Annotated in this window: 36 protein-coding genes and 1 other RNA gene; 22 read left to right on the top strand and 15 right to left on the bottom strand. The window is 68.4% G+C overall.

The annotated features are described in order from the left end of the window. From CFB18_RS15240 to CFB18_RS04175, 4 genes are all read left to right on the top strand, one after another. On the top strand, positions 1–844 hold an 844-nt coding region (locus CFB18_RS15240; protein ID WP_159461569.1), incomplete at its 5' end, for a hypothetical protein. Positions 845–1,596: 752 nt separating this feature from the next. Further along, positions 1,597–2,091 carry a hypothetical protein gene (locus tag CFB18_RS14920; RefSeq protein WP_143597510.1) on the top strand — a complete coding sequence of 165 codons (495 nt, stop codon included), beginning with the start codon at positions 1,597–1,599 and terminating at the stop codon, positions 2,089–2,091. 536 nt (positions 2,092–2,627) lie between these two features. Continuing rightward, positions 2,628–3,353, top strand: a complete 726-nt coding sequence (locus CFB18_RS04180) for a hypothetical protein (protein WP_143597509.1) — start codon at positions 2,628–2,630, stop codon at positions 3,351–3,353. A 163-nt stretch (positions 3,354–3,516) separates the two neighbouring features. Beyond that, on the top strand, positions 3,517–5,727 hold the full coding sequence (locus tag CFB18_RS04175) for a ComEC/Rec2 family competence protein (RefSeq protein WP_159461568.1): 2,211 nt from the start codon (positions 3,517–3,519) through the stop codon (positions 5,725–5,727). 2 nt (positions 5,728–5,729) lie between these two features. On the opposite strand, the gene CFB18_RS04170 is transcribed toward CFB18_RS04175, so the two are convergent. The 5 genes from CFB18_RS04170 to ssnA form a co-directional block, all read right to left on the bottom strand. Next, entirely contained in the window at positions 5,730–6,614 is an 885-nt protein-coding gene (locus CFB18_RS04170; RefSeq protein ID WP_088570552.1) for a class I SAM-dependent methyltransferase, read from the bottom strand. Positions 6,615–6,633: 19 nt separating this feature from the next. Further along, complete coding sequence (locus tag CFB18_RS04165; RefSeq protein ID WP_088570551.1) at positions 6,634–7,179, bottom strand: metal-dependent hydrolase; 546 nt, start codon at positions 7,177–7,179, stop codon at positions 6,634–6,636. A gap of 511 nt (positions 7,180–7,690) precedes the next feature. Further along, on the bottom strand, positions 7,691–8,230 hold the full coding sequence (locus tag CFB18_RS04160) for a hypothetical protein (protein WP_088570550.1): 540 nt from the start codon (positions 8,228–8,230) through the stop codon (positions 7,691–7,693). 35 nt (positions 8,231–8,265) lie between these two features. Beyond that, entirely contained in the window at positions 8,266–9,180 is a 915-nt protein-coding gene (gene thrB, locus CFB18_RS04155; RefSeq protein WP_159461567.1) for a homoserine kinase, read from the bottom strand. 86 nt (positions 9,181–9,266) lie between these two features. Beyond that, positions 9,267–10,646 carry a putative aminohydrolase SsnA gene (gene ssnA / locus CFB18_RS04150; RefSeq protein WP_088570548.1) on the bottom strand — a complete coding sequence of 460 codons (1,380 nt, stop codon included), beginning with the start codon at positions 10,644–10,646 and terminating at the stop codon, positions 9,267–9,269. A 536-nt stretch (positions 10,647–11,182) separates the two neighbouring features. On the opposite strand from ssnA, the gene CFB18_RS16190 reads away from it, so the two are divergent. From CFB18_RS16190 to CFB18_RS04125, 5 genes are all read left to right on the top strand, one after another. After that, positions 11,183–11,881: a septum site-determining protein MinC gene (locus tag CFB18_RS16190; protein WP_159461566.1), complete on the top strand. Its 699-nt coding sequence runs from the start codon at positions 11,183–11,185 to the stop codon at positions 11,879–11,881. 49 nt (positions 11,882–11,930) lie between these two features. Beyond that, the gene (gene minD, locus CFB18_RS04140; protein WP_088570546.1) at positions 11,931–12,737 is read left to right on the top strand and encodes a septum site-determining protein MinD; all 807 of its coding nucleotides are present in this window, start codon (positions 11,931–11,933) and stop codon (positions 12,735–12,737) included. Then, a complete protein-coding gene (gene minE, locus CFB18_RS04135) occupies positions 12,734–12,991 on the top strand; it encodes a cell division topological specificity factor MinE (RefSeq protein ID WP_088570545.1) in 258 nt (85 codons plus the stop codon). The genes minD and minE overlap by 4 nt, the downstream gene beginning before the upstream one ends. Beyond that, positions 12,988–14,106, top strand: a complete 1,119-nt coding sequence (locus tag CFB18_RS04130; RefSeq protein WP_088570544.1) for an FtsW/RodA/SpoVE family cell cycle protein — start codon at positions 12,988–12,990, stop codon at positions 14,104–14,106. The genes minE and CFB18_RS04130 overlap by 4 nt, the downstream gene beginning before the upstream one ends. Before the next feature lie 176 nt (positions 14,107–14,282). Then, positions 14,283–16,007, top strand: coding sequence for an AAA family ATPase (locus CFB18_RS04125; RefSeq protein ID WP_088570543.1), 1,725 nt, complete (start codon positions 14,283–14,285; stop codon positions 16,005–16,007). Positions 16,008–16,013: 6 nt separating this feature from the next. Here CFB18_RS04125 and CFB18_RS04120 read toward each other — a convergent pair whose 3' ends face one another. Then, positions 16,014–17,249, bottom strand: a complete 1,236-nt coding sequence (locus CFB18_RS04120) for a TolB family protein (RefSeq protein WP_159461565.1) — start codon at positions 17,247–17,249, stop codon at positions 16,014–16,016. 222 nt (positions 17,250–17,471) lie between these two features. Here CFB18_RS04120 and CFB18_RS04115 point away from each other — a divergent pair, with 222 nt between their 5' ends. The 7 genes from CFB18_RS04115 to CFB18_RS04085 all read left to right on the top strand — a co-directional run bounded on the left by CFB18_RS04115 (position 17,472) and on the right by CFB18_RS04085 (position 26,341). Continuing rightward, the gene (locus CFB18_RS04115; RefSeq protein ID WP_088570541.1) at positions 17,472–17,876 is read left to right on the top strand and encodes a HEPN domain-containing protein; all 405 of its coding nucleotides are present in this window, start codon (positions 17,472–17,474) and stop codon (positions 17,874–17,876) included. Next, positions 17,818–18,234, top strand: coding sequence for a nucleotidyltransferase domain-containing protein (locus CFB18_RS04110; RefSeq protein WP_088570540.1), 417 nt, complete (start codon positions 17,818–17,820; stop codon positions 18,232–18,234). Before CFB18_RS04115 ends, CFB18_RS04110 begins: the two co-directional genes overlap by 59 nt. Before the next feature lie 11 nt (positions 18,235–18,245). After that, positions 18,246–19,715: an Asp-tRNA(Asn)/Glu-tRNA(Gln) amidotransferase subunit GatB gene (gene gatB, locus CFB18_RS04105; protein WP_088570539.1), complete on the top strand. Its 1,470-nt coding sequence runs from the start codon at positions 18,246–18,248 to the stop codon at positions 19,713–19,715. A 401-nt stretch (positions 19,716–20,116) separates the two neighbouring features. Further along, complete coding sequence (locus tag CFB18_RS04100; protein ID WP_088570538.1) at positions 20,117–22,774, top strand: UPF0182 family membrane protein; 2,658 nt, start codon at positions 20,117–20,119, stop codon at positions 22,772–22,774. A gap of 44 nt (positions 22,775–22,818) precedes the next feature. Further along, positions 22,819–23,222, top strand: an RNA gene (gene rnpB / locus CFB18_RS04095) — RNase P RNA component class A. A 330-nt stretch (positions 23,223–23,552) separates the two neighbouring features. Then, the gene (gene gap / locus CFB18_RS04090; protein WP_088570537.1) at positions 23,553–24,578 is read left to right on the top strand and encodes a type I glyceraldehyde-3-phosphate dehydrogenase; all 1,026 of its coding nucleotides are present in this window, start codon (positions 23,553–23,555) and stop codon (positions 24,576–24,578) included. 125 nt (positions 24,579–24,703) lie between these two features. Next, a complete protein-coding gene (locus tag CFB18_RS04085) occupies positions 24,704–26,341 on the top strand; it encodes a long-chain fatty acid--CoA ligase (RefSeq protein ID WP_200808072.1) in 1,638 nt (545 codons plus the stop codon). Between the two features lie 92 nt (positions 26,342–26,433). Here the strand turns inward: CFB18_RS04085 and CFB18_RS04080 are convergent, their stop codons facing one another. Genes CFB18_RS04080 through trmB form a run of 5 tightly spaced genes read right to left on the bottom strand, consistent with a single transcriptional unit; the run spans position 26,434 to position 29,401 of the window. Continuing rightward, positions 26,434–27,075: a nitroreductase family protein gene (locus CFB18_RS04080; RefSeq protein WP_088570536.1), complete on the bottom strand. Its 642-nt coding sequence runs from the start codon at positions 27,073–27,075 to the stop codon at positions 26,434–26,436. Continuing rightward, entirely contained in the window at positions 27,063–27,611 is a 549-nt protein-coding gene (locus CFB18_RS04075) for a cob(I)yrinic acid a,c-diamide adenosyltransferase (protein ID WP_088570535.1), read from the bottom strand. The genes CFB18_RS04080 and CFB18_RS04075 overlap by 13 nt, the downstream gene beginning before the upstream one ends. A gap of 10 nt (positions 27,612–27,621) precedes the next feature. Then, the gene (locus CFB18_RS04070; RefSeq protein WP_088570534.1) at positions 27,622–28,074 is read right to left on the bottom strand and encodes a divergent PAP2 family protein; all 453 of its coding nucleotides are present in this window, start codon (positions 28,072–28,074) and stop codon (positions 27,622–27,624) included. 3 nt (positions 28,075–28,077) lie between these two features. Continuing rightward, a complete protein-coding gene (xseB, locus tag CFB18_RS04065) occupies positions 28,078–28,314 on the bottom strand; it encodes an exodeoxyribonuclease VII small subunit (RefSeq protein WP_088570533.1) in 237 nt (78 codons plus the stop codon). 43 nt (positions 28,315–28,357) lie between these two features. Continuing rightward, a complete protein-coding gene (trmB, locus tag CFB18_RS04060) occupies positions 28,358–29,401 on the bottom strand; it encodes a tRNA (guanosine(46)-N7)-methyltransferase TrmB (RefSeq protein WP_143597508.1) in 1,044 nt (347 codons plus the stop codon). A 95-nt stretch (positions 29,402–29,496) separates the two neighbouring features. Between trmB and CFB18_RS04055 the strand changes: the two genes are divergently transcribed. After that, entirely contained in the window at positions 29,497–30,111 is a 615-nt protein-coding gene (locus tag CFB18_RS04055) for a hypothetical protein (protein ID WP_088570531.1), read from the top strand. Between the two features lie 80 nt (positions 30,112–30,191). On the opposite strand, the gene CFB18_RS04050 is transcribed toward CFB18_RS04055, so the two are convergent. Further along, entirely contained in the window at positions 30,192–31,292 is a 1,101-nt protein-coding gene (locus CFB18_RS04050) for an ABC transporter ATP-binding protein (RefSeq protein ID WP_088570530.1), read from the bottom strand. A gap of 260 nt (positions 31,293–31,552) precedes the next feature. On the opposite strand from CFB18_RS04050, the gene pfkA reads away from it, so the two are divergent. Beyond that, positions 31,553–32,518, top strand: coding sequence for a 6-phosphofructokinase (gene pfkA / locus CFB18_RS04045; protein ID WP_088570529.1), 966 nt, complete (start codon positions 31,553–31,555; stop codon positions 32,516–32,518). 6 nt (positions 32,519–32,524) lie between these two features. Here pfkA and CFB18_RS04040 read toward each other — a convergent pair whose 3' ends face one another. Genes CFB18_RS04040 through rbfA form a run of 3 tightly spaced genes read right to left on the bottom strand, consistent with a single transcriptional unit; the run spans position 32,525 to position 34,386 of the window. Next, complete coding sequence (locus CFB18_RS04040) at positions 32,525–33,049, bottom strand: MogA/MoaB family molybdenum cofactor biosynthesis protein (protein WP_200808071.1); 525 nt, start codon at positions 33,047–33,049, stop codon at positions 32,525–32,527. Between the two features lie 10 nt (positions 33,050–33,059). Then, complete coding sequence (locus tag CFB18_RS04035) at positions 33,060–34,028, bottom strand: DHH family phosphoesterase (RefSeq protein WP_088570527.1); 969 nt, start codon at positions 34,026–34,028, stop codon at positions 33,060–33,062. Continuing rightward, positions 34,018–34,386 carry a 30S ribosome-binding factor RbfA gene (rbfA, locus tag CFB18_RS04030; RefSeq protein WP_088570526.1) on the bottom strand — a complete coding sequence of 123 codons (369 nt, stop codon included), beginning with the start codon at positions 34,384–34,386 and terminating at the stop codon, positions 34,018–34,020. The genes CFB18_RS04035 and rbfA overlap by 11 nt, the downstream gene beginning before the upstream one ends. A 324-nt stretch (positions 34,387–34,710) precedes the next feature. On the opposite strand from rbfA, the gene CFB18_RS04025 reads away from it, so the two are divergent. The 4 genes from CFB18_RS04025 to CFB18_RS04010 all read left to right on the top strand — a co-directional run. Then, the gene (locus CFB18_RS04025; protein ID WP_088570525.1) at positions 34,711–35,883 is read left to right on the top strand and encodes a hypothetical protein; all 1,173 of its coding nucleotides are present in this window, start codon (positions 34,711–34,713) and stop codon (positions 35,881–35,883) included. Beyond that, positions 35,880–37,271 (top strand): SPFH domain-containing protein, encoded by a 1,392-nt coding sequence (locus tag CFB18_RS04020; RefSeq protein ID WP_088570524.1) that lies wholly within the window; start codon positions 35,880–35,882, stop codon positions 37,269–37,271. The genes CFB18_RS04025 and CFB18_RS04020 overlap by 4 nt, the downstream gene beginning before the upstream one ends. Next, positions 37,222–38,364, top strand: coding sequence for a LexA family protein (locus CFB18_RS04015; protein ID WP_088570523.1), 1,143 nt, complete (start codon positions 37,222–37,224; stop codon positions 38,362–38,364). Before CFB18_RS04020 ends, CFB18_RS04015 begins: the two co-directional genes overlap by 50 nt. A gap of 67 nt (positions 38,365–38,431) precedes the next feature. Beyond that, positions 38,432–40,377: HEAT repeat domain-containing protein (locus CFB18_RS04010; RefSeq protein ID WP_159461564.1), on the top strand; the 1,946-nt coding region annotated here is incomplete at its 3' end.

Raw genomic sequence — 40,377 nt, 5'->3', positions numbered from 1 at the left:
CGAAACGGCCCTCCAGCGCCTGGAGGAGGCCTTCTATGCGGCCGCCCAGGCGATCGAGGAAGGCTGGATCGCCCCGCCCTTGCCCACCACCCCCCTGGCGGTGGACAGCACCGGAGCGCCCCTCCCCAATCAATTCGTCCTCCGCTTCCGCGCGGAAGGCGTGGATCTGCCCTGGTCGGCCGCCTGCGGCCCGGTGGCCCTCTCGATGGCCCTCTCCCGCCTGGCCGGCCGCCCCATCCCCGCCCAAGACGTGGCGGATCGCTTGATCCAGGTGAGACAGATTCCGCCTGAGGTGGCGGAGCTGCCGAACGGAGGGCGTAAGGCGACCCGTTACACCAGCGCCGCAGACCTGCTCGAAACCGCCAAGAAGGCCTACGGCGTGGAGGGACAAAAGGTTGACCTCGATGGCTCCTCTTCCGAAGCGGCCTGGGCAGCCCTCCGAGACCAGATCACCCGTCCCCGAACCACCGTGATCGCCCTGGTCACCGCCAAAAGCCACACCACCCACTGGACAGACGGCTGGCAGGGGACGGATGGCACGCCGGCGGCGGCCATCGTCCTCACCGAAAAGAAGCACACCGGCGACGGAGGGATCCTCACGGGTCATGCGGTCCCCCAGGCCGGCGAGACCGCCCACTGGGTGGTGATCGACCGACTGGAGGAGCGGGAAGGGGAGCGCTACGTGGTCATCAACAACCCCTTCCACAACCGTCAGGAGCGATATCGGTGGGATCTGTTCTGGCGTTCAATCAACCAAGAGGCCCGTCGCGGCTCAGAGTGGTGGATCGTGCGCCTGGAGGGCGAACCGAACATCCCGGAATCCAAGGAGGAGAAAACCCAATGAGGCGCTGGATCACAGCGATCGGATTGATCGTTAGCCTAATGGCCTGCAGCCGTGCCGTCGAAGCCCCAAGCCCGCGCCCGACGGCATCTCCTACTTCTCACCCAGGGGCCGCTACCCTCCCGGCCCCTCCGCGGCCATCGACCCGGCCACCTCTCTGGACCCCTTCACCCGTCCCCGCCATACGGGGACCAACTCCTCCCCCTCTCCCCGAGGAATTGCACACGGATCCGGATTGGCTCCAAGTGTTCTACCCCACAGTGGATCCGAAACGGTGGGAGTCCGGGCAACCGTGGACCACGGGAGGGGCCGTCTGGTGGACCAACGGAGAACGCTGGATCGGCCCCTTTCCTACGGACGAAGCGAAGGGGCCTTTCTGGCCTTCCCCCGTGTGGACCTGGAGAGGAGGACAGCGGTTCTTCTGCCATGAACCGCCCAGTATCGAAGCCGGGGTGTCCGTTTGCTTCCCCATTCCCGATGCGCTGGACTTTCATCCGGCCGAAGATTTGCCTAAGGAGAACGTCTCGTTCTATGGAGAGAAGCTGGTCGAGTGTGGCTCCGATGGGGCGCTGTGCCTCACGCTTCCGGATGGCCAGCGCTCCTCCCCCTTCCGGCTCCCTTTGCCCCCCGGCTTACAGATCCAGACCGCGGGGATCGCAGCGGGGGCTCAGGTGCCATCGGTGCAAGGATGCTTGAGCCCCGATCGACGAAGGGCCGTTCTGTTCATCTCACGTCTCGGGGGGCCTTTCCTTGGCGTGGGAGGGCTGGAAGAGGACGCACCCCTCACCTTCCCAGGGGCCATCTACTGGGTGAACCTCGAGACCGGCGAGGTCCGCCCTGCCCCCACCAACGCGCCGGATCTCCCCGCCCGGCGGGCCCTGGCGCAGGCCATGGTCGCCCAGGGCACGCTCCCCACCCCCTTCTTGCCCTTCTTGGATCCCCCTCCGACCCTCCTGGGCCAAAAACCCCTCCGCATGGCCATCGATCTCGCCGAGTGCTCTCCCAGCGGACGCTTCGCACTGACATATTTGTTGGTCTTAATTGGCAAAAACAAGGACGAATATTTTAGCGTATATCACCAACAATGGCTGATTCGGATAGAAGACGGATCGGGAGTTCCCGTTGCTATATCCAACTACGATGATCGGCTTTTCCATACAACGACCCGGTGGATTCGCTTCTGGGATAGCCGCTTGAAGCCGCTGGTGTATCAAGATCCCAAATATGCTCTTCCCTGGGAGCTCCCCTAACGGATTGGGTGTGGAGGTGAGAAATGCGCATCGTGCTGCGAGTGGGATGGATCCTCATCGGGCTATGGCTGGGAGCCTGCGGGATCGGACCGAAGTCCCCCCTTTTTACCCCGACTTCTGCGCCCCGGCCGACGATGCCCCGTCCAACGCCGGAGCCTCCCACGCCGCCTCCCGGGTCGATCCGGGGCAAGCCTTCTGCGCCATCGATCCCGACACCGCAACCCCTCCCCGAGGGCTTCCGGACAGATGGAGACTGGATGATGGTCTTCCGACCCGCCCTGGAGCGCCAAACCTGGCTGGACGGAGAGACTTGGTTAACCAACGGCCAGCGCTGGATCGGGCCATGGCCCCCCAACCTCGCACCCCCCGTCTCCTGGAAGTTTGCCGACTTGATATCTAAAAAGTTGCTAATTTTATGTCATTTCCAATGGAACTCAAATGAGTCTCAGAGACCAATATGTGCCGAATTTCGTGACTATCTTGAGATGGATGTCTACTTTGGTTCTCGCAGAGGGATCTCCATTCGAGGCGGTGAGGTGCGAGAGGCAACCTCGGCCGCCTCGGCGTATCTGGTTCCCTGTGGAGGGGCGGGAGAGGTCTGCCTGGAAACTGTGGATTGTCCCTCCGAGGGCTGCTGGCGTTCCCGGCCCTTCCGACTGCCGTTGCCGGAGCCCTTCCAGACCTCCTTTCCTTACGCCCAGGTTCGAGGATGCGCGGATCTTCAGGCGAACCCCCCGCACGCGATCCTGGCGATCCAGCGCGGCGATCCGCCGGATCCCTCCGCTTTCCCCGGCGGGCTTTACTGGGTCGATCTGCGCTCCGGGCAAGTCGCGCCGGCCCCGATCAACGCCCCCACGTGGCTGGACCAACAGACCCTCGCCCGGGCCATGAGCGAACGAGGGGTCCTGCCTCCTGCCCTGGCCCCCCTTCTGGAGGGCATCCAACGGGGCCCCACTATTGAAACCGAGTGGGGGTGTTCTCCCTCCGGCCGGTTCATGCTGGTCGCCCAGGGGATCTGGCATCCCCTCTCCCGGGTCCGCCTTTCCGCTGACGCTTGGCCCCTCGAATCCCCTGGGGACGCTCAGGGAGCCGTCCTGATCCTCTGGGTGATCCGATTGAAGGACGGCATCGGTTACCCCATCGGGGTCCGGGCGGCCGGGTTCAACGATCGATACATTGCAGGCTGGGTCGAGCCGGTGATGCAGACCTTGATCCCCTCCCAATACCGGCTGCCCGATTACCCGCTTCCCTTCCCCTGGTGAGCGGGAGCTCATCCGCAGCAACCCAGGGAAAGCGGGATCGGACGGGAAGAGGCGAAGGGGCGAGGCCGGAAAGGATCATCGCGCTCATTTCCAGCCCTGCCCTCAGATGGCCGACATCCCTTACAACCCTGGCCTGACGATTGACCTGCGTCCAAGGAGGATCATGATCGCTCCTCAGGGATGGACCGCCCGGATGCCGGATTTACGAGGGGCGCCCCTGTTCCTGCCCACCCTGGCCTGGCTGACGGGGCTCCTCCTCGCCCGGACCCTCCCGTCCGGCGAGGATCTCTTCCCACGCTGGACGTTGTTTTTCCTGATCTGGACCCTTCCGGTCATGGCGGCGCTGGGGTTCGGCGTCCCCCGCACCGCAAACCGGCGCCTTCCTCTCCTCGGTCTGATCGCCCTCCTCGGCGCGGTCCGAGGGACCCTGCAGCCCACCCCGGCCCTGCCGCCCGACCTCGCCGCGGCGATGGCCGAAGGCGCCGAGGTCACTGTGGAAGGGATCGTGGCGGACGACCCTGCCGGGCGCGGGGCCGGATCCCGCTTTCGCCTCCGGCCGGAAGGGGGCACAGCCCTGCTGCAAGTGGACCTGGAGGAAGGCCGTCCCCGCTACGGGGATCGCCTCCGCCTGACCGGCCGCATCCGTCCCCCCGAGGTCCGGCCGGAGGTGGACATGCGAGAGGTCCTGGCCCGCCACGGGGTGCTCGGGCAGATGCGGGCCCGGGAGTGGACCCGGGTGCGGGCCGGCGAGGGGAACTCCCTGCTCCGCGGGCTCTACGCCGCCCGGGGCTTCCTTCGGGATCGCCTGCGGGAGCTCCTGCCGGACCCGGAGGCCGGGCTGCTCATCGGCATCCTCCTGGGGGATGAAAGCGGGATCCCCTGGCCGGTGGAGCAGGCCTTCGCCCGCTCCGGCCTCAGCCACATCGTCGCCATCTCCGGCTACAACATTACGCTGCTCACCGCCCTCGCCCTGGCCCTCTTCACCCGGCTGCTGGGCCGGCGGGCTGCCCTCTGGGCGACCCTCTTCCTGATCCCCCTCTACACCCTCTTCGTCGGCGCCGCCGCCTCGGTGGTGCGGGCGGCCCTCATGGGGGCGCTCACCCTGATCGCCCTGATGCTGGGCCGCAGCCACGACGCCCTCAACGCCCTCAGCCTCTCCGCCTTCGCCATGACCCTGTGGGATCCTCTGGCCCTGGACGATGTGGGCTTCCAGCTGAGCTTCGCCGCCACCCTGGGCCTGCTCTTCCTCGCCCCGCCCCTGGAGGGATGGGCCCGCGAAGGGACGGCCCGGCTCCTGCGGGATCCCGAAGCCGGCGCCCTGGTGGAGGCCGTCCGCGAGGCCCTGCTGGTCTCCCTGGCCGCCCAGATCGCCACTGCCCCCCTGATGCTCTATCATTTCCGGGAGCTCTCCCTCATCGCCCCTCTGGCCAACCTCCTGGTCCTGCCCGTGCAGCCTCTTCTGATGGCCCTGGGGATCGCCGCCGCCCTCGGCGCGGCGGCCCTCGGACCGCTGGCCGCCCCGCTGGGCTGGGCGGCCTGGTGGCCCCTGGCCTGGACCATCCGCGTCGCCGACCTCACGGCGCGCTGGCCTCTCGCCACCCTTCGCGTCGCCCCGGGCTACCTGGAGGGGATGCTGCTGTTCTACGGCGGCGCCCTGAGCGCCCTCCTCCTGCGGGCCTACGGCCTCTCCTTTCAGGAGGCGATCCTCCGCCTCCGGCCCCATCAGCCCGCCTTGCGCGCCCTGGGATGGATCGGCGCCCTGGGGGCCATCGCCTTCACCTATCTCCCGGACCATCGGGCGAAGCTGGTGCTGTTTGAGGGCGGGGATCTCCTTCTGGTCGAAAGCCCGGAGGGCCATCGGGCGCTGTGGCTGTGGGGGATCCGCGAAGCCTCCCTGGCCGGGCTGGGGCGCTGGTTGGGCCCCTTTGATCCCCATCTGGATCTCCTGATCCTCGAGGATTCCGCGAAGCCCGCTCTTCCCAGCGCGCTGCGACAACGTTATCCAGTCCGGCAGATCCTGGGGGAAGGCGCCCCGCCCCCGACCGGCCTGCGGATCGAGATGGGTTCCCTTATCCTGGAGAACCGGGAGGACGGATGGCTGCTCCGGATGGGAAGCCAGCGGATCCTGATCGCCCGCCGCCGCCCGAACGGAGAGGTCCCCCGGGTGGATCTGGTGGTCTATCGGGGCGACGAGCGCACCGGGTTGGCCATCGCGCAAGGATGGCAGGCGTGGGGGCTCCTGGTCGGGGGATCGCCCGCCGGTGGGGCCGCCGGGGCGGTCTCCGGCCTGCGCCAGCTCCGGCATGCCGGAGGCCGAGAGTGGGTCACCGCCTGGACCGATGGAAGGGTGTGGTGGTTCGGATCCGGGCGGTGAGCTCAGATCCCTTCCCGCATCCGGTAGAGGGATCCCTCCCGGGGCCAGCGATGGCCCTCCGGGCAGACCACCGCCGCCTCCTCCTCGCGGGCCGGCCGGCGGCAGAGGGGGCAGCGCCAGAATCCCTCGCCCATGGCGCGCTCCACGAGCCCGGCCTCCGCTCGAACGAAGAGGCTGGGGGTCAGCCTCCAGAGGGCCCCGATCCCCTGCACCCATCCGTCCATCCTGGCCAGCGCGGGCGCAGGGATCAGGCGCTTCAACCACGGATGTCGGAAATGGGACACCGCCCGCTCCCGCTGGATCTGGAAGCCCGCCTCCTCCAGCCGGGCGCGCATCCAGGCCGGATGAAAATCGAAATGCAACGGAGCAAACTCCACCGGCTCCGGTGAGAACGGCGACCAGGATTGGGCGCCAACCACATAACGGAGGATGGCCTTCAGGTTCCGCTTGTTCGCGAACTCCAGGATGAAAACCCCGCCCGGCCGCAGGACCTCGTGGATCTCCCGCAACGCCCGGGGCACATCCCGGACGTGATGGATCACCCGGACCATGACGATGACGTCGAAGGATCCGGGCATGAAAGGCAGGCGGTAGAGGTCGCCGACCACGAAGCGGAACCGTGGATCATGGCCCCAGCGCCGCCGGGCCGCCTCGACCTGCGACCGCGCGTAGTCCAGAAGGTAAACTTCCTCGTAGCCTGCGTAAAGATCGGCGAGGCGCCCGAAGCCCGCGCCGATCTCCACCAGGCGTCGGCCCCGTGGCGGCAACAGGGCGCGCAGCGCGATCCGCTCCGCCAGGTCCTCATACGCCCGGCCTGCCCGCCAGAAGGCCTCGTAATCGGTCTCCTCGTAATCACAGATCGGAGGGAGAGCCGGCGCATCCGACATCCTCGATCCTCCCCCTGCTTTATCCTCCCAGCAGATGCCAGCCCAAAAGCCCCAGCCCGGCGAGCCCGCTGAGCCACAGGATCCCGTGATCCCACAGGGATCCGGTGGGCCAGCGTGCCAGGCGCAGACGCGCGCTGGTGAGCGGCCAGAGCCAGGGGATGCCCTGGGGCGTGAGGGCGTCCAGCAACAAGTGGGAGAGATAGCCCCCCGCCCACGCCCCGGCCAGGCCGGGATCCCGCAGGAGCAGCGCGCCCAGCAGACTCCAGAGACCCGCCATGGCCAGCGAATGCGTGGGGCCCCGATGGGGCAGGCGGACCAGCGCCCACAGCAGGAAGCCGGCGCCCAGGCCTGCGCCCGCCATCCACGGCGAGCGCAGGAGATAGCCTCCCAGCACTCCGCTGGCGATGGCCAGCGCACCCAGCGCCCGCGCCCCCCGCCCCACCGAGCCGACATCGAGATCCACATCCGGGACGGCGCCGGCAAAGGCGCCCAGGGCGCCCCCCAGCGGCCCACCCACCCCAAAGCCCCAGACAGTCCCCACGACGATATGCGTGCGCAACCGCATCTGGTCGTTGATCTCCCCATCGTGATCAGAGGGACCTCCGCCGCGACCCTCGCGCCCTCGAAGACGAGCGTTCGGGGCTAAAGCGAAAGCCCCTCCTACAAAAGTAGGAGCGGCTTTAGCCGCGACCTTGTGTCATCGAGAACCATAGGCTTGGGATTGCCGGAGCAGCCTTCACCGCGACCCTTCCCGCCACCGAAGCAGAAAGTTCGGGGCGAAAGCCCCTCCTACAAAAATGATCTTCCTGTAGGAGGTTCCGCCGCGACCTTCCTCGCTCCGAAAGCGGCATTCGTGCGTTCGCGGATCGGATTCGTGGACGGCTCCCTTCTTCGTAGGAGCGGCTTTCGCCGCGACGGAAGGTCGGATCCGAGGCCTTCCTGCAGCCGTGAAGACCTTCCTGAGCGCGGGAATCTGAACGTAGATCGGCTTCCGCCGCAGCGACTTCCTTCGGCCCGTTGATGAGGACCTCTCCCCATCGGCGCAGGCCAACCGTTGGCCGAAGGCGCTCCGCTCCTCACGGCCCCGGGATCAGATCCAGCAGCGCCTGGAGATCCTTGAGCAGCAACAACAGCTTCCCCACCACCGGGTCCAGCCCCGAGGCCCCCAGCGCGATATCCACCGGCTGATCGAAGTTCACCGGGATCTGGGTGCGGACCGGAACGGTCATGTTCAGCCGAACCGGAAGCCGGGTCCCTGGGGGCAGGTTGATGAAGACCGTTCCGTTGATCGTGCCCCCGCCCCCCGGCAACTGGAACGTCGCCGCCGTGGTGATCGGCACGGGTGCCAGGGTCACCACCACCGTGTCCTGCTGCACCGGGAGCTCAAAGGCCACCGGGACCGACTGGCGGATCGGGATGGTGGTGGAGATCCGCGTATCCCCCAGCTCCTGGACGATGGCCTCCAGGCGGGCCACCGTCCCGTTGACGGCGGATTTCAGGGAGGCCAGCTGCATGTAGAGCAGCCCCAGGGCGATCACCAGGATCAGGTTGACGGTAAACGAGAAAAGGATCGCGATGGTCTGGAAGGCCCGCCACATCCGTCGCAGGAACTCCATAGACGTCTCCTGAAAATGGAATCCCATGCCGGCGATCACCGGGGGTTCGGATCCGGCTCCACCTCCACCTGCACCCCCTGGGGCTCCACGTCGACCACCCAGGTGCGGGCCGGGAAGCCCGCCTCCTCAAAGGCGGCGGCCATGGCGGCCGCGATGGCCTCATGGCCCTCGGGGGCGAAGGCCGCCAGCGCCGGGCCGGATCCGCTGATGCACACCGCCGCGGCCCCGGCCGCCCGCGCCGCCCGAACCGCCTGCGCGTAGCCCGGGATCAGACGCGCCCGATAGGGTTCGTGCACCCGATCCTGCATCGCCCGCCTCAGCAACTCCCAGTCCCCCTCCCGGAACGCGTGCACCAGCAGCGCGACATGCCCGATCTGCGCCACCACATCCGACAGGGGAAATTGAGTGGGAAGCAGACGGCGGGCCATCTCGGTGGAGATCTGGACCGCCGGGAGGGCCAGGGCCACCCGCATCGGAGGGGTCAGCACCCGAACGGCGATCAGTCCCTCCTCATCCTGGGTCACCAGCGTCAGGCCTCCGAGCAGAGCCGGCGCCACGTTGTCCGGATGGCCCTCCAAGGCCGTGGCCAGCTCCAGCAGTTCCTCCCGCCATCCCCTCCGACCCAGCCAGGCCGCGGCCAGGGCCAGCCCGCCCACCACGGCGGCCGCGCTGGAGCCCAAACCGGACATCAGGGGGATCCGGTTGCGACAGCGCAGCCGCATGGGGGGCAGGGTCATCCCCGCTTGCTCGAACAGCGCCGCCGCGCTGCGCACCACCCGGTTCGTGACATCCCGGGGGAGGACGTCCGCCCCTTCCCCTTCCAGGACGACCTCCAGCGCCGGGGCCGGCTCCGCCTCGATCTCGTTATACAGGCGGATGGCCAGCCCCATCGCGTCGAACCCCGGGCCCAGGTTGGCGATCGTCGCGGGCACCCGCACCCGGATCCGCATGCCACCTCCCATGACGGAGAGCTCGAACGGTTCCCGTAGGATATCCGAAGGGCCGGCCGCATGCCAGCCGGCGGATCTTCTCTTCATCAGCCCCGCTCGGCCTCCGCGATGGCGCGGAAGCGTTCCCAGATGATGGGCGCATGCGCCCGGGCCTCGGCGGCGATCCGCTCCTCGTCGAGGGTGAGCAGCTGCCGATCCTTCATCAGGATCCGCCCTCCGCAGATCGTCGTGGTGACATGGGAGCCGTCGATCCCGAAGATCAGATGCCAGGGGAGGTTCGCCGCCGTCAGCGGCGTGTAAGGCCGGTAATCCAAGAGGATGAGGTCCGCGTAGGCGCCGGGGGCGATGACCCCCAAAGGATGCGGCCAGAAGAGGGCGGCGATGCGAGCGTTCTCCCGATAGGCCATGGCCAGCACCTCCTCCGCCCCCATCGCCCGCGGGTCCCGGGCGTGGACCTTGTGCACCAGGTAGGCGGCCTTCATCTCCGCGAACATGTTGTTGGAGAACCCGTCGTTGCCCAGCCCGACCGTCACCCCGGCGGCCCGCATCGCGCCCACCGGCGCCACTCCGACGGCGTTGTTCATGTTCGAACGGGGCTGATGGCTCACCTTGCTCCGGGTGCGGGCCAGAAGGTCGATCTCCCTTGTGTCGACGTGCACGCAGTGCGCGCACAGGGTTTGGGGGCCCAGCACTCCCTCCCGCGCCAGCCGCTCCACCGTGCGGACCCCATAGATCGTCAGGCTGTGGCCCTCGTCGGCCGCGTCCTCCGCCACGTGGATGTGGAAGCCGACCCCCAGGGCCTGGGCCTCGGCCACGGCCTGCGCCATGGTCTCCGGGCCCACGGTGAAGGAGGCGTGGAGTCCGAAGGAGGCCGCCAGCAAGTCTCCCCGGGGATCCCCCGTCGCCCGCCATCTCTGGACCTGGCGGATGAACCGCGTGTTCTCCCGGATCCCGGCCCGCGCCCCTTCCGGGCCGTTGCGATCGGTGACCTCATAGCACAGGCAGGCCCGCAGGCCGGCTTCCAACACGGCCTCGGCGATGATATCCAAGGAGCCATCGATGCACGAGGGGCTGGCGTGATGATCGATCAGGGTGGTCGTGCCGTGGCGGATGGCGTCGATCAGGCAGACCAGGGTCGAGAGGCGCACGGCCTTCTCATCCAGCGCGCGGTCCAATCGCCACCACAGGCGGCGCAGGATATGGGGGAAGTTGGTCGGGGGCTCGTCGTGCAGGGGCATGCCCCGGGCGAAGGCCCCGTAAAAATGCGTGTGGGCGCAGATGCTGCCCGGGAGGACCAACTGACCCCTCGCGTCCAGGACCTCCGCCTCGGGGTAGCGCGCCCGCACCTCCGCCGTGGGCCCTACCATCGCGATCCGATCCCCCTCCACCGCCACCGCTCCGTCCTCGATCACCCGGGGCGGATCCTCCATCGTGCACACGATGCCATGCGCAATCAGCCACGCCATCCCAGCCTCCTATGGGGTGGAATCCTCCCTGGGGGAGGGCTTTCGCCCTGAACCCCTGTTTTCGATGCCGCAGAGATCGCGGCGAAAGCTGCTCTTGCAAGAGGAAAGCCATCCACGAATGCCGCCTTCGGAGCGAAGGAAGTCGCGCCTGAAGCCGCTCGGACAACTCCAAACCGCCGGGTTTTCGATGACACAAGGGTCGCGGCGGAAGCCGCTCCTACCAAACATTGATCTTCCTGCAGGAGGGGCTTTAGCCCTGAACCTCCCTCTTCAATGATGCCAAGGTCGCGGTGGAAGCCGCTTCTCCGGAAGGGAAAGCCGGCCACCGAATGCGGCTCTGGCGGTCTCCGCCCATCGATTCGTGTATTCGTGTTCCCTTCGCGGATGGCCTGTCCTCTTGCTCGAACCACCCGCGGCGGAGTCGGTTCCTGCATTCCCAACCCCACAAGGCATTGCGCCAGAGTTGCTTTTTCCACAAGTTTACACTACAACAAAACCGATCCCGGGGCATTGACCTGAACACGAGGACGGACGGGATGGCCAGAGAGCCGGTGGCGATTAAAGGCGTGGGGGATGCGTTGTGGTTCTCCTTCGGGCCGGAGCCATGGCCCGAGGCCCTGCGGGCGCTGGAGGCCCGGCTGTCGGCCAACCCGAGCTTCTTCATCGGCGGCCGGGCGGTCCTCGCCTTAGGGGATCGGATCCTGGAGGAGGCGGACCTGTTGGCCGCTCTGGCTTTGCTGAACCGCTTCGGCCTCACCCTGACTGGCATATGGACGGAACATCCGGTCACGCAGGCCCTGGTGCGACGGCTGGGGCTGCCCCTCCAGAGCCCCCCGGCCCCGGAGCGTGCCCCCGAAACCCGGGAGCTCCCCCTGGAGCCGGCATGGGTGGTCCGCCGGACCCTGCGGGCGGGCCATTACCTGCAGGTGGAAGGGCATCTCTGCGTGATCGGGGATGTGCATCCGGGGGCGGAGATCGCCGCCACCGGCGACATCGTGATCTGGGGACGCTTGCTGGGGACGGCCCACGCCGGCTGTGAGGGGAACGATGAGGCGGCGGTCTACGCCCTGGAGCTCCGCCCGGTCCAGCTGCGCATCGGGCGCCACATCGCCCGCTCGCCGGAGGAGCCCCGACGGCCCATCCCCGAGCAAGCGGTGGTTCAGGAGGGCCGGATCGTGGTGGAGCCGTGGCGTCCCTTATCGTGGATGGAACGATGGTTCGGGCGCTTTCTGTGAACCAGAGGAGTTTTCTCTCCCTTCGCATTGGTAAAGCGGGAGGTTCGCCATGAGCGCGCAGGTGATCACGGTCACCTCCGGCAAGGGCGGGGTGGGCAAGACGACGGTGACGGCAAACGTGGGGATGGCCCTGGCCCTGGCCGGCAAGAAGGTGGTGTGCATCGACGCGGACATCGGCTTGAGAAACCTGGATGTGGTCCTGGGGCTGGAGAACCGCATCGTCTACGACATCGTCCACGTGGTGGAAGGCCGCTGCCGCACCCGCCAGGCCCTCATCCGCGACAAGCGGGTTCCCGACCTCTACCTGATGCCCGCCGCTCAGAGCCGGGATAAATCGGCCGTCAGGCCGGAGGACATGGTCCGCATCTGCGAGGAGCTGCGGCCCGACTTCGATTACATCCTCATCGACTCCGCCGCCGGCATCGAGGAGGGCTTCCGCACCGCCCTGGCCCCCGCCGATCTCATCCTCCTGGTCACCAACCCGGAGGTGGCCGCGGTGCGGGATGCGGACCGCGTGATCGGGCTGGTGGAGGCCATGGGCAAGCCGACCCCCAAACTGATCGTCAACCGCCTGAAGCCGGACATGGTCCGCCGGGGCGACATGCTGGATACCTCGGATGTGCTGGAGATCCTGGCCATCGAGCTGCTGGGGGTGATCCCCGAGGACGAACAGGTCATCGTCGCCACCAACCGGGGGACCCCGGTGGTGCTGGAGGAGCGGTCGCCGGCGGGCCAAGCCTTCCGGGCCATCGCCCGGCGCCTGATGGGGGAGAACGTCCCTCTCTTCCCCTCCGAGGATGGACAGGGGGTTCTGAGCTGGTTGCGCCGGCTGGTGCGCAGCGGAGGTGGCCGATGAGCTGGCTGGATCGACTGCGAGGACAGCCCTCGCCCCGGGAGACCGCCAAGCAACGCCTGCAGGTGATCCTGGTTCATGACCGCAGCGACCTCTCCCCGGGGTTGCTGGAGGTCATCAAGGACGAGATCATCGCCGTCCTCTCCCGCCACGTGCCCATCATCGCCGAAGAGGTGCGGGTGACCGTGACCCAGGATGCGCGGGAGTGCCGCCTGGTGGCGGACATCCCGCTGGGGAACCGGCCGAGCCGATCATGATCGGGTGGCTGCAGGAACGTCTGGGGGAATGGCGTCGCTTCGATGTCGGGCTGCTCCTAGGGGTGATGGCCTTGATGGCCATCAGCATCCCGACCATCGCCAGCGCCGTGTTGCGCTCCCCGGATCTCGCAGACGTCCCCCGGCGGCAGGCGACCTTCGCCCTGATCGGGATCGCCCTCATCCTCGCCACATCCTCGGTGAACTACCGGGTTTGGGGAACCTTCCACCAGGGGCTCTATCTGCTCCTCGTCGGCCTGCTGCTGCTCGCCCTGATCGCCGGCCGCAGCCAGATCGCCCCGGTCCGCCGCTGGCTGGAGGTGGCCTCGGTGAACATCCAGCCGGCAGAGCTGGCCAAGCTCCTCCTGATCCTCAGCCTGGGCCGTTTCCTGGCGGACCGTGAGGAACAGCTGGACTCCTTCCGAACGGTGCTGCTGGCCTTCGGCTACCTCCTGCTGCCGGCGGCGTTGATCTTCCTCCAGCCCAATCTGAGCACAGCGGTGGTGCTCGCCGTCATCGGGCTGGCCATGCTGTTCGTCTGGGGGATCCGTCCCCGGCATCTCCTGGCCGTGGGGGTCTTGAGCCTTCCCCTGGCCCTTGGGGCGTGGACGATGATGCTGCCTTACATGCGGGGGCGCCTGCTGCACTTCCTGGGCCTGCAGCCGGATCCGAACACCGCCTACAACCTCACCCAGGCCCTGATCACCATCGGCAGCGGAGGGCTGTGGGGGACCGGCTGGGGGCAGAGCCCCCAGAACGTCTGGGGCTTCCTGCGGGTCCGCCACACGGACTTCCTCTTCGCCGTCCTGGCGGGCGAGTTCGGCCTGGTGGGGGCCCTGGGGGTCATCGCCCTTTACCTGTGGGTCCTCGGGCGCATCCTTCGGATCGCCTGGACGGCGGAGGATACCTACGGCCGGCTGATCGCCGTCGGGGTGGGGACCTGGATCGCCTTCCAGGCTCTGGCCAACATCGGGATGAACGTGGGGCTGACGCCGGTGGCCGGCCTCCCCCTCCCCTTCCTGAGCTACGGCGGGAGCGCCCTCCTCTCCCTATGCCTCGGGATCGGTCTCGTCCAGAGCGTGCAGATCCACCGCCTGGCCTTCTCGATACGCGGGTGAATTCCTCTTTGAAAGAGGCCGTCCTCCCCCCGTCGTGCTAAAATGTTAAAGAAAGCCAGGGATCGGGCGATCCGCGCAGGGAGCATCCCGCCAAACGCCCGCTGAGGCTTATCCTCTGATGAAAACCCCGTTCCGCCCTTACCGGATCGCCCGCAACGGCGGATCAGGAGGCGGCGATGGGCAAGACCGGGCGGCCCTTGCGATCCCGCGTGCAGCGGATCCTGACACGCGGCTGGCACTGGTGGTGGCGTCGGGGGATCTGGATCGTCGGCCTGGGCGGATTGGGTTACTGGGCCTACGTGGAGCCGGTGGTCCTGAACGCACTGATCCTGCTGCTACGCTTCGCCCTCCAGCTCCTCTTCGCCATCACCTTCGTCATCATCCAATTCGTGGCGCTCTTCTGGTTCATGTCCCGCAGCCGGGTGGAGGTCATCAAGCCTGGTGATCCCAAACAGGTCACCTTGGCGGATTACTGGGGCCAAGAGAACCTGGTGCGCCTGGTCCGGCAGTGGATCGATCTGCTCTCGAACCGGGAGCGCTTCGTGAAGATGGGCGGGCAGTTCATCAACGGCATCCTGCTGGCCGGCCCTCCCGGCACCGGCAAGACCATGCTGGCCAAGGCCATCGCCGGCGAGGCGGGCATCCCCTTCATCTCCATCGAGGGCTCCAGCTTCCGCTCGATGTTCTGGGGAGTGGATGTGCTCAAGATGATGTGGTTCGTGGGGAAGGCCCGCAAGCTCGCCCGGGAATACGGAGCCTGCATCGCCTACATCGATGAGATCGACGCCGTCGGTGCCAGCCGGGGTGGGGTGATGGGGGGCGAGCGCGTCGGCCCCCTGGGCTGGTTCGGCTGGGGGGGCACCGGAGCCCTGACCCGACTTCTGTACGAGATGGACGGCATCACCCAGCTCACCCGCTGGGAACGCATCAAAGGGCGGATCTATCGGCTTCTGGGGAAACGCCCTCCGCCCCGCAACTGGCACGTGCTCTTCATGGGCGCCACCAACCGCCCCGACGCCCTGGACCCGGCCCTGGTGCGCCCGGGGCGGTTCGACCGCATCATCTACGTGGATCTGCCCGATCGAGCGGGGCGGCGGGAGATCATCAAAGGCTATCTGTCCAAGGTCAAGCATGACCCGAACATCGATATCGAATCCCTGGTGGCCGACACCGCCTGGGCCACCCCGGCCAAGATCATGGCCGCCATCACCAAGGATGCGGTGCGCATCGCCCTGTTCAACGGGCGGGATTACATCACCCAACGGGACATCGAGCTGGCCCTCCAAGAGCAGGCCATGGGCCTGGAGAACCCCATCGCCGAGATGGATCCGATCCAGCGGCGCCAAGTGGCCTATCACGAAGCCGGCCACGCCGTCGCCCAGTATTATTTGCTGCCGGACGAGCGCATCATCCGCGCCTCCCTGATCCGCCGCACCAACATGCCCGGCGCCCTGGGCTACGTCCACAGCGCCCCCAAACAGGAGCTCTACACTGTCCCCCTGCGGCGCCTGGTGGCGGAGATCATGGTCTCCCTGGCCGGGCACGTGGCCACCAAGATCTTCATGGGCGAATACTGGACCGGCGCCAGCGCCGATTTCCAGCACGTCCGCCGGCGGATCCTGACCCTGCTGGATCTGGGCTATTTCGGGTTCCATCCGCTGAAGCCGGAGGAGCCGGAGCGCTATCAAGAGATCATCGAGCGGTTCTGGGCGGAGTGCGAGGAGAAAGTGGAACGTCTGTTGCGGGAGCACGCCGCTGAGGTGGAGGCAGTGGCCCAGGCCCTGCTGGAGCGCCACGATCTCTCCGGGAACGAGGTGATCGCGGTCATCGAAGCCGCCCGCGCCGGTCAGCCCATCGCCCTCCCCGTCCCGATCCCGGCTTCCCCCTCTTCGGGCGCCTGAGAACGGTCAGCGAGGGGACCAGAAGGCCAGCACTCCATCCCCCAGCCGGCGGGGCTCCAGCCAGCCCGAGGCATGGAGCGCGTAGATCCCCGCCTCCCCGCCCGGCTCCAGCGCCGCGATCAGAACGAACCGATCGTCCGGCGACCAGAGGGAAGCGGAGGACTGGAAGACGTCGAAGAAAGCGAGGACCTCCAGGAAGGAACGGGTGGGGATGAACGCCCCCAGCTCCCGCGCCCCCTTCCCCGGAGGCTCATAGACGCGGGCCTGCAACAGGACCTGCCCCGAAGCCGGGTCGGCTTCCAGGAGGCGGAACGCCAGCAACCGCCGGCCGTCATGGGACCAGAAGAGCGCCAGGTTGGACTGATCGTCCAGCCGGATCTGCTGACCCGATTCCGCATCGTAGAGATCCAACGGTCCGATGCGCGGGAGAGTCGTGGTCGGATCCGTGATGAGGGCAAGATAGCGGCCTGTCGGGGACCAGGCGAAGGCCACCCCGCCGGTGAAGGTGAGGACCGTGCGGGAGGTCGGCGGATCGACCCCCTCCAGCCGAAGGACGCTGATATCCCCTTCCCGCTCCGCCCAGACCAGCCAGCGACCGTCCGGGGACCAGGCCGGCGCGTTGAACGCCGCTGTGCGGTCGGAGCGCCGCTCGATCTCCTCGCGGTCGAGGGCTCGAAGCTCCAGATAACGCCCCTCCCGATGCAGCGCCATCGTCCGCCGCACGGGGTTCCAGCTGAAGAACAGCGGCGTCCCCCGGGCCAGGACGACCGGGCTGCCCTCCGCCTCCAGGACCCGCAGGGCGTAGCCGGCGCGCGCGCCGGTCCCGGTTCGGCTCAAGGCGAGCAGCGATCGGGAGTCCAGCCAACGCAGGAGCGCTGGCTCCTCCCCCCTCCACTCCCCCCACACCTGGCGAACGGGCGGATGTCCGGCTGGGAGCTCCAGTCCGATCACCCGCGTGGTCGTCGTCTCCGCGCTCAGGACCTCGAAAACCGCCAGGCGCTGTCCGTCTGGAGACCAAGCGGGGAGCCGGTAAGCCCGGCGGCCCTCGGCCGTCGGTCCCGCGTCCTCCGTCAGGGCCTGGCGGCGCAGGCCGCTCTGATCCGTTAGATACAGGTTCCCATCTCCCCCCACGATGACGATGCGACCCACCCGCCGCCCCAGGACGCGCGCCATGGGATCATCAGGCAGCTGGAAACCGGAGGGGGGCGCGCAGGCCGCCGCGAGGCCGATCAGGAGGAGCATCACCCACCACCCACACCCCCTGCCCATCTCCTATCCCCAGGCCCATTTGTTAAAATTTTACGCCGCTTCTTCCATACCTTCCCGGGATGCTTTCCCCGCACGGGCCGGGCGCCGACGGAAAAATGAACCTCCGGAAGGCGATCTGGGCCTTCCCGGCCCCGTCCCGCGATTTGAGTTAAATTAAGAGGCGGAAATCATCGATCCACGGTTCGGGGAGGGAGCATGCCTGCCCGGCATATGGACTGGTTCCGACAGGCGGAGCGGGATCTGGAGCAGGCGGAGGATTCGATGCGGGCCGGCCGTCACGAGTGGGCGTGCTTCGCGGCCCATCAGGCGGCGGAGAAAGCGGTGAAGGCCCTTCACCTCTACTGGGGACAGGAGGCATGGGGACGCGTCATCGCCCGGCTGCTCCGCGAGCTCCCCTCCTCCCTCCAGGTCCCGCCCCTGTTAATCGAAAGGGCCCGCGTGCTGGACGGTTACTACATCCCTCCCCGCTATCCGAACAGCCATCCCGAGGGCGCGCCCTTTGAACATTACGGGCCCCTTCAGAGCGAGGAGGCCATCCGCTATGCCCGTGAAATCCTTGAGTTCGTCCGTGCGCACCTGGCCGGACGCCCGGGAGGTTGAGGCAGCGGTGCGGGCCTGGAGCCGTCGGATCGCCGCCGCCCACCCCGAGGTCCTCCGGGTGGGCTACTTCGGCTCCTACGCCCGGGGCGACTGGGGGGTGGGCAGCGATCTGGACGTGGTGATCATCGTGGCGCGCTCCGACCAGCCCTTCATATCCCGGGCCGCCCAGTGGCCGATCGAGGAGCTCCCTGTGCCCGCCGATATCCTGGTTTATACGCAGGAGGAATGGGAGCGCATCGATCCGGACAGCCGCTTCGGCCGCATCCTGCGGGAGGAAGTTCGGTGGGTGTGGGAACGGGAGAAAGCCCTCCCGGAAGGGTCCTCGCCAGGGACACAGGGATCAGATCCTCAAGCATAAGGAGGTGACCGGTGGAGTTCGAGCCGGTGATCGGCCTGGAGATCCACGCGGAGCTGCAGACCCGCTCCAAGATGTTCTGCCCGTGCCCGGTGGTGGACAGCACCACGGCGGAGCCGAACCGCTATGTCTGCCCGGTCTGCGCCGGGATGCCCGGCACGCTCCCTGTCCCCAACCAGCGGGCCATCGAGTGGACCATCCTCACCGGCCTGGCCCTGAACTGCGAGATCGCTGAATACAGCCTGTTCTATCGGAAGAACTATTTCTACCCGGACCTCCCCTCCGAGTATCAGCGCTCCATGTATGATTACCCCCTCTGCCTGAACGGCTATCTGGAGATCGACACACCGACGGGGACGAAGCGGGTGCGCATCCGCCGGGTTCACATCGAGGAGGACACCGGGAAGCTGATCCACGTGGGCGGCGCCACCCTGGTGGACTTCAACCGCGCCGGCGTCCCCCTGATGGAGATCGTCACGGAGCCCGACATGCACTCGGTGGAGGAAGTTAAGGCCTTCGCCATCGCTCTGCGCACGCTGCTCCGCTACCTCCGGGTGAACTCCGGAGATATGGAGAAGGGCGTCATCCGCTTCGAGGCCAACGTCTCGGTGCGCCCGAAAGGGGAGACGCGGCTGGGGACACGCACCGAGATCAAGAACCTGAACAGCTTCCGGGCCCTGGTGCGGGCGGTGGAATATGAGATCCGGCGGCAGATCGAGATCGTGCGCGCCGGCGGGCAGGTGGAGCAGGAGACCATGGGCTGGGACGAGGCCCGCGGGGTCACCGTCCCCCAGCGCGGCAAGGAGCACGCCCACGATTACCGCTACTTCCCCGAGCCGGACATCCCTCCGCTGGCGATCTCCCGGGAGTGGGTGGAGCGGATCCGGGCCATGCTCCCGGAGCTGCCCCGGGCGCGCCGGGAGCGCTTCGAACGGGAATACGGCCTCACCCGCTACGAGGCCGACCTGCTCACCGAGGATCACGCCGTGGCGGATTACTTTGAGGAGGCTGTGCGCCATGCCCGCCAGGGAGATCCTCCCCTCGAGCCCCGAACCCTGGCGACCTGGATCACCGGCGAGCTCTTCCGCCTGATGAACGAGGCGGGCGTGGAGATCGGGGAAGTGCGCGTCCCTCCCACCGCCCTGGTGGACCTGATCCGCATGGTCCAGCGGGGGGAGATCAACCTGAACACCGGGAAGATGGTCCTTCGGGAGGCCTTTGAGACCGGCGAGGCCCCTCGTCGGATCGTGGAAGCCAGGGGGCTCACCCAAATCCGGGATGTGGAAGCCCTGCGGGCGATCGTCCTCCGGGTCATCGAGGAGAACCCCCGGGAGGTGGAGAGCTACCTGCGGGGCAAGGAGGGCGTGCTGAAGTGGTTCGTCGGCCAGGTGATGCGCGCCACCCGCGGCCAAGCCGATCCCCAGCGGGTCAACGAGCTGGTCCGCGAAGCCCTGGAGGCGCGCCGGTCCGCAGGACCTTCTTAGCGTCCATCCTCCGGCAGAAGGGAACTTCCGCCCGGAGCCCTGAACTCGAGAACGCAAAGGGTCGCGATGGGAGCCCCTCCTACGAAAGGCGGTTTTTGTAGGAGGGGCTTTAGCCCCGAACCTCCGCCTTCGACGACGCAAGGGCCGCAGCAAAAGCGGCTCTGACAACTTCGAACCACTGGGTTTTCGATCACGCAAGGGTCGCGGCGGAAGCCGCTCCGATACATCCATCGATCCTTCGGTGAAGGACACATCGAGGAACAACCTGGCATCCAGGGCCGGTGCCTCCGACGCGCACGCTTGCCTACGGATGTCCGAGCCCCACCACATCCCCTACAATAGAGACGCGCGATCGCCGTTCGGATTCGGAGGACGCTGCACATCCTGCCCGGGAGGTTGGGATGGCCTGGCGGCGAGGGGGTCGTTTTGAAGGAAGACGGCTAGAGATCGAATGGGCGCGGCTCCCCTACGAGCGGTGGCTCCGGTGGGGGCTGGGGCTCTTCGGGGCGGGAGTTCTTTTCCTGTTCCTCCCCGATCGCCTGCTGCACCTGTGGGTGACGTGGGAGTGGTTCCGGGACCTGGGCTACGAGTCGATCCTGTGGACGCAGTGGCAGGCCCGGGCGGCTCTTTTTGGGATCGGATGGGGCGCCGCCCTCCTCTTCCTGGGGCTGAACGCCTTCCTCGCGGCCCGGGCGGCGGGCCGCTCCCCTCGGCTCTGGCTGGGGCTGGCCGCCGCCGTCGGCTTCCTCTTCGGCCTCGCCCTCCAGGGGGAATGGGAGAGGGTCCTGCTGGCCTTGAACGCGGAGTCCTTCGGTGTCCGCGATCCCCTCTTCGGCCTCGACGTCGGCTGGTATGTGTTCCGGTGGCCCCTCTGGACATCCCTGCAGGAGACCGCCCAGTGGGGTCTGGTCCCTCTCGCCGCCCTCTTCCCGCTGGTCCTTCCGGTCCCCCGGCGGTGGCGATGGGCCCATCTCTCGGTCCTCGCCGCCCTTTTCTTCCTGTTGATGGCGGTAGGGTATCGCTTCGACGCCTACCGGCTGCTTTACGCGGAGCGGCCGGTGGCCTTCGGGGCGGGCTACGCGGAGGTCCACGCCCGCCTGCCCGTCCTGAATCTCCTGAGCGGCCTGATGGTCCTCCTCGCGGCCGGGATGCTGCTCAACCTGCGGCTGCGCCGGCCGGCCCTTCTGGCCCTGGGGTTCGGGGTGTGGCTTGCCCTGGCCTTCCTCGGGCTGGAGGTTTACCCGGGTCTGATCCAGGCCCTGGTGGTGCGGCCCAACGAGCTGGCCCGGGAGAGCCCTTACATCGCCCACAGCATCGCCTTCACCCGGGGCGCCTATGGGCTGGAGCGCTTCCATGAACAGGTCTTCTCCCCGCGTGAGGCTCCCACCCCGGAGGAGATCCGGGCCAACGCCGAAATCCTGGAGGGGATCCGTTTGTGGGATTACCGGCCGTTGTTGCAGACCCTGCAGCAGCTGCAAAGCATCCGCCCCTACTACGTGTTCGTCGACGTGGATGTCGATCGCTATCGCATCGATGGCACGTATCGCCAGGTCATGCTGAGCGTGCGGGAGCTGGACCTGGACGCCCTTCCGCCTCAGGCCCGCACCTGGGTCAACCGGCACCTGGTGTTCACCCACGGCTACGGCGCGGTGGTCGTGCCGGTGCGAGCTTTCACTCCGGAAGGCCTCCCGGTGTTCCTGCTGAAGGACATCCCGCCGGCGGGCGCCATCCCCCTGACCCGCCCGCAGATTTACTTTGGGGAGCGGACGGTGGACTTCGCCCTGGTGAACACCGCCGTGCCGGAGTTCGACTATCCGCGCGGGGAAGAGAACGTCACCACGACGTATCAGGGCCGCACCGGCGTCCGCCTGGGCGGGCTGGCGCGGCGGGCCCTTTTCGCTCTCTACTTCGGGGACCCCAATCTGATCCTGAGCGGCGCCCTCACCGCCGAGAGCCGCATCCTGTTCTGGCGGGACATCCGCACCCGGCTCCGCACCCTGGCTCCCTTCCTGCGCTTCGATCCGGATCCCTACGCCGTGATCCTGGACGGCCGGATCGTCTGGGTGGCGGACGCGTATACGTGGACGGATCGTTACCCGTATAGCCAGCCTCACGGGGACCTCAACTACATCCGGAACAGCGTGAAGGCGGTGATCGACGCCTACGATGGGACGGTGACCTTCTACGTGGTGGAGGACGAGCCCCTGATCCGGGCGTGGCGGCGGATCTTCCCGGCCCTCTGGCGGGACTTCTCGGAGATGCCGGAGGGCCTCAAGGCCCATCTGCGCTACCCGGAGGGCCTCTTCCGGATCCAGGCGGACGTCCTCCGGACGTATCACGTGCAGGATCCCCGCACCTTTTACAACAAGGAGGACGTGTGGGCGATCCCGACGGAGATCTTCGGCTCCGAGCCCCAGCCGATGGAGCCCTACTACGTGCTCACCCGGGTGGATCCAGAGGGACCGGTGGAGTTCGCCCTCATCTTCCCCTTCACGCCCTCCGGGCGGCAGAACATGATCGCCTGGATGGCGGCCCGTTCGGATCCGGGGCGATATGGGGAGGTGATCCTGTATCGGCTGACCAAGGAGCGGCTGATCTTCGGCCCGCAGCAGATCGAGGCGCGGATCGATCAGGAGCCAGCCATCTCGGCGCAGCTCACCCTGTGGAGCCAGCGGGGCAGCCAGGTCATCCGGGGGAACCTCCTGGTGATCCCCATCGGGGAGGCCTTCCTGTATGTGGAGCCGCTGTATCTCCTGGCCGAGCAGGGGCAGATCCCGGAGCTGAAGCAGGTGATCGTGGCCACCGAGCAGCGGGTGGCGATGGCCCCCACCCTGGAGCAGGCGCTGGCTCAGGCCATCGGCGGAGCGGAGGTCTTGGGACCCTCAGGCCCTTCAGCCCCTCCGGGCGGGGATGTGGCCGCCCTGATCCGGGAGGCCTACGCGCACTATCAGCGGGCCCAGGAAGCCATCCGCCGGGGGGACTGGGCGGCCTACGGTGCCGAGATCGAGGCCTTGGGCCGCGTCCTGGAAGCCCTGCGGCAGGCCGCGGGCGGGCCCTAACCTGGGAGACATCGTTCCGCGTTAAAATATAAACATGGGCCGCGTCAGAAGGCCGGGCGGTCGCGGGCCGGGAAATCCCGGCCTGAGGAAAGTCCGGGCTCCAGCGGGGCAGGGTGCCGGGTAACACCCGGACGGGGCGACCCGTGGACAGGGCCACAGAAAACAGACCGCCGATCCGCCCGGGAACTCCCGGGGTCATGGAGGCAAGGGTGAAAAGGTGGGGTAAGAGCCCACCGGCCGGGCGGCAACGCGCCGGCGCATGGCAACCCCCACCCGGAGCAAGGCCAAGCAGCGGGCGCGGCGCCCTTCGGGGCGCCGGGGCGGCCCCGCGCCCAATGCCCGCGGGTAGGCCGCTTGAGGCGGCGGGCAACCGCCGTCCCAGAGAGATGACCGCCACCCCGTGGCGCCCCACGGGGGACAGAACCCGGCTTACAGGCCCTCTGGCGCGGCCCTCACGCGTTCCTGCGGAGGAGACTTGCAAATGGCCGCGGAGATCGCCCCCCTGAATGCTAGTCGATCCAAGGGCAAAACCCGGCGCGGCCCTCATGGCCCTCCTCCGGAGAACGGTCCCCCACTCAGGCCCCGGAGACCCCTCCCCTGTCCATCCACCTCGTCAACTTGTGAAAAATATCACTGTCCGGAACCCGGAAGAGGGGTTATAAGATTTTTGAGAGATCTGAGAGGGGCGTTCCTTGAAGCGCTTCCCCACCCCATCCCTTGAAACCGGGGTATACTTTCAGAAAAGCGCGATCCCCAAATCGCTGAGGAGGGAAATCCGATGGCGGTCAAAGTGGGCATTAACGGGTTCGGTCGAATCGGGCGCCAGGTCTTCCGGGCCATCCGCGAGAAATACCGCGGCCAGCTGGAGGTGGTGGCCGTCAACGACATCACCGACGCCCCTACCCTGGCGCATCTGCTGAAATACGACTCCAACTACGGACGCTACCCGGAGCCGGTCGCTGCCCGGGACTCCTACCTGATCGTCGGCGAGGATGAGATCCGGGTCTTCGCGGAGAAGGATCCGGCCAACCTCCCCTGGAAGGACCTGGGCGTGCAGATCGTCATCGAGTCCACCGGCCTCTTCACCGATGGCCGCAAGGCCGCCGTGCACCGCACCGTCGGCGGCGCCCAGAAGGTGATCATCACCGCCCCCGCCTCCCCTTCGGACAGCGTGGATCTCACGGTGGTGCTGGGGGTGAACGACCATCGCTATGATCCGGCCCAGCACCATATCGTCTCCAACGCCTCCTGCACCACCAACTGCCTGGCCCCCGTGGTGAAGGTCCTCCACGAGGCCTTCGGCGTGAGGCGCGGGCTGATGGTCACCGTCCACGCTTACACCAACGATCAGCGCATCCTGGACCTGCCCCACAAGGACCTGCGGCGGGCGCGGGCGGCGGCCCTCAACATCATCCCCACCACCACCGGCGCGGCGCGGGCCATCGGCCTGGTGATCCCCGAGCTCAAGGGCAAGCTCGACGGCTACGCCCTGCGTGTCCCCACCTCCACCGTCTCCGTCATCGACCTCACCGCCGAGCTGGCCCGACCGGTGACCAAGGAGGAGGTCAACGCCGCCTTCCGCGCGGCCGCCGAGGGCGCGCTCCGCGGGATCCTGGATTACACCGAGGAGCCCCTGGTCTCCATCGATTTCAAGGGCGACCCCCACTCGGCCATCGTGGACGGACTGTCCACGATGGTGATCGACGGGAACTTCGTGAAGGTGGTGGCCTGGTATGACAACGAGTGGGGCTACTCGGTGCGGGTGGCGGACCTGGCCGCGAAGATGGCGGCCTCCCTGTCCTGATCGCCAACCGGGGGGATGGGGCGCTCCCATCCCCCCTTCCCCAGCCACCACCCCCCATGTTAAAATCAAACCGCGTGGGGTGATTCCCCTGTTCTTCTATTCCCCTATCCGGAAAGGAGGGTGCCATGGAAGGCCTGATGATGGACTGGCCGCTCACCCTGCATCATTTCCTGGACCGCGCCGCCCGTCTCTTCCCCCGCAAGGAGATCGCCACCCGCACCGCCGCCGGCATGCATCGCTACACCTACGCCGACTTCCATCGACGGGTTCACCGCCTGGCCCACGCCCTGACCCGGCTGGGGATCGGGCGGGGCGATCGGGTGGCCACCTTCGCCTGGAACACCTACCGCCACCTGGAAATCTACTTCGCCGCCCCATGTATGGGCGCCGTCCTTCATACCCTCAACATCCGCCTGGCCCCCGATCAGCTGATCTACATCATCAACCACGCCGAGGACCGCGTGATCTTTGTCGACGCCTCCCTCGTTCCCCTCTTGGAGCGCATCCGGGATCAGATCCCCACGGTGAAGGCCTTCGTGATCATGAGCGACGCCGGGCCGGTCCAGACCTCCCTTTCGCCAGCCCTCGACTACGAGGCGCTGCTCGCCGAATCCCCGGAGGCTCCCTATCCCTGGCCGCGCCTGGACGAGAACGCGGCCGCCGGCATGTGCTACACCTCAGGGACGACGGGGAACCCCAAGGGCGTGGTCTACAGCCATCGGGCGATCTTCTTGCACTCCCTGGCCCTCTGTCTGGCTGATACCTTCGGCATCTGCGAGCGGGACGTGCTGATGCCCGTGGTCCCCATGTTCCACGCCAACGCCTGGGGGATGCCCTTCGCCGGGGTGATGGTCGGCGCCAAGCTGGTCTTCCCCGGTCCCCATCTGCAGCCTCGGGACATCGCGGAGCTGATCCAGAACGAACGGGTGACGGTGACCGCCGGCGTGCCCACCATCTGGATCGGCCTCTACGCCCTGCTGGAGCGGGAGCGCTACGACCTCTCCAGCCTCCGGGTGATGCCCGTGGGCGGATCCGCCATGCCGCGGGCTTTGATCGAGGCCTTCGAGAAGCGCTTCGGCATCCGCATCGCCCACGCCTGGGGCATGACCGAGATGACCCCCCTGGGCACCGTGGCCAACCTCAAAAGCTATATGGAAAGCTGGCCCGACGAGGAGCGCTTCGCCGTCCGCGCCAAGCAGGGGATGCCCGTCGTGGGCGTGGAGATCCGCGCGGTGGACGACCAGGGGCGCGAGGTGCCGTGGGACGGTAAAACCATGGGCGAGCTCCAGGTCCGCGGCCCCTGGGTGATCCGCGCTTACTACAACGACCCCCGCACCGCCGAGGCCTTCCAGGACGGGTGGTTCCGCACCGGGGACGTGGTGACCATCGACCCGGAGGGCTACATCCAGATCGTGGACCGAACCAAGGATCTGATCAAGAGCGGCGGGGAGTGGATCTCCTCGGTGGACCTGGAGAACGCCCTGATGGCCCACCCCAAGGTCCTGGAGGCGGCGGTCATCGCCGTGCCGCATCCCAAGTGGCAGGAGCGCCCGCTGGCCGTGGTGGTCCCCCGCCCCGAGTTCAAGGAGGACCTCACCAAGGAGGAGCTGCTGGAGTTCCTGCGGCCGCGCTTCGCCAAGTGGTGGCTCCCGGACGATATCGTATTCGTGGAGGCGATCCCCAAGACCAGCGTGGGGAAGTTCGACAAAAAGGTGCTGCGGGAGCAGTTCAAAGACTACCGTCTTCCTGAAACCCCCGCCTGATCGCTCCCCTTCCGGGGTGGGGACTGCCCTCGGCGGTCCCCATCCCCAGGCCTCCTGGAGAAAGAAGCCTCGTTCGATGTCTGGAGGGCCCCTCAGGCGCGGATCCAGCGGGTGAAGGCCTCGAGGGGCCGGCGCTCCTTCACCCGGGGCGGCCCCGCCGGGAACCCCACCAGAATCATCCCCTGGGGCTCCCAGTCCGCGGGCAACCCCAGCGTCTCGCGGACCGTATCCGGGCAGAACAGCGGGGCGCAGATCCAGCAGGCCCCCAGGCCCAGGGCGTGAGCCATCAGCAGGAGGTTCTGCCCGGCCATAGCCACGCTCTGGACGGCCATCGTCCGCTCCGCGGCCTGGCGCCGCGTATCGGGATAGCGGTCCATCTCGACCATCGAGAGACAGACCACGAGGGCCAGGGGAGCGGCGGTGATCCGCGCCACCGAGCGGGCGACCTCCTCGGCGATCCGCTCCGCCGGTACGCCATCGCGCCGCAGGTCCTCCGCCAGCCGCTCTCCCATCGCCTCTGCCAGGCGGGCCTTGACCCCGGGGTCCTCCACCACCGCGAAGCGCCAGGGCTGCCGGTTGTGGGCCGAGGGGGCCCAGCGGGCGGCCTCCAGCAAGGCCTCCACCCACTCCCGGGGGATGGGATCCGGCCGGTAACGGCGGACAGAGCGCCGGGAGCGGATCTGCTCCAGCAGCGCCTGAGCATGAGCCGGCAACACTGCCATCACGGCCTCCATGGGATGTCCTCCACCCCGTGCGCCGCGTTGGCCCAGCGGGCCAGCATGAACAGCAGGTCGGAGAGACGGTTGAGGTAGGCCAGGATCCAGGAGGGAACCGGCTCTCCTCGGTGGAGGGTCACCACGGCCCGCTCCGCCCGTCGGCAGACGGTGCGGGCGATGTGCAGCGCGGCGCTCAGGGGATGCCCGCCCGGCAGGATGAAGACGCGGGTCGGCCCGGCCACCGCCTCGCACTCGTCGATCCACTCTTCCATCTGGGGGATCCGCTCCTCCGGCGGAGGAGGCAGGGCGGCCGCCCGATCCGCCACGGTGGGATCCAGGGCCAGGTAACTGCCGATGACGAAGAGGTCTCGCTGGATCTCCTGCAGCCGCTCCGCCCATGGAGGGGGGAGCCCCATGGCGTGCAGGTAACCCAGCCAGGCGTTCAGTTCGTCCACCGCCCCGTAGGCCGCCACCCGGGGGTGATCCTTGGGGACCCGGGTCGGGCCCATCAGCTGGGTGGTCCCGTCGTCGCCGGTGCGGGTGTAGATCTTCATCCCTCTCCCCTCAGGGCGCGAGCTGCCACCAGATCCACGCGATGGCGATCCCCAGCAGCGCCCCCACCACCACCTCCATCGGGGTGTGGCCGATGAGCTCCTTCACGCGCTGCTCGCTCAGGGGACGGCCCGCGAACACCTCGTCCAGGATCTGATTGAGGAGGCGCGCCTGGATGCTGGCTGCGCGGCGGACCCCCGCCGCGTCATACATCACGATGAGGGCGACGATCAGGCTGACGGCGAAGGCGGTGGAGGTGAAACCCTCCCGCAGCCCCACGGCGGTCGCCATGGCCGAGACCAGGGCGGCGTGGGAGCTAGGCATCCCGCCGGCGCTGAACCACAGCCTCAGGTCCAACCGTCGCCGCCGCGCCCACTCCACCGGGACCTTGGAGAGCTGGGCAGCCGTCCAGGCCAGGAAGGCCGGGATCAGGATCGGGTTCCGGAAGAGATCCGCCGGCTCCATCCGTCACCCTTCTTCGAAGGGCGAGAGGCGGAGCGCCCCGGATTCGTCCCGCTCCAGGATCCGGACGCGGAGCCGGGCCTCCTGCAGCAGCCGCTGACAGCGCTCCGCCAGGGCCTGTCCCCGCTCATAGAGGGCCAGGGCCTCCTCCAGGGGGAGACCGCCCCCTTCCAGAGCCCGCACGATCCGCTCCAGCTCCGCCAGCGCCTCCTCAAAGGTCAGCTCGTGAACCGGTTTGTCCATCCGCCCCTCCGCGTCCGGGTTCAAAGGCCAACCGTCGGGCCCTTCAGATCGTGGAGGAGACCACGCGCAGCCCGGGGGTTGCCTCCTCAATGGCCTGAGCGATGCGCTGGACGCCCATCTTAAGGGCCAGGGTGGGCCGGAGCCCTCCGATCTCCGCCGGCTTGAGGATCCAGAGCCCTGGGCCATGGGGACGGAAGATCAGGGCCACCGTCTCCACCCAGGATCCCTCGGCCATCAGCAGTTCGATCAGTAACCCCTCCCCCTCCACGGCCCGATACAGGCCCTTCACCCGCCAGATGGTCTCCCCGTCCTGCCACAGGCGTCCCCGCAGCTGCGCCGCCACCTGAGAGAGATCCGGATCCCCCTCCCAGATCCGATGGGGCATGGACGCCTCCCCTCGCATGATCCGCGGCAACACCGGCGCCGGGACCGCTCCGGATCGCCGCCAGACGAAATAAAAGCATGGCCGTCCGGCCGCCAGGGCCTTGCGTTCATATCGCGTGGGCTCCCGCCCCGGCAGGGCGTGCACCCAGGGCGTCTCAAAGACGCTCTCCAGACCGGGGGTGTCCCGGAGCGCCTCCGCGATCCAGAGGGCGTAATCAGGATCATCGGTAGCGATGGTCAGGAGGCCGCCGGGCTGGAGGCGATGGGCGGCCAGATGAAGGAAGCCCGGCGTCAGCAGGCGTCGATGATGATGACGGGCCTTCGGCCAGGGATCCGGGAAGTTGACATAAAGCCCTTCGATGGACCCCGGCTCGAACAGGAAGGCCAGGGCGGCGAAGGCGTCCCCCAGCACCAGCCGGACGTTCTCGACTCCCTCTCGGCGCATGCGCCGGAGGGCCCAGCGGGTCGGCTCCAGGGCCCGCTCCACCCCGACCAGGTTGGCGGCCGGCATCCGGCGGGCCAGGGCGGCCAGGAAGGCCCCATCGCCGAAGCCCAGCTCCACATGGAGCGGCCCCGGGCGGCCGAAACAGGCCGCCCACGCCACCGGCCACGGCAGGTATCGCAGCTCCAGCACCCACCGCGGGTCCCCCAGCTGAAACCGCGGCGGCGGGATCCGATCCACATCGCCCATCGGCGTGGACACCGGCCGGAGATCCGGAGAAAGTAAACCGTTCACGGGTGGAATTATAGTAGAGACCAAAGCCCGGGGGCCTTCGGCTCCCTGCGCGGAGGGATGGGATGAGAGGCGGGGTCCTTCTCGGCGGGATGATCGGCATCATGCTGCTCGCGGGCTGCCGTGCGCCCGCCCCGGCGCGTTACGCCGCGGACTTCCGCGAGGGCGCGCCGGGGTGGCTCCTCCCTCGGGATCCGCGCTTCCAGGCCCGGGTGGAGGACGGGCGCCTGATCCTCACGCTGCAACCGGCGCGGACCGTCGCCTGGGCGCTCTCTCCCTTCGCATTCCGGGAGGGCCAAGTCGAGGTGGAGGCCACCCTGCTCGAGGGCCCCATGTCCGCGGATTACGGCCTAATCCTGGAGGCCGGGCCGGGGCGCCTTTACCGGTTCGCCGTCAGCGCCGACGGCTACTATGGGATCTTCGTCTATGAGCGAGGAGCATGGCGGATACGCATGGATTGGACCCCTCACGAGGCGATCCGGGTTGGGCGGACCACCAATCACCTACGGGTTCGCCGCGAAGGGGGCGCGATGGTCTTTTGGATCAACGGGATCGAGGCCACCCGGATCCCCCGGGATCCCGGGGAGGAGGGCGGACGGGTGGGGGTGAGCATAGGAACGATGGCGGTGGGTGAGGCACAGGTGGGCTTCGATCGTTTCCTCGCCAGCCGAGCTCAGTAAAACAAGGGGGCTGAGGCGCTCACGCCCTCAGCTCCCCCTTCCCCCTCCATGGGGGAAACTCACAGGATCCCCCGTGCGAGTTACCGGATCGCCCGCTCGGTCTCCGCGTCGAAGAGGTGCATGCGGTCCATATCGAAGAGGACGCGGATGGTGTTCCCGACCAGGGCGTGGGTTCGCGGATCGACACGGGCGACGAAGATCTGGCGGTCGGCCACCAGGTGCAGATGGACCTCGCTGCCCATCAGCTCCCGCACGTCCACCCGAGCCTGCACCTCCGCCGGATGGTTGAGGGGCGGCGCGAACTCGGGGTCGTAGATGTGCTCCGGCCGCAGCCCGAAGATCACCCGCCGGCCCACATGGGGCCGATAGACGGGCACCCGATCCGGCGGGACCGGGACGCGGAAAGCCCCCGTGTCCACCCACAGGCCTTCGCCCTCCGGCACCAGGCGGGCCTCGAAGAAGTTCATGGGCGGCGAGCCGATGAACCCGGCCACGAACAGGTTGTCGGGCCGCTCGTAAAGGTTCTGGGGCGTGTCGACCTGCTGGAGCACCCCATCCTTCATCACCGCGATGCGGGTGCCCATGGTCATGGCCTCGACCTGATCGTGGGTCACATACACAAAGGTGGTCCCCAGCCGCTGGTGCAGCTTGATCAGCTCCGCCCGCGTCTGGACCCGGAGCTTGGCGTCCAGGTTGGAGAGGGGCTCGTCGAAGAGGAAAACCGCCGGGTCGCGGACGATGGCCCGGGCCACGGCCACCCGCTGGCGCTGCCCACCGGAGAGCTGCCGCGGCTTGCGGTCCAGCAGATGCTCGATCTCCAGCATGCGGGCCGCCTCCCGCACCCGGCGCTCGATCTCCGGCTTGGGGACCTTGCGCATGCGCAGGCCGAAGGCGATGTTGTCGTAGACGTTCATGTGGGGATAGAGGGCGTAGGACTGAAAGACCATGGCGATGTTGCGATCTTTGGGGGGAACCTCCGTCACGTCCCGATCCCCGATGTAAATCCGCCCCTGGGTGACCTCCTCCAACCCAGCCAGCAGCCGCAGGGTGGTCGTCTTGCCGCAACCGGAGGGGCCGACCAGCACCAGGAACTCGCCGTCCGGGATGTAAAGGGTCAGGTCCTTCACCGCGACCACGTTCCCGAACTGCTTAGTGACATGCTCAAAGGCCACGCTCGCCATGGGATCTTCCCCCTGCTCAGCAAAGTTCAACCTGCCCGGATCCTCTCTGATTTCTTTACATTGTAGCACAATTCGGGGGAGCGTGTCCTCCTGAGCGGAGCTCCGGCGAAGGGCCCCTGCGCGGCCGACGGCGGCTGCCGGCGATCGCGCCCGCTGTGAGGACGGATCTTTGTCCGGATATACGTGGGGAGCGCTAAAATGAGTAAAATGTCCGATTTCGGAAGCGACCCGCTTGAAAGCCGCCACGGAGGTGATGCGGGATGCGGTGCATTGGGGTGATGACCAGCGGAGGGGATGCGCCGGGCATGAACGCCTGCATCCGGGCGGTGGTGCGCACCGCCGCCTATCACGGCCTGCGGGTCATGGGGATCCGTCGGGGGTTCCAGGGCCTGATCGAGGGGGAGATCGTGGAGCTCCGCCCTCGGGACGTGGGCGGCATCATCCAGCGCGGCGGGACCATTCTTCAGACCGCCCGCTCGAAGGAGTTTATGACGGAGGAGGGGCAACGCAAGGCCCTGCGGCGCCTGAACCAGCATGGGATCGAGGGGCTGGTGGTGATCGGCGGCGACGGCTCCATGCGCGGCGCCCTGGCCCTCCACCAGCGTGGCTTCCCCGTGGTCGGCGTCCCCGCCAGCATCGACAACGACATCTGGGGCACGAACATGAGCATCGGGGTGGACACCGCCCTCAACACCATCATCGACGCCATCGACCGGCTGCGGGACACCGCCTCCTCCATCGGGCGGGCGTTCCTGGTGGAGACCATGGGGCGGGATTGCGGGTATCTGGCGCTGATCGCCGGGGTGATCGGCGGGGCGGAGATGGTGCTGATCCCGGAGCGGGAGACCCGCCTGGAGGAGGTGGCCCGGGCGGTGATGGACGCTTACGAGCGGGGCAAAACCCACGCCCTGATCGTCATCGCGGAGGGTTCCCCCTATCGCACCACGGAGGTCGCCAAATTCCTGGAGAGCCATCCCATCGGCTTCGATGTGCGGATCACGATCCTGGGCCATATCCAGCGGGGCGGGAGCCCCACGGCCTTCGATCGCCTGCTGGCCACCCGCATGGGGGTGAAGGCCGTGGAGGCGCTGCTGGGAGGCGAGCGCGGGGTGATGACCGCCCTGCAGGGTCGGGATATCGTCACGATTCCCTTGGAGGAGGTGGTCCAGCGTCGGCGGGAGGCCAACCTGGCCTACTACGATATGGTGTTGATGCTGGCCCGCTGAGCCGTTTCACGCCCGCAGGGTGTGGGCAGCCGCCGGGCCGCTTTCCCCCCGCGTCAAGGCCAGGGCATGGGGGAGCACAGGGACCAGGACCTCCATGGCCTCCTGCACCGCCCGAGGACTCCCCGGCAGGTTGATGATCAGGGTCCGCCCGCGGAGGCCAGCCACGCCCCGGGAGAGCATGGCGAAAGGCGTGCGCTGCAGCCCGTAGAACCGCAGCGCCTCCGCGATCCCCGGTGCCTCCCGCTCCAGCAGGGGCCGCGTCGCCTCCGGGGTGAGATCCCGGGGGCCCAGCCCCGTCCCCCCGGTGGTGAGGATCAGATCCAGCCCCTCCTCATCGCACCAGGCCCGCAGGGTTTGCTGGATCGCCTCGACCTCATCGGGGACCACGCGATAGTGGGCCACGGTCCAGCCCAGCCGCTCGGCGACCTGCTGCCGCAGGAGGGCCCCGCTCTCATCCGCATAGATCCCCTGGGCCGCTCGATCACTGATGGTCAGGATGCCCACCCGCACCGGTTGTCCTGTGGAAGCCACGGGGCCTCCTTCATCCGGAAGGATCCGTGCGGCCGTCCCGCGCGGCGGCCTTCAGGGCGGACAGGATCGGAGGGATGACTTCCTCCAGCGGGCCGGGGACTAAGCAGCCGGCGGCCGGGGGATGACCGCCGCCGCCGAAGGCGAGGGCGACGCGGGCCACATCGTAGCCGGGTCGGGCCCGCATGCTCACCTCCACCTTGCCATCGTCCCGCTCGGTGAAGACCGCGGCGATCCGTGCCTCCTCGGCGCTGATCAGGAAGCTGGAGAGGCTGAGGTCGTTGGCCTGGCCCAGCCCCAAGGTCTGTCGCATCTCCCGCGTGACCACCGTCCAGATCACGCCGTCCTCCAGCCGGACCCCCGCGAGGGCCTGGCCGAAGAGACGGATGGCCGCGAAGGAGCGCCGGTTGAAAAGGACATCGACCAGGGTCGGCAGGGAGGCCCCCGCCTCCATCAGGCGGATGACCTCCCGCAGGACCTGGGGGGTGACGTTGGGCGTGCGCAGTCCCATGGTGTCCCCCAAGATCCCGGCCAGCAGGATCGAAGCCAGCTCCCGATCCAGCGGCACCCCCAGGTCGTCCGCCAGCCACAACACCATCTCCGCCGTGGCCACGGCGGAGGGATCCACCCAGTTCACCGTTCCGAAGCCGGTGTTGGTGATGTGGTGATCGATGTTCAGCAAAGGAGCTTCTCCAACCTCCGCGAAGGCTCGGCCCAGGCGGGCGGGGTCGCTGGCGTCCAGGCTGACCAGGAGGTCGAAGGAGCCATGGGCGACGCGGGAGATCTCCTCGGCATGGGGGATCGCCCGCAGGCGCGGGGGCAGCTCATCATCGCAGAACGGCTCCGCCTCCTTCCCCAGACGGCGGAGGATCTGCGTCAGCCCGATGAGGCTGCTGATGGCATCCGCATCCGGGGTGATGTGCGTGGCCACCGCCACGCGGCGCGCCCGCTCCAGGGCCTGTCGGGCCTGCTCACGACTCATCCGAGGGCTGCTCCTTCTCACCGTGGAGCCGGGAGATCAGGCGCTCGATGCGATCCGCGCGATCGAAGGTGTCGTCCCATTTGAACACCAAATCGGGGATGCGGCGCAGGATGACGCGGCCGGCCAGCTCGTGCTTCAGGTAACCCTTCGCGTGCTCCAGGCCGGCCAGCACCTCCTCCCGTCGGGCGGGATCCGCCGGCCAGGTCGTCACATAGACCTTGGCGATGGTCAAATCCGGCGCCGGCTCCACCGCGGTGACCGTCACCCCGGCCACCCGGGGGTCCTTCAGCTCCCCGATCAAGGCGCTCAACTCCTCCCGCAACAGCTCCCCGATCCGTCGCTGTCGTCGCTCTCCCATGGTGAACCTCCAGGGTGCTCCATCGTAGCACAGGAGCGCCGCCCCGTCAAAAAGGGAGGCTCGGCGTGTGAGGTCATTCTCCAGAACGGGCGCTCTCTTCCGGCCATCGGACGAACGGGTGATGGCTCGCAGCAACCCTGCAGCGGTAATACAATTGAAAGTTGAAATCTGCAGGCGATTTCGCGGCGTTCCCCTGGCCTTTCCGGGAGATACGGGGATGCAACCATGCCCTTCCACTGGGCCCCCAGATGGGGATCCGGGTTGGGGATCAGGAGGCCCGGGAAATCGCGGCGCGCTACGGGGGTCCCTCCAGGGGAGGCAAGCATGCTGCGGAGAGGCAGAATCGGGGCATGGCTGGGGCTGCTCCTCGTCGGGCTTCTGAGCGGGATCGGATGGCTCCGCTGGGCGAAGATCCCCGGGTTCCTGTTCGCCCTCTGGCTCCTCGCGATGATCCTGTATGGGGTTTTCCTTTTCTTCTTCCTCCTCCCTGCCTTAGCTCCCGCTGCGCCGCACGAGGCCGGCCTTGTGCGGCGGGCGTTCGCCGCCTGGATCTTCGGCCGGCTGCGCAGCCTGGGGGTGGTGGACGCGGGCCAGGCGCGCGCTTCCATGGAGCCCCGGCAGGGGCCCGGGCTCTGGCTGATGGACGCCCGGAGCGCCCTGGCCGTGGAGGGGGGAGTCGGCTTCCTCCACATCGCCGGCCCCGGGCTGACGTGGGTGCGAGAGGGAGAGCAGATCACCGCCTTCATAGATCTCCGCCCGCAGCGCTATCCCCGAAGCGACCCGGATCCGGTGACGGTCCGCACCCAGGACGGGCTCTCCCTTGGATTCCAGATCCGCACCGTCACCGCCTTCGCCGCCCAGCGTCCCCCTCCCGTCGAGCGGGGATTGTCCCCCTATTTCTATCCGGCCCCGCGCGTCGCCCGGTCCATCGCCCAGGCCCTCCGGGCCGCCCGCGTCGATGAGGATCGGATGCTCCACTGGTTCGAGCTGGCCGCCCACCGGGCCCGGGAGGAGCTTGCCCTCCAAATCGGCAACCGCCTCTTCGATGAGCTGTTCGGGCTGGCTCGGGAAGGAACAGAGCGGCCGGATCCGCCCCTCGCCCGGCTGGCCCAAGAGATCCAGAGGACGCTGGTCCCGGAGCTGCGCCGGGCCGGGATCCGGCTGGACCGACTGCGTCTCGCCCTGACGGAGGTGCCCGAGGAAGCCCGGCGCCAGCGGGTGGAGGTCTGGCGCAGCCAGTGGGCCGCCCGGCTGGCCCGCTGGATCGGCCTGGCAGAATCCGAGCTGCTGCTGGAATACGCCCGCGCCCGTCATGCCGCCCAGATGGAGACCCTCCAGGCCCTCCGGGAGGTGCTGAGCGGCCGCGACGCCCTCTCCCCCAATCTCATCCTCCTGCACTTCCTGGAGACGCTGGACACGGCGGTCCGCAAGAGCGGGTTGCTGCTGCCGGAGGAATTGAACCACCTCCGCACGTATCTGCAAGGAGGGAGCCCGTGAGGGCGCTGATGGAGCTCCTCCTTCGGGTGGCCATCGTCTTCGCCGCCGGCCTGCCCGGCCTGCTTCTGATCCCCCTCCTGATCGGCGCATGCCTGATCGGCGCATGGCGGGGGGAGCGGATCGGGGAGATCTTGGGGCTCGGCTGCGGGCTGGGCCTTCTGATGGAAGGAGCGATCGCCGCCTTCATGCTGGTTCAGGCCTCCAACTTCGTCGCGCGGATGTATCAGGTCCGCTGGGGTGAGGCCCTCGGCTTCCTCCTGCGGGCGCTGTTCTTCCCCCACGCGCGAACCCCGGTGGGCCACGCGCGGGACGGGGACCTCACCGCAGCGACCCGCACGTCCCCCCTGGTCCGGATCGGCGGCCCGGGCACTCTGGTCGTGCACGAGAGCTGCCTGGTCCTGCTGGAGCGGGGCGGTGTCTTCGTCCGGCTGATCGGTCCGGGGGAACATCGCCTGAGGCCCTTCGAACGCCCGGCCCTGGTCCTGGATCTTCGTCCGCAGATCCGCCGCCGGCAGGTGAACGCATGGACCCAGGATGGGCTGCCGGTGCAGGCGCGGCTGGAGCTCGGCGCGCGGCTGCGCTGGGAGCCCGGGGACGCGGCCGGGGAGGCCCGGTTGATCCGCATGGCCTACGCCCTGGACACCGGCTCCCGGGACCGGGGCTATGGCGTGGATTGGGCCGGCGAGCTGGCCGACGAGGCCCGAAACCGCCTGGCCCGCCGGCTGGGCACCCTGTGGTTCGATGAGCTGTGGTCCCCTTACACCAGCCCGGAAGGTGCCCAGGCCCAGCCGCCCCGGTTCGCCGGGGAGCCTGCAGAGCAGCGAAACACGCGGGGGATCCCGGAGCGACCCCCGGAGGACGCGCCGATCCCGGTGCGCTGGGAGCAGATCCGGGAGGAGATCCGCGCCGAGCTGGAGGAGCAGGCGGCGCGGTGGAACGCGCAGATCCTGCACTTCGCCTTCACCCCGCCCATGCCCCGGCCGGAAGTGGAGCCGCTGATCCGCCAGGCGTGGTTGGAGCACTGGCAGGTGCCCTGGCGGGGGTGGGTGGTGCACATGCAATCCCGGGCGGTGCGGGAGCAGCTGCGCCAGCGGGAGCTGGCCCGGGCCATGGGCCAGCGGGAGCTGCTGGAGGCCATCACCGCGGTGGTCCGCGAGGAGTGGTCCGCGGAGGACCCCCAGCGGGGGCTTCATCGCCTGCTCCTGCGGCTGGTGGAGCTGGTGCAGCACTGGGCCCAGCCGGAGATGGCCCTGCTGACCCCCAAGGAGTTGCTGGAGCTGTTCCATCACCTGCAGCGGATCATACAGAGCCCCCAGGGCGACACAGGAGGCGCGTCCGGTGGAGCAGGAGCGTCGCCTGCTTTCCCATCTGATTCGGACCTTGAATGAAGGCGGGCATCCGGCCCTGCAGGCGCTCCGGGCGCTGCTGGATCAGGACCCGCTGGATCCGGAGCGGCTGCGCGCCCTCTGCCATCTCCTGCTGTCCGTGCCGGTGGACTCCCTGGCCGGGCCGGGGGCGGCCATGCCCGGTCGGATCGGGGCGCAGCTGGTCGGGATGGCCCTGGACCGGTGGGCGGGGTATCTGCCCCCGGGCGCCCTGCGGCAGCCCCTGACGGAGATCCTCCGCGCCCTTCGGTTTCACGGCCCGGCCCTGGCGGAGGCGCTCGCGGCGCTGTTGGGGGCCTTCTGGCTGCGCAGAGAGGATCCGGCATGGGCCCTGGAGCTGGCGCGGCGGGCGGAGCGGCTGCTGCAGGACCGGCAGCGGGCGGCCGCGCTGCAGGGCATGACATCGCCGGAGCTGGCGGAATGGCTCCGTTGGGCGCGGGAGATCATCGGGGAGATCCTCCGCGATCGACACCTCGCTGCCGCGGAGCCTCCACGGGAGGAGGCTCCGGAAAGGACGCCGGCGGAGCCCATCTCGACGCCGGGAGGCCCGCTCCGGCCCGCCCGCCTGGCCCTGCTCTCCCTCATCCTGCTCCCGGACACCCATCCTCAAGCGGGGGACCTTCAGTTCCTGGACCCTCAGACCGCGGAGCGCCTTTCGGATTCGGCGGAGGTTCAAATCGAGCGACTGTGCGTGGGGGAGCAGGTGTATCGGGTGTATGTGGAGGCGGATATGGCGCCGATAGTGGTGGCGCGTCGGGAGGAGCTGATCGTGCTCCGGGTGGAGGGGGAGAGCATGCGGGGTGCGGGCATCGAGCCCGGGGACCTGATCCTGGCGCGGCGGATCCCGGGGCCGGCGGCGCGGGACCCGAACGAGTGGCGCGCGTGGCGGGGGAGGCTGGTGCTGGCCGTCCTGGTGGAGGATTACCACACCCAGGCCCACCGGGCCTTCCTGATCAAGCGACTGAACTACCGCAACGGGAAATGGTTTCTCTCGCCGGAGAACCCGGCCTTCGAGGAGATCGCCATCGAGCCCGGTCGCCCGGAGCTCTACCCCGTCCTGGCCATCCTCAAGCCAGAGCCCCCCGCATCGCTATAATCGCCATGGGAAGGGGGCGTCCGCCCGATCCGACGAGCCGCATCGGATGGAAAGGGGCCAAGGAGGCATGGGCGCACAATCCCTGAACGACCTGATCGCGCGTTACCGGCGCGCCGTCGCGGAGGAATGGCGATACCTGACAGTCACCGTGCACGGCGAGGAACGCCGCCTGCCGCTGGAGCGCGTCTTCTTCATGCTCCAGGCGCGGGAGCGACCCGAACCGAAGGGGACCGAGCCGCCGCGTCCCGACCTCGACCCGGCCGAGTTGCGCTTTCAGCACGCCGGCGTGCCCCCTTCCCCCCAGCCGCCCCCGCCGCCGGTCCCGCTGGAGGAGGTGCTGGAGAAGAGAGAAAACCTGGCCCTGCTGGGCGAGCCGGGGGCGGGGAAATCCACCGCCCTGCGGTTCATCGGGCTGTGCTTCGCCCGCGCGGAGGAAAACTGGCACATCGCGCGGCTGAGGGTCCAGCGTCCCTACGTCCCGATCCTGCTGAACCTGCAAGCCCGGGCCCACCCCATCGCCGAGAAGGAGACCCTGTGGGACGCCCTGCGCATGGAGGTGCGCGAATGGCTACAATGCCCCGAGGACGAAGCGGAGGCGCTGCTGCGCGCCGGGCAACAAGACCTCGGCCTGCTCGTCCTGCTGGACGGGCTGGACGAGGTGCCGGAGGGCCTCCGCGGGGCCGTGCGCGAGCGCATCCAGCGCTTCGCCGACAGCGGGGCCGGATGGGTGATCCTGGCCTCCCGCCCGGCCGGGTTTCAACCCCTGCGAGGGCTGCGCGAATACACCCTCAAGCCCTTTGAGCACCCCGAAGGCGAAGCCCTGCCCTACCTGCGCGGCTGGCTGGCTGCCCTGAAACCCGAGTGGACCGATGAGGAGGCCGAGGCGCAGGCGCGGCGGTTGCTGGAGCAGATGCGGGCCCACCCGGCCCTGGGCCGCCTGCTGGATAACCCCCTGCTCCTGCGCCTGAGCGCCCAGCATTACGCCCAAACCGGCGAGGTCGCCCGGGGCCGCGCCGACCTCTACCGCCTGTGGGTGGAGGAGGCCTGGGAGCGCGCCAAACGGCGCGGCGCGAAGGAGGAGGAAAAGCCGCGCTTCCTTCAGGCCCTCCAGGCGCTGGCATGGCACCTGCATATCGGCGGGGGGAACGAAGAGGCGGATCTGCGCGAGGCGCTGCAAGCCTTCCGGGTGGCGCAGGACGATAAGGAGGCGGCCGAGGGGCTGCGCCGCCTGCGGGAGCAGACCGGCCTCCTCGCCCGCCTGCCGGAGGCGGAAGATGGAAGGGTGCGTTACCGCTACGTCTTCAGCCACCAGACGCTGCGGGAGTATTTCGTGGCCCTGCGCCTGAAGGAGGCATGGGAGCGGGACGCCCGGCGGGCGTGGCGCTTCCTGCGGCCGCGCCTGCATCTTCCGGAGTGGCGCGAGCCGCTGGCCTTGCTGGTCGGCTCGCTGCCCGAAGCGGAGGCCCTGGGCCTGCTGCGCAGGATCCTGCGCGCCCGCTCGCCGGAAGAGCGCTTCCTGCGCCGCGACCTGTTCCTAACCGCCGAGCTGGCCGCGGAGAGCGGCTACGCCAAGGGGATATGGGAGCACCTGGGCCCTGAGCTGCGCAGGGCCCTCCAGGATAAGGATGCGGACGTGCGCCGGGCGGCGGTGCAGGCCCTGGAGAAGATGGGCCCCCCGGTCCTCCCCGCCCTCCTCCAAGCCCTCCAAGATGAGGATGCGGACGTGCGCCGGGCGGCAGCCGAGGCCCTGGGGAACATCGGCGACCCCCCGGCCCTCCCCGCCCTCACCCAGGCCCTCCAGGATGAGGACGGGGGGGTGCGCCGGGCGGCAGCCGAGGTCCTGGAGAAGATGGGCCCCCCGGCCCTCCCCGCCCTCCTCCGAGCCCTCCAAGATGAGGATGCGGAAGTGCGCCGGGCGGCAGCCGAGGCCCTGGGGAACATCGGCGACCCCCCGGCCCTCCCCGCCCTCACCCAGGCCCTCCAGGACAAGGACGGGATGGTGCGCCGGGTGGC

Source organism: Thermoflexus hugenholtzii JAD2 (assembly GCF_900187885.1).
Classification (GTDB): Bacteria; Chloroflexota; Anaerolineae; order Thermoflexales; family Thermoflexaceae; genus Thermoflexus; species Thermoflexus hugenholtzii.
The sequence above is the reverse complement of the archived record's forward strand: the minus strand, read 5'-3'. Positions and strand labels throughout refer to the sequence as shown.

Coding starts and splice junctions, on each gene's coding strand:
- thrB (WP_159461567.1), bottom strand. CDS start 9,180: ATGCGGATCCGGGTGCGGGTGCCCGCGACGATCGCCAACCTGGGCCCG.
- CFB18_RS04125 (WP_088570543.1), top strand. CDS start 14,283: ATGGGCAAGACCGGGCGGCCCTTGCGATCCCGCGTGCAGCGGATCCTG.
- CFB18_RS04025 (WP_088570525.1), top strand. CDS start 34,711: ATGCTGCGGAGAGGCAGAATCGGGGCATGGCTGGGGCTGCTCCTCGTC.
- CFB18_RS04050 (WP_088570530.1), bottom strand. CDS start 31,292: ATGGCGAGCGTGGCCTTTGAGCATGTCACTAAGCAGTTCGGGAACGTG.
- ssnA (WP_088570548.1), bottom strand. CDS start 10,646: ATGGCGTGGCTGATTGCGCATGGCATCGTGTGCACGATGGAGGATCCG.
- CFB18_RS04055 (WP_088570531.1), top strand. CDS start 29,497: ATGAGAGGCGGGGTCCTTCTCGGCGGGATGATCGGCATCATGCTGCTC.
- CFB18_RS04165 (WP_088570551.1), bottom strand. CDS start 7,179: ATGCGGTTGCGCACGCATATCGTCGTGGGGACTGTCTGGGGCTTTGGG.
- CFB18_RS04160 (WP_088570550.1), bottom strand. CDS start 8,230: ATGGAGTTCCTGCGACGGATGTGGCGGGCCTTCCAGACCATCGCGATC.
- minE (WP_088570545.1), top strand. CDS start 12,734: ATGAGCTGGCTGGATCGACTGCGAGGACAGCCCTCGCCCCGGGAGACC.
- CFB18_RS04035 (WP_088570527.1), bottom strand. CDS start 34,028: ATGAGTCGTGAGCAGGCCCGACAGGCCCTGGAGCGGGCGCGCCGCGTG.
- CFB18_RS04080 (WP_088570536.1), bottom strand. CDS start 27,075: ATGGAGGCCGTGATGGCAGTGTTGCCGGCTCATGCTCAGGCGCTGCTG.
- pfkA (WP_088570529.1), top strand. CDS start 31,553: ATGCGGTGCATTGGGGTGATGACCAGCGGAGGGGATGCGCCGGGCATG.
- xseB (WP_088570533.1), bottom strand. CDS start 28,314: ATGGACAAACCGGTTCACGAGCTGACCTTTGAGGAGGCGCTGGCGGAG.
- minD (WP_088570546.1), top strand. CDS start 11,931: ATGAGCGCGCAGGTGATCACGGTCACCTCCGGCAAGGGCGGGGTGGGC.
- CFB18_RS04130 (WP_088570544.1), top strand. CDS start 12,988: ATGATCGGGTGGCTGCAGGAACGTCTGGGGGAATGGCGTCGCTTCGAT.
- CFB18_RS04085 (WP_200808072.1), top strand. CDS start 24,704: ATGGAAGGCCTGATGATGGACTGGCCGCTCACCCTGCATCATTTCCTG.
- CFB18_RS04170 (WP_088570552.1), bottom strand. CDS start 6,614: ATGTCGGATGCGCCGGCTCTCCCTCCGATCTGTGATTACGAGGAGACC.
- CFB18_RS04075 (WP_088570535.1), bottom strand. CDS start 27,611: ATGAAGATCTACACCCGCACCGGCGACGACGGGACCACCCAGCTGATG.
- CFB18_RS16190 (WP_159461566.1), top strand. CDS start 11,183: ATGGCCAGAGAGCCGGTGGCGATTAAAGGCGTGGGGGATGCGTTGTGG.
- CFB18_RS04175 (WP_159461568.1), top strand. CDS start 3,517: ATGATCGCTCCTCAGGGATGGACCGCCCGGATGCCGGATTTACGAGGG.
- rbfA (WP_088570526.1), bottom strand. CDS start 34,386: ATGGGAGAGCGACGACAGCGACGGATCGGGGAGCTGTTGCGGGAGGAG.
- CFB18_RS04110 (WP_088570540.1), top strand. CDS start 17,818: ATGCCCGTGAAATCCTTGAGTTCGTCCGTGCGCACCTGGCCGGACGCC.
- gap (WP_088570537.1), top strand. CDS start 23,553: ATGGCGGTCAAAGTGGGCATTAACGGGTTCGGTCGAATCGGGCGCCAG.
- CFB18_RS04120 (WP_159461565.1), bottom strand. CDS start 17,249: ATGCTCCTCCTGATCGGCCTCGCGGCGGCCTGCGCGCCCCCCTCCGGT.
- CFB18_RS04115 (WP_088570541.1), top strand. CDS start 17,472: ATGCCTGCCCGGCATATGGACTGGTTCCGACAGGCGGAGCGGGATCTG.
- CFB18_RS04070 (WP_088570534.1), bottom strand. CDS start 28,074: ATGGAGCCGGCGGATCTCTTCCGGAACCCGATCCTGATCCCGGCCTTC.
- CFB18_RS04100 (WP_088570538.1), top strand. CDS start 20,117: ATGGCCTGGCGGCGAGGGGGTCGTTTTGAAGGAAGACGGCTAGAGATC.